Source organism: Pseudomonas sp. LAMO17WK12:I1 (genome assembly GCF_900177315.1).
GTDB lineage: Bacteria > Pseudomonadota > Gammaproteobacteria > Pseudomonadales > Pseudomonadaceae > Aquipseudomonas > Aquipseudomonas marginalis.
In genome coordinates this window covers 1-57,671 of sequence record NZ_FWZV01000009.1, presented here as the reverse complement: position 1 = coordinate 57,671, position 57,671 = coordinate 1, and the positions used below count along the sequence as shown (strand labels likewise).

Below are 57,671 nucleotides of genomic sequence, written 5' to 3'. Positions count from 1 at the left end.
GCGATCAGGCGCAATACCGCCGGGTGAAAGCTGTCGGCCTGGCTGGCCAGGCGCGGGTGATCACGGTCCATGGCCAGGGTGTATTGGGTCAGGTCGTTGGTGCCGATGGAGAAGAAATCCACATGGGGCGCAAACACATCGGCCATCAGGGCCGCAGACGGCACCTCGATCATGATGCCCAGTTTGGGCAACGCGCTGAGCCCAAGGGCCTGGGCTTCTTCCTCCATAATCTGGCGGGCCAGGTGCAGCTCCGACAGCAGGCTGACCATCGGCAACATGATATGCAGGCGTGCCAGCCCGGCACTGGCGAGGATCGCGCGCAACTGTTCACGCAACAGCTCCGGGCGCTCCAGGCACAGGCGTATACCGCGCAGGCCCAGGAACGGGTTGGTTTCACTGTCCATCGGCACGTACGCCAGGGGTTTATCGCCGCCCACGTCCAGGGTGCGCACCACCAGATTGCGCTCGGTGCCCAGGGCACGGGCGATGGCGCTGTAGGTGGCGGCCTGCTCATCCACGCTTGGGGCGCGATTGCGATCCAGGTACAAAAACTCCGAGCGCAGCAGGCCGACGCCTTCACCCCCCAGGGCCAGGGATTGCTCCACTTCCTGCAACGAAGCGACGTTGGCGCTCACCTCGACGTGATGGCCGTCGCGGGTAATCGCAGGCACTAAAGCCTGCGCCACATCACGCTGACGTCGCAGCACGTGCTGCTTACGCGCAGCTTCCAGCTGTTCGATCTCGGCCAGGTTGGGATCCAGGTGCAACTCGCCTTTGTCGGCGTCGAGCAGGACCTGTTTGCCGTTGGCCAGCGCCAGCACTTCAAGCCCGACCCCGCATATGGCAGGCAGGCCCAAGGCCCGCGCCAGGATCGCGACATGGCTGGTCGCCCCGCCGCCGACGGTGACAAACCCCAGCACTTTTTTGGGATCGAGGCTGGCGGTTTGCGAAGGCGTCAGTTGCTCGGCGACCAGGATCGCGCGGTCGGGCAGGTCCCAGGCGCGGTCTTGAATACCGAGGATCAGTTTCAGCACGCGCTGACCGACATCCGCCAGGTCCGCCGCACGTTCGGCCAACAGGGCATTGCCCAGGTTCTGGAACAGCTGGGCAGTGGCAACCGTGGCGCTGTTCCAGGCAAACGCGGCGCTCTTGCCTTCGGCCAGCAGGCCATCGGCTTGTTCCAGCAGCGTCGGGTCTTCAAGCAACTCCTGATGGGCACGAAAAATCTCCGCCTGGGCACTGCCCGCCGCCTGGGTTTGCAGGGCTTGCAGCGCTTCGGTTGCAGCCAGCAAGCCACGGTCCAAAGCGGCGCGCTCGAACGCCTCGCCAGCGCCCTGTTCAATCACCTTCAGCTCGGGCTCAGCAACCTGGACCACTTGGCCAAACGCCGATCCCGGCGATGCGCAAACGCCTCGCAGCAGCGTCGCCGACGATACCGGCAGGGGCGCTTCAAGCTGTGCAGCCGGTGCCGCGATGGCCTCGCCGCAGCCTTCAAGCAACAGCGCGACCAGCACCTGGATCGCCGCCTCGGCGTCGTCACCGGCCGCACTCACTTGCAAGGTATCGCCCTGCACGGTTTGCAGCGCCATGATCGCCACCAGCGACTTGGCGTTGGCACTCTGGGTTTGCTTGTGCAGGTAAATGCTCGCGTTAAAACCTTTCGCCGCCTGGGCCAATACGGCGGCCGGGCGCGCGTGCAAACCGTTGGTGTTGGGCAAGGTCAACGGTTTTGAGAAGCGTGCATCGCCCTCCTCCTCATCGGCCTCCTCTACCCGGTTGCCGGGCGCAACCTGCAACACCGGTTGGCCCAATTCCACCAGGCCGCTTGCCAATGGCGTGAACGGCTCGCCGCTGACCACCAGCATCAAGGTCAGCAAACTGCGTGCGTGGAGTGCCACATAGTCGGCATCGAATTCGATCAAGGCTTGCCCGGCCTCCACCCGCTGGCCTTCCTCGACCAGGCGGGTGAAGCCCTTGCCCGCCAGGCTCACGGTGTCCAGGCCGATATGCATCAGCACCTGCACGCCGTTGTCGTCGGTGACGCTGACCGCATGCCCACTGTCCTGGATATTGCTGATCACCCCGGCCAGGGGCGCACACAGGGTCTGCGAGGTGGGATCGATGCACAGGCCGTCGCCGATCATGCGGCTGGCGAACACCGGGTCAGGCACCTTGTCCAGTGCCAGCAGCACGCCGGACAAGGGCGCCAGCAATTCCAGGGGTTGAGTTGCGGTCATGACGTCACCTGCCGTTTTGTTCTGTAAAAATCCTTGGGTAGATGCCTTCCCCATGGATAACTTATTTCCACCAGTATTCAACCTGCACGCCCACGTTCGACCCATGCCGCGCGGTGCCATAGGCGCCGGTGTCGGACAACGCCGAGCCCGCCGCCAGTTCATTCGCTGCACGCTTGGCCGCTTCGTTCCAGGTCGCATAGGTGTAGTACAAACGCACTTCCGGCCGCGCCCAGAAATCCGGGCCGTTGGGCGACCAGGTCGGGGCGAAGGTAAATTTGCTCAGCTTGCGCGTGCCGCCGGTGGCATCGACCTGATCATGCCCAAGCTCGGTGACCAGTTTGAATTGTTCGCTGATCGCATACGCGGGGCGTACGCCGATGGACATCCAGGTCTGGTCCTGGCTGCCGGGGCGAATATCCTTCTGGTACACCGCCTCGATCTGCCCACCAAAACGCGGGGTCACCTGCCAGTCGAAGAACTCCACGGCGCGATAACTTTTGCTGCTGTTATCCAGGAAGGTATTGCCGGTGTAGCCCAGGCCGGTGCCGGGGCCTTCGCCGTACTGCAAAGCGAATTTGTTCTTGCCGCCCAGGAAGGGTTTTTGCACATGCTGCGCGGTGAGTGCCCAGCCGCTGTGGGTGTCACGCCCACCGGCCTTTTCGATATGGCTCAAGCCCAGCTCCAGCTCGCCGCCGGGGTTGGTCTTGAAGCCCGCGACGTTGAAGTCGTGACGGGTGGCGTATTCCTTCTGGTACAGGTTGTCCTTGCGCGAAATGGCGTAGCTGTACTTGAGGTCGCCGATCAGCACGTCCTCGATTCCGCCGCCGGTGGCGCTCTGGTTCCAGTAGTAGAAGTCGGAAATATGGATGTCATTGCGTTTGTAGTAACGCCGACCGGCCCACAGCGAACCGCCATTGAGGGCTGGCAGGTTCGACCACTGCGCATACATCTGCGGCATGCGCGCCGAGCCGTTGTCTTCGCCCTGGAATTTAAGGGCGCGGTCGTATTGGTTGTACAGCGATGCCATAGCGTCAACGCTGAGCACTGAGCCATCGTCGAGGGTCAGCAGGTCCTGACGCAGTTCCAGCTCGGCGTACTGCTCGCATTCGTTGCCCAGTCGATATTTGGTTTGCGCCCCCGGCAACTGGAAACACTGCTGCTTGCCACTGCCTGTCGAGGTCCCCGCGCCGCTGCGCAAGTAACCGGCAAATTCCAGGGCCTGCGCACCGAATGGCAGGCTCAGGCAGGATGCAACGAGGCCCAGCTTTATTGTTGTTTTCATGAAGCACTCCGATATTTTTATTATGTTTTTTGAAGCACCCTGCGCTCTCCGTAGCAGCTGCGGGAGTTCCGGGTTCAGTCCTTCAGGTGCAGCACAAAGGATTCGTACGGGCGCAAAATCACCGTGGCCGTGCGTGGCGGGCAGTCCGGGTAGTTGCTGATCAGCAGGCGTTGCTCGGTCGCCGCGTCGATCACGTCGCCAGGCAGTTGGATTTCACAGGGCTGGCCATAGAAGTTGTTCAGCACCAGCAGGCGCTCGCCGTGGCCTTCGCGCAGGTACGCCCAGACCTGCAAATGGTCTTGCAGCAGTTGGCGGTAAACCCCTTCTTGAATCAGCGGTTCGTGACGACGCAGGGCGATCAGCGCGCGGTAGTGATGCAGCACGGAGTCGGGATCGTCGAGCTGGTGTTCAACGTTGATCTGCGCGGCATTCGCCGGGAGGCCGATCCAGGGCTCGCCGGTGCTGAAACCCGCATTCGGCTGCGCGTTCCACTGCATGGGCGTACGGCCGTTGTCGCGGGACTTCTGCATGATCGCCGCCATGCTCGCCGCTTCGGATTCACCGGCATCGCGCTTGAGGCGGAAGATGTTCAGGGTCTCCACATCGCGGTACTGATCGATGCTGTCGAAGCCCGGATTGGTCATGCCCAGTTCTTCGCCCTGGTACACGAACGGCGTGCCCTGGAGGAAGTGCAGCGCGGTGGCGAGCATCTTGGCCGAGACCACGCGATGCTCGCCGTCGTCACCAAACCGCGAGACCACCCGGGGTTGATCGTGGTTACACCAGAACAGCGCGTTCCAGCCGCCACCGGCCTGCATGCCCAGTTGCCAGTCGGAGAGGATCTGCTTGAGTTGCAGGAAGTCGAAGTCAGCCTTCACCCACTTCTGCAGGTTCGGGTAATCGACTTTCAGGTGATGAAAGTTGAAGGTCATCGACAGCTCTTTCGACTCTGGCCGCGAGTAGCGAATGCAATGTTCAAGGCTGGTGGACGACATCTCGCCGACGTTGATCAGGTCATGGCCTTCAAATACTTCGCGGTGCATCTCCTGCAGGTATTCATGCACGTTCGGGCCGTCGGTGTAGAAGCGGCGGCCGTCGCTGTTGTCTTCGGGGAAATCGGCGGGCTTGGAGATCAGGTTGATCACGTCCAGGCGGAAACCGCCCACGCCTTTGTCACGCCAGAAGCGCATCAACTTGAACACCTCGGCACGCACCTGGGGGTTGTCCCAATTGAGGTCGGCCTGGGTGTGGTCGAACAGGTGCAGGAAGTACTGGCCGGTTTGCGCCTCGTATTCCCAGGCCGAACCGCCGAACTTGGATTCCCAGTTGTTCGGCTGGTCGCGCCAGATGTAGAAGTCGCGGTAGGGGTTGTCGAGGCTGCTACGCGCCTGCTGGAACCACTCATGTTCGATGGAGGTGTGGTTGACCACAATGTCGAGCATCAGCTTGATGCCACGCTTGGCCGCTTCGCTGATCAGCAGGTCGCAGTCGGCCATGGTCCCGTAGCTGGGGTCGATGGCGTAGTAGTCGCTGATGTCGTAGCCGTTGTCCCGTTGCGGCGAGCGCAGGAACGGGGTGATCCACAGGCAATCCACGCCCAGCCATTGGAGGTAGTCGAGTTTGTCCACGATGCCCAGCAGGTCACCGGTGGCGTTACCCGCGTGGCTGTGGAAGCTCTTGGGGTAGATCTGGTAGATCACCGAGTGTTGCCAGTCTTGCATGGTGGGTTCCTTCAGTAGAATTGTGAGCGCGGTCAAATGTGGGAGGGGGCTTGCCCCCGATAGCGGTCGATCAGACGACGCGATAACCCGGCCGAACAATCTTCATGCTCAACGCACAGGTCAGAACAAACGGCACCACCATCGCGACCACCATCCCAATCACAAACATCGGAATGGCACTCGGCACGATCGAAATAAACCCAGGCAAGCCACCCACCCCGATGGCCGACGCCTGCACCTTGTTCAGCGACAGGAAAATGCTGCCCAGCGCCGAGCCCACCAGGGCCGCGTAAAACGGAAACTTGAAGCGCAGGTTCACCCCGAACATTGCCGGTTCCGTGATGCCGAAGTACGCGGAAATCGCTGAGGTCGAGGCCATGCTTTTATCCCGCGCATTGCGGGTGGTGTAGAACACCGCGAGCGCGGCGCTGCCCTGGGCCAGGTTGGACATCACGATCATCGGCCAGATAAACGTGCCGCCCTGGGTGGAGATCAATTGCAGGTCCACGGCGAGGAACATGTGGTGCATGCCGGTGATCACCAGCGGCGCGTACAGCAGGCCGAAAATCGCTCCGCCGACCATCGGCGCCAGGTCAAACAGGGTGACCACGCCTTCGGTGATCAGGATGCCGAGGTGACGGGTGACCGGGCCGATGATCGCCAACGCCAGCACGCCGGTGACGACGATGGTGGTGATCGGCACGACCAGCAATTGAATGGCGTTGGGTACGCGAGCGCGCAACCATTTCTCGATGACGCTCATGACATACGCCGCCATCAGGATCGGCAGGATCTGCCCCTGGTAGCCGACTTTCTCGATCTTGAACCAACCGAAAATATCGAAGTACGGCAGGCTCTGGCCGTCGAGCCCGGCGACCGCCTTGCCGTAGTTCCAGGCATTGAGCAGATCGGGGTGCACCAGCATCAGGCCGAGCACGATGCCGAGGATTTCACTGCCGCCAAAGCGCTTGGCCGCCGACCAGCCCACCAGCGCCGGCAGGAACACGAACGAGGTGTTGGCCATCAGGTTGATCAGGCTCCACAGGCCATCCAGGTTCGGGTAGGCCTCCAGCAGCGTCTGGCCCTCGATGAACATGCCCTTGGCGCCCATCAGGTTGTTCACGCCCATCAGCAGGCCGGCGATGATCAACGCGGGCAGGATCGGCATGAACACATCGGAGAACACCCGCACCAGGCGCTGCATGGCGTTGGTCTTGTCGGCGCCCTTCTTCTTCACATCGGCGATGGTGGCGGCAGCGAGGCCGGTCTGTTCGCGCAGGGCGGCGTAGACCTTTTCCACTTCGCCGGGGCCGATCACCACCTGGAACAAACCGCCGGTGAAGAACGAGCCCTTGACCAGATCGACCTGGTTCAACGCGCTGTTGTTGACCAGGCTCGGGTCCTTGAGCGCCAGGCGCAGGCGGGTCACGCAGTGGGCAGCTTGCTCAAGGTTGTCGCTGCCCCCGAGGTGCTCGAGGATCTCGCGGGCAATGTTGGAATAGTCGTGGCTCATGCTTGGTTTCCACTTTGATTTTTTTATTTGGGGGGCAGTCATTGGCAGCACGCCGAAGGCAAAAGTACTCGTACAGACGAGTTAAAGCAACAACTCGTCTGTACGAGTTTGATTTTGTTTATTCCCTGTAGGACACCACTGCGCTGCAAGCCGCAGAAATCCTTGGGTCTAATGGACAAACCGCCGCTCTGCCTCTAAGGTTCCTGCCTTGAACGCCAACGCGGCACAGAGCCCTACCCATGAGCAAATACAACCAGATCTATACCGATCTGCTTGCCAGCATCACCACCGAACGCCTGCAACGCGGCACGCGCCTGCCTTCCGAAACCGAATTGATGGACAGCTACCAGGCCAGCCGAGGCACCGTGCGTCGCGCCATCGAGCAGTTGCAGGAGCGAGGGTTTGCGCAAAAGATCCACGGCAAGGGCACCTTCGTGCTCTCGCCCAACCCGATTGAGTTCCAACTCGGCGGCATCGTCAGCTTCCACGAAACCCACGCCGACCTGGGCGATGACGTACGCACCGAAGTGGTCGAATTCACCCAGCTCCCCCTTGAAGGCCCGCTGTTGCAACACATCGAGGCCGAACCCGGCAGCCTCATCACGCGCATCAAACGGGTACGGCGCATCGGCGGCAAACGGGTGATCCTCGACATCAACCACTTCGTCGCCGACCTGATCCCCGGCCTGGACCAGGCGATCGCCGAACAGTCGATCTACGCCTTCATCGAGCAGACCCTGCAACTGCAGATCAGCTACGCCCAGCGCACCATCGAAGCCCTGCCCCGCAGCAAGGACGACCAGACACACCTGGACCTCGAAGGGCAGAGCCATGTGATCGTGGTGAGCAACCAGACGTTTTTGCAGGACGGGCGGCAGTTCGAGTACACCGAGTCGCGGCATACGTTGGATAAGTTTTACTTCTCCGATATCGCCAGGCGCTAACTATCTACCCAACGCCCGTCTAAACGGCTTGGCATGCTCGGCTCTTCCCCCTTAAGGAGAGCAGCATGCCGCTTGCCGACACCTCCCCCGCCGCTCAGCAACAACTCAGGGCCCTGGCGCCCATCGTGCTGGATGCGTGCCCGAACATGCAGAGGATGGCCATCGAGGCCGCCCGCGAGATTCTCGCAAAACACGATCTGGCGAACCTGGATCCCGATCACGTGTACTGGCACCGCTTCAACGGCGGTGTCGGTGATCCGGCGACGTTTACGGGCTGGAGCCACAACGAAAAACCCCAGGCGTCGATGACGCTGACGCAGCTGGTCATTCACCGCTTCGAGGTCCATGACCAGGACAATGCCGACCTGCTCGACGGGGATGGTGGCTTTTATCGCGAGGGTGCCGAGGCGCGGTTATTCGATCAGCATAACGAAGTGCGGCTGTCCGCCAGCGCGGTGCTCAAGGACTTCTGGGCGATCAATTTCAGCGATCGCTACACCACGCGCATGGATGCATTCTGGCGCGCTCACTTTGATGATTTTCGCACCCTGGCCAAGGTCAACTGCCTGGCCGAGGCCCTGCAAGCACGACAGGCCGGGCATCTCCGCAAGTCGCAGTTGCAGACGGTGATTCGGGCCCTGGCGAGCAATCTGTGCTGGCCTCCAACCCTGTCCAACCTGCAGGCCAAGGCCACTTCAGCCGACGGGCTGCGTGTGGCGGCGCTGGATATCGGCGGACATACCGCCACGGATATCCTGCGCATCGTCGACGGCGATGGCCGGCAAATTCTCTACGTTCCGGGTGAGTCCCAGGCCTTCCACTGTTTCGAGACCGCAGCTGACCTGCATTTCTGGCTGCTGAACCAGACCAGCCACCCGGATAATCGCGCACGCTTCATGGCTCACTTTCCACTGTCGGCCCAGGTGCAGCAGGACGACACCGATGCCGTGACGTGGAAACAGATGCTGCTCACCCCCGTGCTGATCTATCGCACCGCCCAGGCCCTGGCGGGTACCCTGCCGCCGGACTGGGTGGACAAGGGCCTGTCCCACCAACTCGACCAGTTGTTTGTCGACTGGGGCACCTGGGACCACCGCCTGATCAATCAAGCCGACCAGACCATCGAGGACGATGCCTTTACCTGGCTGGCGCAATCGAGTCAGACGCGCATGCGCAATGACGCGGATTTTTCCCTGCGCAGCAATGGCGACCTGCGCAAGAAACTCTGGATCGGCTACCTGAACGCCTTTGGCAAAACCTTCGGCCCGATGGCCGTGGTCGGCTGGCCGGTAGCGTTGGTGGTGGTGGGGGCCAGTGCGGCAAATCTTGGCCTGAACATCGACCAGGCCATCAACGGCAAGACCCCGGCCGAACGCCACGCCGGGGAGCTGGGCGCGATATTCAGTGCCATCGATACGCTGTTTAACCTGGCACTGTTGAAAGCCGACGGGGTCATGCCCGATATCGCCGAAGCGGCCGACACCCTCGCAGTGGAGCCCATTGAGTTGACGCCGCCCACAGCGCCCGCCAGCGCACCGCCGGTGCCTGAGCCTGCGGTACCTGCCACCTACCAGGCCAACCTGATACTGGAAGGAGAACACCTGGATACCGCCCCCGGAAAATTCCAGCAGGTCTATAGCCTGCGGACCTCCGACGGCATGCCTCAGCAAGCCATCCTGATGAACGATCAAGCCTATTACGTGCGCTACGAAGCCGACCCCAACGGCCGTGGGCATTGGGCGATTGTCGACCCGAACACCCCCCATGGCTTTTCCGGCGCGCTGCCGGTGCGCCTGAACGAACTCAACGAATGGGAACCTGTGCCCCACAGCAACGGCTTGAAAGGCGGCGGGGGAAACTCCAGCAAAAGCGCCCGGGGGCCGGCCCCCTCGCAGGTCCCGCCACCGCCACAAGCGATGACCACGCCACCCCACTCGCTGCGCAGGGTGACCAGCCCCTTCGATACCCCGCCATCCACCCGCCCGGAAGTGAAACGCTGGGCAATGGGCCTCACTGAAACCCACGTTCACCGCCGCTTCGGCCGCATTGACCGCTTCACCTACTACTTCGGCGAAACTCAGCGCAAACTGCTGCAATCAGCACAAGACTTCTACAAGGAACTGTCCTGGACCCGCCTGCCACCTCGTCCGGACATCCCCGCCTTTGAACCGACAACGGCCTTCGATGAAGTCCTCGAACGCCTGCCCGAAGATCTCCCGGGCTACGTCATCGGCGAAACCCTGGACCGTATCAGCAGCACCCGCCTGGTGATCAACAACTTGCCGCTCTTCGCGCGCAAGGGCGTGAAAACCCTGTATATGCGGCGCCTGCTCAACGACTTCGCCCAGGATGATCTGAACCACTACTTCCAGACCGGCGAGATGCGGGAGGACCTGGAAAGCTACCTTGGCAAGCTGGGCACTGATCCATCCGGGCAGTTCAATGAACTGGAACTGGTCAAGACCGCCAGGGCCAATGGCATACGCGTGCAGGCTATCGACTGCGCAGCCCATTACAAATACCCCACCCCTATCGCCGATCTTTCAGAACAGGTGATGAGCAATTACCTCGCCCACATCCTTATCCAAGCCGACATAGCGCTGAACGGCGGCGGTAAATGGCTGGTACTGACCGGCGCCAGAAACATCAACACCTTCAATGGGTTCGCCGGTCTCAGTGAACTGGAAGGAGGCATCGGGCTGCGTATAGAAGAGGTCTTTCCGGGGCAAGGCAACGAGGTGCGTATCGACCCCGGTATCGCCATTGATCGCGACAGCGCCCCCCGTCATGAAAGCATCGGTGACAGCTTCGACACCTTGAATGCCGACCTGCGCGTACAAGTGGAAGCGCCGCCGGTGCACAGGACGCTGGAGCAACAGCAGCGACTGCTGTTTCGCAAGGGCATGTACCTGATCGACGAAAACCAGGGCAACTACACCCTGCGGCATCACAGCAGAGACAGGGGCATCGTTGCGACACCCATCAATCGGCTGGCCGACGGCAGCTTTTACATCGACCGCCCGGCCTGGGCAGGCGTGCATGACATACGGTTCCCCACGCTGGAACAGCTGTCCAGCGCCCTTACCAATATGGGCATGAGCCTGCAAAGTCGGCTTCCTGCCTGACAGGCAATAAAAAACCTGGCCGAGGCCAGGTTTTTTACTCACTCAACGCAGGCCATTCAGGCTCGCCTTGCTTATTCCCACTCAATCGTCGCCGGCGGCTTGCTCGACACGTCATAAGTAACGCGCGAAATACCTTCGATCTCATTGATGATACGGCCGCTGACGGTTTCCAGCAGTTCGTACGGCAGGTGCGCCCAACGGGCAGTCATGAAGTCGATGGTCTCTACAGCACGCAGGGCCACGACCCAGGCGTAACGACGGCCATCGCCTACAACGCCTACGGACTTAACCGGCTGGAACACCACGAACGCCTGGCTGACCTTGTGGTACCAGTCGGCCTTGCGCAGTTCTTCGATGAAGATGTGGTCGGCACGACGCAGCAGGTCGGCGTATTCCTTCTTCACTTCACCGAGGATGCGCACGCCCAGGCCCGGGCCTGGGAATGGGTGGCGGTACACCATGTCGTACGGCAGGCCGAGTTCCAGGCCCAGACGGCGGACTTCGTCCTTGAACAGTTCGCGCAGCGGTTCTACCAGCTTGAGGTTCATTTCCTCAGGCAGGCCACCCACGTTGTGGTGGGACTTGATCACGTGGGCCTTGCCGCTCTTGGCGCCGGCCGACTCGATCACGTCGGGGTAGATGGTGCCTTGGGCGAGGTACTTGATGTTGTCCAGTTTGTTGGACTGGGCATCGAATACGTCGATGAAGGTACGACCGATGATCTTGCGCTTCTTCTCCGGGTCGGACTCGCCGGCCAGGTTGTTCAGGAACTGTTCTTCGGCGTTGGCGCGGATCACCTTGACGCCCATGTTCTCGGCGAACATGGCCATCACTTGCTCGCCTTCGTGCAGGCGCAGCAGGCCGTTGTCGACGAACACGCAGGTCAGTTGGTCGCCGATGGCCTTGTGCAGCAGTGCCGCGACCACGGAGGAGTCAACGCCGCCGGACAGGCCGAGCAGCACGTTGTCGGTACCGACCTGGGCGCGTACGTTGGCGATCGCGTCTTCAGCGATTTTCGACGGGGTCCACAGGGCTTCACACTCGCAGATGTCGAGGATGAAGCGCGACAGGATGCGCCCGCCTTGCTTGGTGTGGGTCACTTCCGGGTGGAACTGCACGCCGTAGTAGCGACGCTCGTCGCTGAACATGCCGGCGATCGGGCAGCTTGGGGTGCTGGCCAGGATGTGGAAGTCTTCCGGCATCCTGGTGACCTTGTCACCGTGGCTCATCCACACGTCGAGGCCGAACAGGCCGTCGGCGTCGATGTGGTCTTCGATGCCGTCCAGCAGGCGGCTCTTGCCGACCACGTCGACACGGGCATAACCGAATTCACGCAGCTCGGAACCTTCAACCTTGCCGCCCAGTTGCTCGGCCATGGTCTGCATGCCGTAGCAGATACCAAAGACAGGCACACCCAGGTCGAACACGGCTTGCGGGCAACGCGGGCTGTTGGCTTCGTGCACGGACTCGGGGCCACCGGCGAGGATGACGCCTTTCGGTGCGAATTCGCGAATCGCTTCGTCATCCATGTCGAACGGGTGCAGTTCGCAGTACACGCCGATTTCACGCACGCGGCGGGCGATCAGCTGGGTGTACTGGGAACCGAAGTCGAGGATCAGGATGCGGTGGGCGTGAATGTCGAGGGCCATGAAGTCAGTCTCGTCTAATGAATCAGAAACAACTCGGGGCTGAAAGAACAGCCCCGGTTACTTAACGTTTTGCTGGAAGCCTCAACCTACGCGGTAGTTTGGCGCTTCCTTGGTGATCTGCACGTCGTGGACATGGGATTCAGCCATGCCGGCGCCGGTGATCCGTACGAACTCTGGCTTGGTGCGCATTTCTTCGATGTCGGCGCTGCCGGTGTAGCCCATCGAGGAACGCAGGCCGCCCATCAGTTGATGGATGATGGCGCTCAGGGTGCCCTTGTACGGCACACGGCCTTCGATGCCTTCCGGTACGAGCTTCTCGGCGCCTGCCGAGGAGTCCTGGAAGTAACGGTCGGAAGAGCCTTGCGCCTGGGACATGGCGCCCAGCGAACCCATGCCGCGGTAAGCCTTGTAGGATCGGCCCTGGAACAGTTCGATCTCGCCCGGCGCTTCTTCGGTACCGGCGAACATCGAGCCCATCATCACGCAGGAAGCACCGGCAACGATGGCCTTGGACAGGTCACCGGAAAAACGGATGCCACCGTCGGCGATCAACGGTACGCCAGTGCCTTCAAGGGCCGCGGCGACGTTGGCGATGGCGCTGATCTGCGGCACGCCCACACCGGCGACGATACGCGTGGTGCAGATCGAGCCAGGGCCGATACCGACCTTGACCGCATCGGCACCGGCTTCGGCCAGGGCCTTGGCGGCAGCGCCGGTGGCAATGTTGCCGCCGATCACCTGCACGTCAGGGAAGTTCTGCTTGACCCAGCGCACGCGGTCGATCACGCCTTTGGAGTGACCGTGAGCGGTGTCGACCACTACCACGTCAACACCGGCAGCCACCAGGGCCGCCACGCGGTCGCCGGTGTCTTTGCCGGTACCGACCGCAGCGCCGACGCGCAGACGACCTTGGTCATCCTTGCTGGCCAGCGGGTAAGCCTTGGCTTTTTCGATGTCGTTGACGGTCATCATGCCCTTGAGGGCGAATTTGTCGTCGACGATCAGCACGCGCTCGATACGGTGCTTGTGCAGCAGTTCGCGCACGTCGTTCTTGTCGGCGCCTTCCTTGACAGTCACGAGGCGCTCTTTAGGCGTCATCACTTCGCGGACGGTGACTTCAAGACGGTTCTCGAAACGCACGTCACGGGAGGTGACGATACCGACCAGGTCGCCATCGTGCAGTACCGGAACGCCGGAGATGTTGTGCAGGCGAGTCAGGTCGAACAGGTCACGCACGGTAGCGTCGGCTTCGATGGTGATCGGATCCTTCACCACACCGGCTTCGTAACGCTTGACCTTGCGCACTTCGGCAGCTTGCTGCTCGATGGTCATGTTCTTGTGGATGATGCCGATGCCGCCTTCCTGAGCCATGGCGATTGCCAAACGGGCTTCGGTGACGGTGTCCATGGCAGCGGAAACCAGGGGAATATTCAGCTCGATGCCACGGGTTAGGCGGGTCTTGAGACTGACTTCGTTAGGAAGCACCTCGGAATAACCGGGCACTAGGAGAATGTCGTCGAATGTCAGAGCTTCTTGGCTGATACGCAGCATCGCGGGGGCTCCCGAGCGGGAAAATGGAAGCGCGCCATTATACTCAGACACCCCTCAGGTCTCAATGTAAAACTCTGACATATTTGGGAATAGTGATAGAAGGACTACAGCTCGACTTTGACCCAGCTGATCTTTTGGTCCAGCCAATCGGCGAATTCGTCGATAAAGCTCTGCTTGAACCCCGCCTCCGCCCAGTTGTTGAAGATGAATCCCAGGTTGGAAAACCCACACTCCTGCAAGAACAGGAAACCGTTGATGTCATCTTCATGCCCACACAGCGGGCAGGTGAAGTTGTCGGTGTGGCCGGGCATCCAGTCTTCCAGGCTTTCGAACAGCGCCTCGCCGACTTCCTTGAGGCATTCCGGGCAGCCGGCTTCTTCGAGAAAGCCCTTGGCCGGGGTATAGATGCAGCGCTTGTAGATGATCTCCAGGCCATTGACCGGCTCGTTGAACGGCAGCGCCTCGGGGTGCAGCACCACGGCGCGGGCGCCGTCGGCCAGGGCATAGGCCATGCGGTTGCCGGTGCGGCCACAGGTGGTCAGTTCTTCCTTGATGATGTTCTTGCGCACCAGCCAACGCACGATCGCCCGGGCGCGGGGTTCGTGGACAGGCAAGGTGGAGATTTTCGGGACAAGGATGCTTTGGGAGTTCATGGGAGACCTGCGGCGTGGCTTCTGACCTCATCGCGGACAAGCCCGCGATGAGGCCCGGGAGGACGGCAGCTTAATCCCTGAAGAAATCAGGTCAAGTGCTCAAGTACCGCCCAATCAACGCAATGCCACTGGCCAGCACCAACCACGTCACCAGCCGGACGAAAGCCTCACGGGACATGCGCATGGTCAGCCTGCGCCCACACCACAGCCCCAGGGCCATCGCCGGCAGCAGGCACAGCGCCAACATCAGCAGCGGCCAGTCAGCATACACCCCGGCGATCAGGAACAGGCTCAGGCGCACCACCGTGCTGCAGCTGATCAACGCGCTTTGGGTGGCGCGCGCCGCGTCCTTGGGCAAGCGGCTGTTGAGGTAGATTGCATATAAAAAGCCACCACTGCCGAACAACGCACCGAACAACCCGCCTACGGTGCCCATGGGGATCGACCAGCCAGCGGCCAGCTGCGTTGGCCGGGTTTTCACCGCCAGGCTGTAGATCGCATAGGCGCTGATAAACACCCCCATCAGCAGCAGCAACAGGTCCGAATGCAGGTTGAGCAGAAACACCACGCCCAGGGTGCAACCGATGGCCATGCACGGCAGCAGGCGCAGCAACTCAGCCTTGTTCACGTCACGCCGCGTTTGCAGCAGGCCGCCGAAGGCCGCGACGAAATCCAGCAGCACCAACAGCGGGATGATCTTCGACAGCGGCATAAACACGAGCAGGATCGGCCCCGCCACCAGCGCCGTGCCAAAACCGGCGATGCCGAACACGATATAGGCCACCACCACACCCAGGCCGATCACCAGCCAATCCATACCACCAAACGACCACTGACTCATCAGCTCAACCGGGCTCATGGGTAATTCCTTATTGAAGATGACCATCACTTTAGCCATCGGTGAGGGATGCGACTAATATCTTCAAAGCCCTCTACCCATCTCGAAAAGGCATGACGCGTGATCTCCACCCGCCAACTGCGTTACTTCGTCGAAATCGCCGACAGCGGCAGCTTCAGTGCCGCCGCCGAACGTTTGTTCGTGGCGCAATCGGCCCTGAGCCGGCAGATCAAGGAGCTGGAAAACCAACTGCAAACCCCGCTGTTCGAACGCACCGCGCGCCAGCCGCGGCTGACTGCCGCCGGTGAAGCCTTCTATCCACGGGCGCGCAACCTGCTGAGCGAATTGCTCAAGGCCAGCCAGATGGCGACCCAAGTGGGCAACGGCGAATTGGGCACGCTGCGCCTTAGCCATTCGAGCACCGTGCCGATGAGCGGGCCTTTACTGCAAGGCATCGGCACCTGGCTGGAGCGCTGCCCTGGGGTGTCGATGGATATCGGCAAACTGTCCTCCGAAGCGCAGTTGGAAGAAATCGCCGACGGTCGCCTGGAAGTCGGGGTGCTGCGCTTACCCGTGCTGCGCCAGCGCGAAGGTGTGCGGGTCATGCCTTTATACAGCGAACCCCTGCTGCTGGCCGTGCCTGTGAGTCATGCGCTGGCACGCAGCCAGGCGCCCATCGAACTGGAGCAACTGAAAGACCAGGCGTTTATCTCGATCCCCCATCCCCAGCGTGGCGGCCTGAGTTATCTGTCGGCCGAACTGTGCATGCGTGCGGGATTTTTCCCCAAGGCCGCCCGAGTGATGTCACGCAAGACCACCCAGTTGCAGTTGATCCAGGCCGGTTTCGGTATAGCCTTGCTGCCAAAGTCCATGCAGGACATCGCCCCCGCCAACGTGTACTTTTTGCCCCTGGCCGACCCGGACTGCCTGAGCACCGTCGCCCTGGCCTGCCAGCAGTCACCGAGCGCGTTGGTGGAGCAGTTCTGTCAAACCCTGCACGAATGCCTATAAACTGCCGCCCATGATTAAAGATCCCTTTGCCCGCTTGGGCCTGGACCGCGAAGTCCTGACTGTCAGCCAGCTCAACGGCCGCGCGCGGGTGTTGCTGGAAGACGTGTTCACCAATATCTGGGTCGAAGGCGAGATCTCCAACCTCGCCCGCCCGGCCTCCGGCCATGTGTACTTCACCCTCAAGGACAGTGGCGCCCAGGTGCGTTGTGCGCTGTTTCGCAATAACGCCGCGCGGGTCCGCCAGGCGTTGAAGGATGGCCTGGCGGTGAAGGTGCGCGGCAAGGTCTCGCTGTTCGAGGGCCGTGGCGACTACCAGTTGATCCTCGATACCGTCGAACCCGCCGGGGATGGCGCGCTGCGCCTGGCCTTCGATGCCCTGAAGGAAAAACTCAGCGCCGAGGGCCTGTTCAGTGCCGAACGCAAGGTGCCGCTGCCCGCGCACCCGCGCCGCATCGGCATTATCAGTTCGCCCACCGGTGCGGTGATCCGCGACATCATCAGCGTGTTCCGTCGTCGCGCGCCCCAGGTGCAATTGACGTTGATCCCCACCGCCGTACAAGGCCGCGAAGCGATCCCGCAGATTGTGCGCGCGCTGAAGCTGGCGGATGCCCGTGGCTTTGACGCGCTGATCCTGGCCCGTGGCGGCGGCTCGCTGGAAGACCTCTGGTGCTTCAACGAAGAGGCCGTGGCCCGCGCGGTGGACGCGTGCGTGACGCCGATCGTCAGTGCGGTCGGCCATGAGACCGATGTGTCCATCAGCGATTTCGTTGCCGACGTACGCGCGCCCACACCTTCGGCGGCCGCTGAGTTGCTGGCCCCCGACGCCAGTAACCTGGTGCGCCAGGTCGAAAGCCTGCACCGCCGCCTGGTGATGCTGATGCGCAATCGCCTGACCCACGACCGTCTGCGCCTGGAAGGCATGGCCCGACGCTTGCGGCACCCCGGCGAACGCCTGCGCCAGCAGGCCCAGCGCCTGGATGACCTGGATATGCGCCTGCGCCGCGCCTTCGAGCGCAACCTCAATACCCGTCGCGAACGCCTGATCCGCCTGGAAACCCGCCTCGCCGGCCAGCATCCGGGGCGCCAGTTGGCCCTGCTGCGCCAGCGCCTGGACAGCCTTGCCGAGCGCCTGCCCCGCGCCATGCGCGAAGGCCTCAAGGCGCGTCGCCTGCAACTGCAAAGCCAGGTGCAGACGTTGCAGGTGGTCAGCCCGCTGGCAACCTTGGGCCGTGGCTACAGCATTTTGCTCGACGAGCGTGGCCAGGCCATCCGCAACGCCGCACAGACCCACACCGGCCAGCGCCTCACCGCGCGCCTCGGTGAAGGCCAATTGCAGGTGCGGGTGGAAGATAACCACCTGACCCCCGTCACCCTTTCGTTATTGGATTGATTGATGCCACGTTTCTTTAGTGTGTTGTTGCTGCTATGCCTCGCCGTTAACGCTCATGCCGACAGCTATATCAGCCGTACCTTGAACAAGCCGGTGCCCGGCGGTGTTGCGGTGGTTGAACTCGGCCCTTCGGCTGCCGCGCCGAAAGCCACGTACCAGGGCAAACCCGTGCTGGTGGTGAAGGAGCAGGACAACTGGCTGGCGATTGTCGGCATCCCGCTGACGGTCAAGCCGGGCAACGAGCGCATCAGCAGCGGCGGGCGCAGCCTGCCGTTTATCGTCGGCTACAAGAAATACCCGGAACAGCGCATCACCCTGAAGAACAAAAGCCAGGTCAACCCCGACCCGGCGCAGCTCAAGCGCATCGAGGGCGAGTTGGCCGTGCAGCTCAAGGCCTACCGCAGTTTCAGCCCGAACCTGCCGAGCAACCTGGTGCTGGACAAACCGGTGAACGGGCCGCTGTCGAGCAAGTTTGGCGTGCGCCGCTTCTTCAACGGTGAAGAGCGCAATCCTCATTCGGGCCTGGACTTTGCCGTGCCGGCCGGTACACCGATCAAGACGCCGGCGAACGGTAAGGTGATTCTGACCGGCAACTACTTCTTCAATGGCAATACCGTGTTTGTCGACCACGGCCAGGGCTTTATCAGCATGTTCTGCCATATGTCGAAGATCGATGTAAAAGTCGGCGATCAACTGGTGCGCGGTACGGTGGTGGGCAAGGTCGGCTCGACGGGCCGTGCGACCGGGCCGCATATGCATTGGAATATCAGCCTCAATGACGCACGGGTCGATCCTGCGATATTTATCGGCGCCTTCCAGCCCTGATACACGACAGCGCATTCAGCCCGGTCTGGACGTTCAAAACCCACGGGTACACCGGTCACTGACGACCGCCCTCTTTCAACGACCATGGCGCCGAACTCGACACAGTGCGTCGCCATTCCCACCTATTCTTGAAGGAACCTTCATCGCTTGACTTGCCACCCACACACCGAATCCCAGGGAGGACAATTCGCTCACAAGGACACATAAAGCAAGTCTTGTGGAGTTTCCTTAATGCATATCTATGACCTCAGGCCCGCGCCACCCCAAATCGATATTCCACCTGCTCGTCCCGCATCATCTACGCCAGCAGCCCAGAACGACAGCCCAGGCCCACAACCCGCCCCCGCCAGGTCTCGTTCGTCCGTACGGGGACTCGCCAGCCTCTCCGCCCCTTACGCGTCGGGCATAAATCCCGCCACTGCCATCCGCAGCCCTCTCTCGAATCACTTCAAGATCGGCGATCTGCAGTTACTGAATGAACAGTACTCCGGCCTCATGGACGAGATGGCCTCACAGCAACGCCAGCGTCCTGATTTCAAAAGCTTTTTGCAGACACGGCTGGCACAGGCGTTTCCTCAACTGAATCCCCTCGACCCGGACAAGGTTTCGTTCAATAGCTATACGTCAAACAACGGCGTAGAACAGTTGAAATCCTCCGAGCCGATAATGACTGCCTTGAGCCGCGCGATTCGGGAAATCTATGCCAACCCGAGCAAACAGCTATTCGAGACACCGGGGGTCAGGACCGAATTCGTGACCCAGCCAGCGCCCGATCAGGCCGCCAATGTCCTCCAGCCCACCGCCTCGCTGCACACCATCGCCAGGAGCATTGCCACCGAGTACGCTCAGACGCTTCGGGAATACTGGACCACGCCCCAGCTTTCAGCGAACTCGCCCTCGCCACAGGACCAACTGTTATGGGTCCACAAACAGCAACTGTCGACCTTGGCAGCCATCCGCAAGATGGACGGCACCCTGAGCCCGGCCAGTAAAGAGTTGATCGACAACGCGCTGCGCTACCCGTCTCTAAAGGAACGGGAAAGTAAACTGCCTGACGGATCAAGACCCGGTGTGTACCCCATCACCATTGATGACGGCACACTACAGGGTGCAGCCTTCGCCGGTGCGTTCATGATCACCAGCAAGGATGGCTCTTCAGCGTCCACCCCGACCTGGCCTGCCACCGGTCGGGAGATTAGGCTCAACGACCAGAATGGCCCCGTGGTGCTCTATACCCCCAGCGAAGGTTTCGAGGAGTTCGCAACCCCGGCACTGTTACGCGAAGCACTGGCGCAACGGCTCGACAGCGGCGGGCCGGCCGCCGAGCTGTTGAGGCAAAGCCTGCCGCTTTCGCTGCAAAACCGCGCGTCGCCGCCTACGGGAGATGACTTGATGCTAGGCGTGGCGCCCCTGGCCGGGGATGTGCAGGCAGAGGGGATAAATTTGCTGCTCCAGCGCCAGGGCGCGGAAGTCGATGCGTTGATGGCCAGGACATTCACCCCGCAGCGGCCATCAAGCCCCGCACCAACGCTGGGGCCCACGCTCATGACGGCCCTGGATGATGCCGCTGACTGGTCGGCACAAGTCGACGGCAGCAACGCCATGCTTGCGCGTAACGAGAAATTGGCCGAGAAAGGCCAGCCGGACTGGTTGAAAAACCTCAGTCCCGCTCAGGAATTTCTCTACAGCCGCTTGGAAGGGAAAGCGACAAAGAGCGCTGAACAACTCGCGCCCCTGCTGGAAAACATTCCTTCCTTATCCAGCTTTGCCACGTCGCAAATGAATGAGGCGCTGAAACAGGCTTACCCCCAGGCTAATGTGGACGCCGATCAACTGATGGTTAAAGTAGTCACCAAGACGCGTTTCCACCTCGGTCGCTCCGGCATTCCACACCCCCCCTCCACGACCACCACCTACCTGCCACTGTCCGACCTGGCCCTGAAAAACCCAAGCCACTGGGAAATGGGCGAAAGCCACAAGCACACCGAGACCACCATGACCCTGGCGCTGCAAGACACCAAGGGCTCACCGGTTCTAGATGATCAGAAGCGGCCGATCACCCTCGATACACAACAACTCAAGCGCCTGGTCAACACTGCGGATGTGGGTGGCGAATACACCAAGCTGCTGGAGACGCGCATGGCACCGGATGCCGAATCGGGGCCGGCGGCTGATTTACACAAGACGTGGAAGGCCAGCAATGCCGACTTGATGGAGAAAGAAGCGTTCCTGGCACAACTCAACCCCAGTGGGTTCCAAGCCGATGCCAGCACCGACAAGACCTTGAAGCGGGGCGTACAGTGGATCAACGCGGTCCTGGATCATCCGGATCCAGCCCAGCGTGCGGAGGTGGATGGACAAACGATTGTTGCCAACACCCTGCTCCAGTTGGGCCAACCGGTTCGCGGCGTGATGGTCATCGGCAATCAAACGGACGCTTCTGTAGTGCTCTACAGCCCCGGAGCCCCCGACGGACTGGCGTTCAGGGAACTGCCCAACCTGGACGCATTGACGACGTTGCTGGAAAAGAAAGAATGGCAAGCCTATACCCAGAGCAGAAAATCGCCAACGGAAAAGGACGATTTTCAGAAATCCGTGGACGCTGCGCGCCGAGTCGTCACCAGTGGGGGCACCGATCTTCTTGCAGCCGCCGAGATTCTGGACAATGCAAGAAAACGTCTCCCCGGTTCCATAACCCTAAAGCCGATGGAAACAGACATCCACGATGAATTGTTCACTCAACAGACCCGCCTGCTAATCGATAAAGCCGACTTCCAGTCAACCAGCAGTGCAGAAGTGAACGCCGAATCGACGCGTAACAAGATCATGTTTGGCGTGGAGGTGGGCAGCCTGTTTCTGGACCTCATACCGGTCATCGGCCGGGGCATTTCTACCGGGGTGAAGGTGGGCAGTCGGCTCGGCCGAGCGGCACTGAAAGCCATCCAGAGCAATGCCCGGCACTTGCCCGGTGGGCTGCTCACACGCGGCGGCCGGGTCAACCTTTTCGCCGACTTCACCGCGCTTGCATCAGGCCTGCCCAATGTGCCGAGCACGCCTTTGCGTCCGGTGTTTCGCGCGGCGGGAACGTCCGTCCCCGTCGCTCCCGTCGCAAGGTCGCTGCTCACCCAGGGAACGCCACCACCCGGCGCGCCTGTCCCGCCTGTCCCGCCTGCCGTCCCTTCGACCAGCGCGGGCATCAGGGCGTCCCAGGCAATCCCCAGCCCCGTCGTGCATTCCGTTACGCCACCGCGAGACCTGAGCGCCTATTCCGTCCCTGAAGACACGCTTAGAGGCGTCAGACCAAACGCCAATGGCATTTATCAAGTGGGAGAAAACTGGTACATCCGCTATACCGACAGTACAGGGATCAACAAGCCGTATCAGATCGACTCTGCGTTCAAAGCAAGGTACGGACAGGTGAGCATTGTTGACCCAAACGCAGCGCCGGATGCGCCGAGGACCATCAGGAACGTGGCACATATGCAATCCACAGGGAATGGAGAATGGAGGCAGAGTGAGTTGTCGGGCGGCAGGCGTGGTGCGCAAAGAAGGCAAAGCCCTACTCCCCCAGTCGAATACCTGGACTACCTGTTTGCCGGTGGTGCCGACTTCACGGCCCAGCAGGGCACCCGGGGCACCGCTCGTCGCTGGTTCAGAAATGACATGAATGCGTTTTACGAACGCCAGGCTGCTGGTGCATTACCCCCTCGCCCGAATGTCCAGGCTAACGCAGCGGGCACCTCACCAAGTGACTTGATGCGGTCACAGCTCGAGAGATTCAACGGCGTGGTTTTAGGCGAACAACACAATCAGGTTGCCACCGATCTTCTACTGATAAACAACATGCCCATGTACAGGGAGCTTGGAGTGACAACTCTGTTGCTCGAAGGCGCACCCGGCATACAGCTGACCCCCTACTCCATGGCCGATGTAAACATGATACCTGCGCGCCCACGTAACTCGGAATACTTGGGCAATACCCCTTCTCGAGCGGCATTGCTGGCAGCGGCAGAAAAAAATGGCATCAAGATAGTAGGACTGGAACATGAACACCTGACACAGCATGTCACCCGCAGTTCTGAAGCCGACAGCCTCAATCTGCGTCACACCAATGATCGCCAGAAAGAGCTTAATTACTATGCCGCCAAGCTCATCAATAGAATTCCACCGGAAGAAAAATGGATTGCTGTTGTAGGAAGGTCACACATGAATACCAGCAGGGGCGTTCCGGGCATTGCGGAACTGACCGGCACACCCGGGATAGGCGTCTATGACAGCGCCAGAGGAGCCCCCAGCGTGGTTCACCCCTCGAACGGCTCACGACCGGACCCAAACAAACGTCTTAGCCCGGACGAACTAGTCGGTGACTATCAAATCCATCTAAATGTGGACCAGTACCGCAAGCCTCTTCCTGACCAATAACGGGTGTGGAACACACCTGGCATCAACAATCCGGCGGTTGTTTTTTCAGCCGCCGGACTTGCTTGGGGAAACCGTCTTTGCAAAAAGCAAGATTGCCCCAACCCAAAACCTTACGCAAAAAAATAAATACAAAGAGATAAAAACAGCTATAAAATCTCGAATCCAGCTAAAAAAGTGGAACTTATCTCAATTCGTCCGCACCTACTTGTCATCTTTCAACCCTGCGGTTAGGGTTGGGCCTATGAAAACCTCTCACACCCTCATCCAGCTTCGCCAGCACCGCAGCCTGTGCCTCGTCAGCGCACGACTGCCAGGCTGAATCGATCTGCCTCGTCTTTACGTTTTATCCCTAAAAACAGTTCTACGGCAGGCCGCCTTTTCTCGGCCCCTACAACAAAGGATTTCCCGATGAGCATGCTCAAAGACCCGTCTTCGAAGTACCGCGCGTTTCCGACCATCGATATCCCGGACCGCACCTGGCCTTCCAAAACCATCACCACCGCGCCGATCTGGTGCAGTTCCGACCTGCGTGATGGCAACCAGTCGCTGATCGAGCCGATGGACGCGGTGAAAAAGCTGCGCTTCTGGAAGACCCTGGTCGCGGTCGGCGTGAAGGAAATCGAGGCGTCGTTCCCTGCCGCATCGCAAACCGACTTCGACTTCGTGCGTACCCTGATCGAAGACAACCACATCCCCGAGGACACCACCATCCAGGTGCTGACCCAGGGCCGTGAAGACTTGATCGCACGCACCTTCGAATCCCTGCGCGGCGCCAAAAAGGCCATTGTGCACCTGTACAACGCCACGTCGCCGTCGTTCCGCCGCATCGTGTTCAACCAGGACAAGGACGGCATCAAGGCCATCGCGGTCAACGCGGCCAAGCTGTTCGTCAAGTACGCCGCCCAGCAGCCGGAAACCCAGTGGACCTTCGAGTACTCGCCGGAGACTTTCAGCGCTACCGAACTGGAGTTCGCCAAGGAAGTCTGTGATGCGGTGATCGAGGTCTGGAACCCGACGCCTGAGCACAAGATGATCCTCAACCTGCCGGCCACCGTCGAGTGCGCCACGCCGAACATCTATGCCGACCAGATCGAGTGGTTCGGTCGCCATATCAATCGTCGTGACAGCGTGATCATCAGCCTGCACACCCACAACGACCGTGGCACCGGCGTAGCCGCCACCGAGCTGGGCCTGATGGCCGGCGCGGACCGTGTCGAGGGTTGCCTGTTCGGTAACGGCGAGCGTACCGGTAACGTAGACCTCGTCACCGTGGCGTTGAACATGTACACCCAGGGCCTCGACCCGCAGCTGGACTTCTCCGACATCGACGGCGTGCGTAAAGTCGTCGAGGAGTGCAACCAGATCCAGGTACACCCACGTCATCCGTACGTCGGCGATCTGGTGCATACCGCCTTCTCCGGTTCTCACCAGGACGCGATCCGCAAGGGCTTCTCCCAGCAGAAAGAGGATGCGCTGTGGGAAGTGCCGTATTTGCCGATCGACCCGGCCGACATCGGTCGCAGCTACGAGGCGGTGATCCGCGTGAACAGCCAGTCGGGCAAAGGCGGCATCGCCTACCTGCTGGAGCAGGAATACGACATCAGCCTGCCGCGCCGCATGCAGATCGAGTTCAGCCAGGTGGTCCAGGCCGAAACCGACCGTGTGGGCCTGGAGATGACCGCACCGCAGATCTACGCCTTGCTGCAGCGTGAATACCTGCAAGCCAACACCCCGTATGCGCTGGTCAGCCATCGCCTGCAGGAAGAGAACGGCAACAGCTTTGTCGAAGTGGAAGTCTCGGGCAAGGGCCAGGGCGAAACCAACCTGCACTGGAAAGGCAAAGGCAACGGCGCACTGGAAGCGCTGGTGGCCGGCCTGCCAATTGGGGTGGAGATCATGGACTACAACGAACATGCCATCGGCGCAGGCACCAACGCCAAGGCCGCGGCCTATATCGAACTGCGTGTGAACGGTGAACGCCCGGTGCATGGCGTGGGTATTGATGAAAACATCACCACAGCGAGCTTCAAGGCACTGTTCAGTGCACTGAACCGCTCGTTGAGCCAGCAGGAAGCGAAAGCGGCGTAACCTTCGCCGTCATACAGAAGGCCCCTGGGTGAGAACCCAGGGGCCTTTTTTATTGAGTTTCAGATTTGGGTTGCCCCCGATAACGGCCTGTCAGACAAACTGAAAGCTATCGGCATCCAGGTTCGCCGGAAACCTGGTGCGATACGCCGCCAGTTCAGCCGCGCCCAGGCACACCTGGAACACCCCGTCCGCCTCCCCCGCACTCAGCAGGCTCTCACCCTGGAAATCCAGCACCTGGCTATCACCGGTGTAGGCAAAGCCCTTGCCGTCGGTGCCCACTCGATTCACCGCCGCTACGTAGCACAGGTTCTCGATAGCCCGCGCCGGCAACAAGCGGTTCCAATGCTGGCGCCGCGCCCCCGGCCAATTGGCGGTGTAGAGCAGCAAGTCAGTGTCCTGGGCATCCCGACTCCACACCGGGAAACGCAGGTCGTAGCAAATCAGCGGCCGAACACGCCAGCCTTTCAATTCGAACTGCACCTGGCGCTCGCCGGGGGTGTAGTGATTGTGTTCACCGGCCATACGAAACAGATGACGCTTGTCGTAGTGCAACACCTCGCCATCCGGCCGCGCCCACAACAGGCGGTTGCGGTGGCTGCCATCAGCGGCCTGGATGATCACGCTGCCGGTGATCACGGCGTTGTACTTCGCAGCCTGGGCCTGGAGCCACTGATGGGTCGGGCCGTTTTCCGGCTCGGCGAGGGTTTGCGACGCCATGGAGAAACCGGTGGTGAACATTTCCGGCAGCACGATCAGGTCGGCGCCGCGGGCCTGCTCCAGCAGCCCCTCGAAATGCTCGAGGTTGGCCTGGCGGTCGTGCCAGGCCAGGGTGGTCTGGACCAGGGCGATATTCAAGTCAGGCAATGCCGTCAAATCACGCATAGTTTTTCAGCCGCTTGTCGCAGCGTCTCCTCGCGTTTGGCAAAACACAGGCGCACCAGGCGCTGGCCTTGCGGTGGGCTCTGGTAGAACACCGAGACCGGGATGGTCGCCACGCCATGCTCGCGGGTCATCCACAGGGACATGGCGACGTCATCCAGGTCCGGACGTATTTGTGAGTAATCGACCAACTGGAAGTAGGTGCCGGCCACCCGGGTAAAGCTGAAGCGCGACGGTGCCAGCAGGTCGCAGAACAGGTCGCGCTTGGCCTGGTAGAACCCCGGCAGTTCATCGACGTGCTCCGGGTGTTCAGCCATGAAATCGGCCAACGCGAACTGCAACGGGGTCACACCACAGAAATTGACGTATTGATGCACTTTGCGCAGTTCGGCCGTCAGGGCCGGTGGCGCGACCACGTAGCCGGTTTTCCAGCCGGTGACGTGGTAGGTTTTGCCGAAGGAGCTGACCACGAACGCCCGCGGGTACAGCTCTTCATGGGCCAGGACGCTGACGTGGGGCACGCCGTCGAATACCAGGTGTTCGTAGACCTCGTCACTGACCAGGTAGATATCGCGGTCGCGGATCAGTTCGGCCAACTGGTCCAGCTCAGCGCGGCTGATCAGCGCGCCGGTTGGGTTGTGCGGGGTATTGAGGATGATCATGCGCGTACGTGGCGACAGCGCGGCCTTGATCTTCTCGAAGTCCAATGCAAAGCCTTGCAGGCTCAGTTGCACATGCACGCAGCGGCCACCGGCCAGTTCGACCGAGGGCTCATAGCTGTCGTAGCAGGGGTCGAACACAATGACCTCATCGCCAGTGCGAATCACCGCCTGGATCGCGCAGAAGATCGCGGCGGTGGCGCCGGGGGTGATGGTCACTTCACTGTCGGCATTCACCGTGGCGCCATAGCTGCGGGCGATCTTGGCCGCCACTTGCTGGCGCAAGGCCGGCAAGCCGGTCATCGGTGAATATTGGTTGTGCCCGCTGGCAACATGTTTGCCCACGGCATCGAGCAAAGCCTGAGGCCCATTGAAGTCGGGAAACCCCTGGGACAGGTTGAGCGCGCCGGTTTCGGCAGCGAGTTGCGACATGGTGGTGAAAATGGTCGTGCCGACATTTGGCAGCTTGCTGGTGATCATGGGAGCCCCCTTCGGGTGAGCTGCAAGTTTTAAGCTGCAAGCTGCAAGCAGGTCAAGCGACAAACCGCCAGGCACAAAAAAGGGCTCCAAAGGAGCCCTCTCTTGCAGCCTGTAACTTACAACGTGAAGCGGCTGCTATTTCTTGTCGCGACGCTTCTTGTCGGCCTTCTTGTGGTGAGTCATCAAACGACGCTTCTTGTTCACCTGACGGTCAGTCAATGTGTTCTTGTTGCCTTCGTATGGGTTCTCGCCCCCCTTGAACTCGATACGGATCGGCGTACCGACCAGTTTCAAGACGCGGCGGTAGGTGTTTTCCAGGTAACGCACGTAGGACTTGGGTACCTTCTCGATCTGGTTACCGTGGATCACGATAATCGGCGGGTTGGCACCACCCAAGTGGGCGTAACGCAGCTTGATCCGGCGGTTGTTGACCATCGGCGGCGCGTGCTCGCCAACGGCGTCTTCGAGGATCTGGGTCAGACGGTTGGTCGGCCAACGGGTAACGGCGGACTTGAACGAGTTCTGTACGGAAGCGTAGAGATTACCCACACCCGTGCCGTGCAGGGCCGAGATAAAGTGGATATCGGCGAACTCGACGAAGAACAGGCGGCGCTGCAGCTCGATCTTGACGAAATCGCGCTCGCTCGGCGTCATGCCGTCCCACTTGTTGATCGCAATAACCAGCGCCCGACCGGCTTCGAGGGCAAAGCCCAGCAGGTTGAGGTCGTGGTCCACCACGCCTTCGCGGGCGTCCATCACGAAGATCACCACGTTGGCGTCTTTGATCGCCTGCAGGGTTTTCACCACGGAGAACTTTTCAACTTCCTCGTGGATCTTGCCGCGTTTGCGCACACCGGCGGTGTCGATCAGCGTGTACTTCTCGTCGTTACGCTCGAACGGGATGTAGATGCTGTCGCGGGTGGTGCCGGGCTGGTCGTAGACAATTACCCGGTCTTCACCGAGCATACGGTTGACCAGGGTCGACTTGCCCACGTTCGGGCGGCCGATGATCGCGATCTTGATACCGTCTTTTTCGCTTGGGCCGGGAATACGCTTGGCTTCCTCGCCTTCGGCAACGACCTCTTCTTCGCCTTCTTCTTCCTCGGCGTCATCCTTGGGGAAGTCGCGCAGGGCGATTTCCAGCATCTGGGTGATGCCGCGACCGTGGGCACCGGCGACCGGGATCGCGTCGCCAAGACCCATCGGACTGAATTCGGCACGGGCCGCCTCAGGGTCGATGTTGTCGATCTTGTTGGCGACCAGATAGGAACGCTTGTTGCGCTTGCGCAGGTGCTCGCCAATCATCTGGTCGGCAGCGGTGTAGCCCGCGCGGGCGTCCACCAGGAACAACACGACATCGGCTTCTTCAATGGCCAGCAGGGACTGCTCGGCCATCTTTTCGTCCATGCCATGCTCATCACCGGAGATACCACCGGTGTCGACAATAATGTAGGAGCGCCCTTGCCACTTTGCCTCACCGTATTGGCGATCACGGGTCAGACCGGACAAGTCGCCGACGATGGCGTCACGAGTCCTGGTCAGGCGGTTGAACAAGGTGGACTTGCCGACGTTAGGTCGGCCCACCAGGGCGATTACGGGAACCATGCGGCTCTCCACTTCGTTATTTCAGAAAATACAAAAGCCGCTGCAAGGCAGCGGCTGGTGCTCGGGGCAGCATATTCAAATGCCGCATGCCCCGCCGAAGCGGGGCCGCCTGGGTTTTACCCCAAGCATAGTCAAACCTTTACTTGATGGTCAGGGCTTCCAGCTTGCCGCTGTTGCCGTAAACATAAAGCATGTTGCCCACCACCAGCGGACGGGCACGCAGACCGTCGCTGTCGATACGCTCACGACCTACAAAACGACCATCCACCTGGCTCAGCAGGTGCAGGTAGCCTTCGAAGTCGCCGACCGCTACATAGCTGGAGAACACTTCCGGAGCCGACAGTTGACGACGGGCCAGGGAGTCATTGCTCCACAGTGCAGTGGTGGAACGCTCGTCGACACTTTCAACGGTGCCGGACGCCAGGCTTACGTAGACGCTGCCAAACCCTTGGGCGACACCCGCATAACTGGAAGCATCACGCTGCCAGTTGACACGGCCGCTCTGCAGGTCCAACGCGGCAACGCGGCCCTGGTAAGTGGCGACGTAGAGGGTTTCACCCGACAGCAGCAAGCCACCGTCGATGTCCACTACGCGATCCAGCTCGGAACGACCTTGGGGGATGGCCACACGGGTTTCCCAGGCCGGCACGCCGTTCCTGGTGTCCAGGGCGACTACTTTACCGGTCGACAGGCCTGCAACGGCCAGATTGTTGGTCACAACCGGACCACTGGTACCGCGCAAGGTCAGCACCGCCGGGGTACTGTCGTACAACCAACGCTGTTCGCCGGTGCTGGCGTCCAGGCCGATCACACGGTCATCCTGGGTTTGCACCACGACGATATCGCCGTTGGTGGCAGGCGGTGCGAGGACTTCACTGGTCACGCGAGCGCGCCATTTCTCTTCACCGGTGCTGGAGTCCAGCGCCACGACTTCGCCCTTGAGCGTGCCGAGCATGACCATGCCGTAACCCACGCCTACGGCGCCGGATACAGGCAATTCGAGGTCTTTCTTCCACTTCACGTCGCCGTTCATGCGATCCATGGAGATCACCACGCCGGTTACGTCAGCGGCCACAATGTTGTCACCGTCGATTGCCGGCACCAGCATGTTGTAGGTCTCGCCCTGGCCGTCACCGATGGAGCGGCTCCATTGCTTTTGCAGGACGACTTCTTCCTTGAAGCTGGTCAGCTCGGCCGGAGGCAGTTCTTTTTTACTGTTGCTGCTGCAACCCGCGGCCAGAACGGCCAGAGCCAGCAATGCTGCATGTTTCCAACGGATCACGTCATGCATCCCCTTTGGCCAAGTCGTCCAGCTTGATTTGTAAGCCACCGACCGCCGCTTCATCAGACAGCGCCGCCTTGGCTTTCTTGTACGCAGCATTGGCTTCGTCGGTACGACCCAATTGGACCAACAGGTCGCCCTTGAGCTCTTCGCGAGTGGCTACAAATGCCTTGTCCGCATCGCCGTCGAGCAGTTTGAGTGCTTCGTCAGCCTTGTTCTGTGCCGCCAATACCTGGGCCAGGCGCTGACGCGCGATTTCACCCAGGGTCGGGTTGGTCGGCTTGTCGGCGATGGCCTTGAGTTCTGCGGCGGCGTCATCCAGCTTGCCGGTATCGACCGCGACTTTCGCGACGAACAGGCTGCCGTATTGGGCGTAGGTGCTGCCGCCGAATTCGTTCTTCAGCTTGCCTGCCAGGTCTGCAACCTGCGCGGGGTCGGGCTTGCCGTCCGGCGTCAGGGTGGTTTCCAGCAATTGCTGATAAACGATCGAGGCGCCCTGGGACTGGTTGGCCTGATACTTTGTCCAGGCTTGCCAGCCGAACACCACCACTAAAGCCAGCAGACCGCCAGTAACCAAGGGCTTGCCGTTACGCTGCCACCAGTCCTTGAACTCGGCCAACTGCTCATCATCAGTACTCGACACCCCAATACTCCTTAATCGCTAAATTCGGCTGTTCGACAGCTTCAACCCTGCACGACGCAGGTGGCCAAGTGCGCAGCGAGCGCATCAAAGGCAATGTTCTGTTGCTCGCCCTGGCCACGCAGGGGTTTGAAACCTATCACTTGCTGGGCCAGCTCGTCATCGCCAAGGATCAGTGCGTACAGCGCACCGCTCTTGTCGGCCTTCTTGAACTGGCTCTTGAAGCTGCCTGCGCCGGCATTGACCTGAAGGCGCAGGTTGGGCAACTGGTCACGTACTTTTTCGCTCAGGGCCAGGGCGGCCAGTTCGGCGGCCTCGCCAAAGGCGCACAGGTACACGTCCACCTGACGGGAGATTTCTTCCGGAACCTGCTCCAGGGTTTCCAGCAGCAGGATCAGCCGCTCGATCCCCATGGCGAAGCCCACGCCGGTGGTCGGCTTGCCGCCCATCTGCTCGACCAGGCCGTCGTAACGGCCGCCCGCACACACGGTGCCCTGGGCGCCGAGCTTGTCGGTGACCCACTCGAACACGGTCTTGCTGTAGTAATCGAGGCCACGCACCAGCTTGGTGTTGATCACGAACGGAATGCCGGCCGCGTCCAGACGAGCCTTGAGGCCTTCGAAGTGAATGCGGGATTCGTCGTCCAGGTAATCGGCCATTTTCGGCGCATTGACCAGCACGGCCTGGGTGTCGGCGTTCTTGGTATCGAGGACGCGCAACGGGTTGGTCTTCAGACGACGCTGGCTGTCTTCATCCAACTTGTCCAGATGGGCGGACAGGTACTCGACCAGGGCCACTTTATAGCGGCCGCGGGATTCACTGGTGCCCAGGCTGTTGAGCTCAAGCTTGACCGCGTCGCGGATGCCCAGCAGGCCCCATAGGCGCCACGTCAGCACGATCAGCTCCGCGTCGATGTCCGGGCCGTCGATGTTGAACACTTCCAGGCCGATCTGATGAAACTGGCGATAACGGCCTTTCTGTGGACGTTCGTGACGGAACATCGGGCCGATGTACCACAGTTTCTGCGGCTGGCCAGCACCGGTGAGGCCATGCTCAAGCACGGCGCGCACGCACGCGGCGGTACCTTCCGGACGCAAGGTCAGGGAGTCGCCGTTACGGTCTTCAAAGGTGTACATCTCTTTTTCGACGATGTCGGTCACTTCACCGATGGAGCGCTTGAACAGCTCGGTGAACTCGACGATCGGCATGCGGATCTGCTTGTAACCGTAGTTATCCAGCAGGCGCGCGACAGTCCCCTCGAAGTAGCGCCACAGCGGCGTTTGCTCCGGCAGGATGTCGTTCATGCCACGAATGGCTTGCAGAGACTTGCTCACATCAAATCCTTAAATTCGTTCAATCAGCCGCGAGCGATCAGCGCTGCATCAGCCGCGACCTTTTCGGCCGCTTTCTCGCGGATCAGCTTTTCCAGCTCATCCACCAGATTGTCATTCGTTAACTTCTGCGACGGCTTACCGTCGATGTAAATCAGGTTCGGTGTACCGCCGGTCAAGCCCACATGGGCTTCCTTGGCTTCACCCGGGCCGTTGACCACACAACCGATCACTGCAACATCCAACGGCACCAGCAGGTCTTCGAGGCGCAACTCCAGGTCGTTCATGGTTTTTACCACGTCGAAGTTCTGCCGCGAGCAACTCGGGCAGGCAATGAAGTTGATACCGCGGGAACGCAAACGCAGGGATTTGAGAATGTCGTAGCCGACTTTCACTTCCTCTACCGGGTCTGCCGCCAACGAGATGCGGATAGTATCGCCAATCCCTTCGGCGAGCAGCATACCGAGACCCACCGCAGATTTCACTGTGCCTGAGCGCAAACCGCCAGCTTCGGTGATCCCCAGGTGCAGCGGCTGCACGATTTCCTTGGCCAGCAGGCGGTAGGCTTCCACCGCCATGAACACGTCGGAGGCCTTTACGCTGACCTTGAAGTCCTGGAAGTTCAGGCGTTCGAGGTGTTCAACATGACGCAGTGCAGACTCGACCAGCGCTGCCGGGGTCGGCTCGCCGTACTTCTTTTGCAGGTCTTTTTCCAGGGAACCGGCGTTGACGCCGATGCGGATCGGGATCCCGCGATCACGGGCAGCGTCCACCACAGCGCGCACACGGTCTTCACGACCGATGTTGCCCGGGTTGATGCGCAGGCAATCGACACCCAGCTCGGCCACGCGCAGGGCGATCTTGTAGTCGAAGTGAATGTCGGCAACCAGCGGCACCTTGACCAGCTGCTTGATGCGACCGAAAGCCTCGGCAGCGTCCATGTCCGGGACGGATACCCGAACGATGTCTACCCCGGCCGCTTCCAGGCGATTGATCTGGGCAACGGTAGCGGCAACGTCATTGGTGTCGCTGTTGGTCATGCTCTGTACCGCGATGGGGGCGTCGCCACCCACCGGCACCGAGCCGACCCAGATCTTGCGCGATACGCGACGTTTGATTGGAGATTCGCCGTGCATGACTATTGTCCCAACTTCAGGCGAGCGGTCTCGCCAGTGGTGAACGGCGCTACGTCTACAGGCTGGCCGTTGTAGGCCACTTGCGCGCCACGGGCGAAGCCCAGACGCAGCGTCAAAGGAGGCTTGCCGCCCAGGTCGAGCGTATCGCCCTTACGCTTGAGACCACTGACCAGCACTTTGCCGTTGCCATCGGTGACTTGCGTCCAGCAGTCAGCGACGAAGGTAATTTGTACACGCCCGTCACCGGCGATCAACGCAGGGGTGGTGGGTGGTGAAATCGCAGGGGCTGCCGGAGCGGTTGGCGCCGTAGTCGCTGGCGCCGGGACCGGAGCAGCCGGTGTATGAGCCTGGGCAACCGGAGCCGCGGGCGTGTGAGTTGGCGCGGTCGGTGTCACTGGGGCCGGTACGGCGGCGGTCGGGGCACTTTCCGGCTCGGACGGTTCAGCGGCGGCCGGGGTTTCGGGGGCAGCCTGGCCTTGGGCTACGGCCTGGTCTTCCGGCTCATCCAGCGGATGAATCTGGGTGGTGCCGTCGGCGCTTTCGACTTCGACGTGCTCCATGGCGTTGCTGGTCAGGTCCTTACTGCGCTGGGACGTCTGGTCTTGCCACCAGACGAAACCGCCGCCGATCACGGCGATCAGCAACAACAGGCTGACAATACGCAGGATTGTGTGGGAAACCCGCACCGGTTCTTCGATGCGACCCAGGCCATGCACGTTGCTGCCCTGGGAGTCGGTGCCGGTGAACTGGTCGAACTCCTGGACCAACACGGCCTGGTCGATGCCCAGCAACTTGGCGTAGGCGCGGATATAGCCACGGGCGAAGGTATGCCCAGGCAGCTTGTCGAATGCGCCGGCCTCAAGGTTGCCCAGGGAGGTGGTGGTCAAATTGAGCTTGAGGGCCACTTCCGCCAGCGACCAACCATTGCTTTCGCGGGCCTGACGCAAGGTGTCGCCTGGGTTTACGCGATTAGCTGCTACAACTTCCGGGTGCGCCGCTTTCATCATTGCTCCGACAGGTATTGCTGATATTCCGGCGTACCGGGATAGAGTCGTTCGAGTTGCTGGCCAAAACGTGCGGCCGTGTCGTGTTCTTCATGAACCGTCGCCAGGCGCACGCCGAGCAATAGACTACGTGCATTTTGCCCGCTGAGCAGGCTAAAACGCTCGTAATAGTCACGTGCCGGCACATAATGCCTGTCTTCGTAGGACAACTCAGCCATTTCGAGCAACGCTCGTGGCTGATGGCCGTTCAAGTGCAGGGCTTTTTCCAGCTGCTGGCGTGCGCTGTCACGCTGGCCGAGGCGCATCGAGGTCACCCCAAGGTTCTCGAACACCCGCGCGCGCTCAGGATAGAGGGTATCGGTACTGGCTTGCTGGAAATAAAGGGCGGCCTGGTCAAAACGCTTTTGCTTGAACAGGAAACTGCCGTAATTGTTCAGCAGTTTCGGATCGGCAGGCCGTGCGGCCAGGGCTTTGTTGAAATACCGGTCAGCCAGTTCAGGCTCGGCCTGGGCCTGGAACACCAGGGCCAGCGCAGCGTTGGCGTCGGCATCGTCGCTGTCCAGTTCAAGGGCTTTTTTCAACGGCACCTTGGCCTGCTCGCTCATGCCTTGGCGCAGGTAACCCAACCCCAGTTGCACATAGGCAACCCGCGCCTCGTCACGGCCCTTGCCGGTTTGCAAAGGGCTGTCATGGCCCGATGAAACACAACCGGCGGCGAGGCCGGTAACCAGCAAAAGCAGCGCAAGGCGCAAGGGCATAGAGATCCTCTCTCAGATTCGATTCACAGCAATTTGCGGCAGATCGTCGGCGGCGTTCAATTCACGCACGGCGATATAGCGCTCGCTGCGGCGGGTGCGGTCCATCACCTGCCCGACCAACTGACCACAGGCGGCGTCGATGTCTTCACCACGGGTGGTGCGCACGGTGACGTTGTAGCCGGCCTGGTGCAGTTGATCCTGGAAACGGCGAATGGCGTTGTTGCTTGGCCGCTCGTAACCAGAATGTGGGAACGGGTTAAACGGAATCAGGTTGATCTTGCACGGGGTGTTCTTGAGCAGTTCAATCATCTCGACCGCGTGTTCGACCTTGTCGTTAACATCCTTGAGCATGGTGTACTCAATGGTCAGCACACGTTTCTCGCCCAAGGTCGCCATATAACGCTGGCAGGATTCGAGCAGCATCTTAAGCGGATACTTCTTGTTGATCGGCACCAATTGGTTACGCAATGCGTCATTGGGTGCGTGCAGCGACAACGCCAGGGAGACGTCGATGTGCTTGGCCAGCTCATCGATCATCGGGACCACGCCGGAGGTCGACAGGGTCACACGGCGCTTGGAGATGCCGTAGCCCAGGTCGTCCATCATCAGGTGCATGGCTGCGATGACGTTGTCGAAGTTCAGCAGCGGCTCACCCATGCCCATCATCACCACGTTGGTGATGGCACGGTCGACGGTCGCCGGGACGCTGCCAAAGGATTTGTTGGCAATCCACACCTGGCCGATCACTTCGGCGGCGGTGAGGTTGCTATTGAAGCCTTGCTTGCCGGTGGAGCAGAAACTGCAGTCCAGGGCACAGCCTGCCTGGGACGAAACGCACAAGGTACCGCGCTTGCCCTGGGGAATGTACACGGTCTCGACGCAGCTGCCGGACGCTACGCGCACCACCCACTTACGGGTGCCGTCGCTGGAGATGTCCTCGCTGACCACTTCGGGGCCACGCACTTCAGCAATAGCCTTGAGCTTGTCGCGCAGGGCCTTGCTGACGTTCGTCATGGCGTCGAAATCGTCGACGCCAAAGTGGTGAATCCATTTCATTACCTGACCGGCACGGAAACGCTTCTCCCCGATTGAGTCGAAGAATTTTTCCATTTCCTGTTGAGTCAGACCCAGCAGGTTGGTTTTTACAGTCGATGTCGTCATGGATTCACCCTCACTCTTTAAGCCGATGCTTAGCGAGTGGTTACTTCGGTAGCTGCGAAGAAGTACGAGATTTCGCGAGCAGCAGCGGCTTCGGAGTCCGAACCGTGTACAGCGTTGGCGTCGATGGAGTCAGCGAAGTCAGCACGGATGGTGCCGGCAGCGGCTTCTTTAGGGTTGGTAGCGCCCATCAGCTCACGGTTCAGAGCGATGGCGTTTTCGCCTTCCAGAACCTGAACAACAACAGGACCGGAGATCATGAAGGCAACCAGGTCGCCGAAGAAGCCACGAGCGCTGTGCTCAGCGTAGAAGCCTTCAGCTTCAGCCTTGGACAGTTGCTTGAGTTTCGAAGCTACAACCTTCAGGCCGGCTTTTTCGAAACGAGTGGTGATCTCGCCGATGACGTTTTTTGCAACTGCGTCAGGCTTGATGATGGAGAAAGTACGTTGAACAGCCATGGTGTAACTCCAGAAACGGTAATTTACGAAAAATTAAACCCGCGAATTATACGCGGGTTCTTGGGTATTGCCTAACTGCGTAAGGGAGGCGTCAGTCCTGTTCTTCTTTCCAGGCAGTCTGGATAGCTTCCAGGACCTTTTCGCCACCGCGATCGCGCTCATCATCAAAGCCTGGCAAGGCCATGACCATGTCACGCAAAGCAACAAAATTCAGGGAATAGGGATCCATATCCGGGTTGCCGTCGGCCAACAGGATAGCGATCTCTTGCACATCAACCCATTTAAGACTCATGACACTTCCTTGAATCAGTGCGGCGCTTCGGCCGCATGGTTGAGCGAATATTTCGGAATTTCGACGGTAATGTCTTCAGTCCCGACCCTGGCCTGACAGCTTAGGCGAGAAGTGGCTTCCAGGCCCCAGGCGCGGTCAAGAAAATCTTCTTCCAACTCATCGGCCTCTTCCAGGCTATTGAAGCCTTCGCGAATGATGCAATGGCAAGTGGTGCAGGCACACACACCCCCACAGGCACTTTCGATCTCGATGTGGTTGTCATGGGCAACTTCGAGGATGGACTTGCCGGTCTCAGCCTCAACAACCATACCGTCCGGGCAATGCTCGGCGTGTGGCAGAAAAATGACCTGCGGCATTAATTATTCCTCGATTTCATTCAGGTTGCGCCCGGCCAGTGCGGCTTTTACCGTCTGATCCATGCGGCGGGCAGCAAAGGCGTCAGTGACCTGCGACAAGCGCTTGGTCTGTTGCTCGATGGCGTAACCATCGTTGCCTTTCATCAGTTCGGCCAGCTCCTGCATCTGCCGGTCGATGACCATGCGCTCTTCGGCATCCAGCAAACGCTCGCCGTCGGCATCCAGGGCGCCCTGCACCGCTTCAAGCAGGCGCTGGGCATCCACTTGTTGCTCGCGCAGTACGCGCGCGACCTTGTCGTCACCGGCGTATTGGAACGAATCCTTGAGCATCTTGGCGATTTCACCGTCAGTCAGGCCGTAGGACGGCTTGACCTGGATGCTGGCCTCCACGCCGGACGCCAGCTCGCGCGCGGCGACGCTGAGCAGGCCGTCGGCGTCGACCTGGAAGGTCACGCGAATCTTCGCCGCACCCGCGACCATGGCCGGGATGCCGCGCAATTCAAAGCGGGCCAGGGAGCGGCAGTCGCTGATCAGCTCGCGCTCACCTTGCAGCACATGAATCATCATGGCCGTCTGGCCATCTTTGTAGGTGGTGAAGTCCTGGGCGCGCGCGACGGGGATGGTGGTGTTGCGCGGAATCACCTTCTCCATCAGGCCACCCATGGTTTCCAGCCCCAGTGACAGCGGGATGACGTCGAGCAACAGCAATTCGCCGCCATCACGCTTGTTACCGGCAAGGGTATCGGCCTGGATGGCGGCGCCAATGGCGACCACCTGGTCCGGGTCGATTTCCGTCAGCGGCTGGCGACCAAAGGCTTCGGCAACGGCTTCGCGAACCCGCGGCACACGGGTTGAACCGCCGACCATGACCACGGCACCGACGTCTTCCAGCTCGATACCGGAGTCACGCACGGCTCGACGGCAGGCTTTCAGGCTACGGGCGATCATCGGTTCGATCAGCGAATCGAAGGCTTCGCGAGTCAGCTTGGCGCACCAACTGCCGTAGGAAACATCAACAGAAGCAGCGTCAGTCAGCGCCTCCTTGGCAGCACAGGCCGTTTGCAGCAAGTTACGCTGCTCGCCCGGATCCAGGTCAGCGGACAAGCCGGCGCTGCTGATGATCCAACCCGCGATGGCGTGGTCGAAGTCATCGCCACCCAGGGCTGTGTCGCCACCGGTAGCCAGTACTTCGAACACGCCGCCAGTCAGGCGCAGGATCGAAATATCAAAAGTGCCACCACCCAGGTCGTAAATAGCGACCAGGCCTTCGGCATGCTGGTCCAGGCCATAGGCCACGGCCGCAGCGGTAGGCTCGTTGAGCAGGCGCAACACGTTCAGGCCGGCGAGTTTCGCCGCGTCCTTGGTGGCCTGGCGCTGGGCATCATCGAAATACGCCGGGACGGTGATCACCGCGCCGACCAGTTCGCCACCCAACGTGGTTTCCGCGCGCTGGCGCAGCACCTTGAGGATATCCGCCGACACTTCCACCGGGCTTTTCGGGCCCTGGACGGTGTCGATGAACGGCATATGGGATTCGCCACCGACAAAGCGGTACGGCAGCTGGTCGCCCAATTGCTTGACGTCGGACAGACCACGGCCCATCAAGCGCTTGACCGACAGCACGGTGTTCAAAGGATCGGTAGACGCCGCCAACCTGGCTGACTCACCGACTTCGGTGCGATCAGCGTGATAACGCACGGCGGACGGCAGGATCACCTGGCCATCGGCATCGGGCAGCGGCTCGGACAGGCCGCTGCGCAAGGCAGCAACCAGGGAATTGGTGGTGCCCAGGTCAATCCCCACCGCCAGGCGACGCTGGTGCGGTTGAGGGCTTTGGCCGGGTTCGGCGATTTGCAGTAGAGCCATGGTAATCAGGTCTTATCTGTCTATCAGGCGCGCATCACGGGCAGCACACTGGGTTAATCGTCGAGGCGCTCTTCCAGCTGGCGCACTTCGTAGGTGAGCTTGTCGAGGAACTGCATGCGCCGCATCAGGCGCTCGGCCTGTTCACGTTGCGCTGCATCATCCCAACAGGCTGCGAAGCTTTCGTTGAGTTCATCCTGGGCAACTTTCAGACGACGCTTGAAGACCGCGACACCCGCCACATCGGCTTCGTCCTGCAGGTCTTCGAGTTCTTCACGCCATTGCATCTGCTGCATCAGGAAGTCCGGGTCGTGCACGGTCACTTCCAGCGGCAACTCGCCACCGTTCATCGCGAGCAGGTAACGCGCGCGTTTAGGAGGGCTCTTGAGCGTCTGATAGGCTTCGTTGAGGCTGGCCGATTGCTCCAGCGCCAGGCGCTGCTCACGCTCGGAAGCGTCAGCGAAGCGGTCCGGATGCACCCCACGCGCCAATTCTCGGTAGCGCGTGGCAAGCTGCTCGAGGTCCAGCCGAAAACTCGGCTGCAGCTCGAATAAAGCGAAATGACAAGGAGTACCCACGAATAGCCTCAGATGTTGAAGCTTTCGCCGCAGCCACATTCACCGCGCACGTTGGGGTTGTTGAACTTAAAGCCTTCGTTCAACCCTTCCTTGACGAAATCGAGTTCGGTGCCGTCCAGGTAGGTCAGGCTTTTAGGGTCGATGATCACTTTCTCGCCGTGACTTTCGAACACCTGGTCCTCATCGACCACCTCGTCGACGAACTCCAGCACATAGGCAAGGCCGGAGCAGCCCGTGGTGCGAACACCCAGACGAATCCCCTCACCTTTACCGCGCCCATCCAGGGAGCGTCGCACGTGCCGCGCAGCCGCTTCTGTCATGCTGATAGCCATCGTTGACTCCTTACTCGTCGCCAAATGCTTAGATCAAGCCTTTCTTCTGCTTGTAGTCGCGAACGGCCGCCTTGATGGCGTCTTCAGCGAGCACGGAGCAGTGGATTTTCACTGGCGGCAGGGCCAGTTCTTCGGCCAGCTGGGTGTTGCTGATAGTCACAGCCTCATCCAGGGTCTTGCCTTTCATCCATTCGGTCGCCAGGGAGCTGGAGGCGATCGCCGAACCGCAACCGTAAGTCTTGAACTTGGCGTCTTCGATAACGCCAGCGTCGTTGACCTTGATCTGCAGGCGCATCACATCGCCGCACGCCGGAGCGCCGACCATGCCGGTGCCGACATCAGGATCTTCCGCGTTCATCTTGCCGACGTTGCGCGGGTTTTCGTAGTGGTCGATGACCTTTTCGCTGTAAGCCATGGTACTGAATCCTCACTCATCAGGGCCGCTCTGGAACCCTGTAGAAACGCCTGCGTTTTCCGCCACGTTCCTACAGAGCTTGGGTGGCGGCTTCTATAGTTAGTGTGCCGCCCACTCGATCTTGGAAATATCGACACCGTCTTTGTACATGTCCCACAGCGGCGACAGGACGCGCAGCTTGTTGACGGCTTCGCAGACCTTCTGCGCGGCGTAGTCGACTTGCTCTTCGGTGGTGAAGCGGCCGAACGTAAAGCGGATCGAGCTGTGTGCCAGTTCGTCGTTGCGGCCCAGGGCGCGCAATACGTACGAAGGCTCAAGCGAAGCCGAGGTGCAGGCCGAACCGGACGAAACCGCCAGGTCCTTGAGCGCCATGATCAGCGACTCGCCTTCGACATAGTTGAAGCTCAAATTCAGGTTGTGCGGTACACGGGCAGTCATGCTGCCGTTGATGTACAGCTCTTCAAGGTTCTCGACCTGCTTGTAGAAGCGATCGCTCAGGGCCTTGATACGTACGTTTTCGGCAGCCATGTCTTCCTTGGCTACGCGGAAGGCTTCGCCCATGCCGACGATCTGGTGGGTCGCCAGGGTGCCCGAACGCATGCCGCGCTCGTGACCGCCGCCGTGCATGGTGGCTTCGATGCGCACGCGTGGCTTGCGGCTCACGTACAGGGCGCCGATGCCTTTGGGGCCATAGGTCTTGTGGGCCGAGAACGACATCAGGTCGACTTTCAGCTTGGACAGGTCGATGTCGACCTTGCCGGTGGACTGGGCAGCGTCGACGTGCAGCAGGACGCCCTTGGAGCGAGTCAGCTCGCCGATGGCCGCGATGTCGTTGATGGTACCGATTTCGTTATTCACGTGGATCACGGAAACCAGGATGGTGTCTTCACGCAGCGCGGCTTCGATCATCGCCGGGGTGACGATACCGTCGGTGGTTGGCTCGAGGTAAGTAACCTCGAAACCTTCACGCTCCAGTTGGCGCATGGTGTCGAGGACAGCCTTGTGCTCGATCTTGGTGGTGATCAGGTGCTTGCCTTTGGTCGCGTAGAAATGCGCCGCGCCCTTGATAGCCAGGTTGTCGGACTCGGTGGCACCGGAGGTCCAGACGATTTCACGCGGGTCTGCGCCAACCAGGTCAGCAACCTGGCGACGAGCGTTCTCGACCGCTTCCTCGGCTTTCCAGCCGAAAACGTGGGAACGAGAGGCCGGGTTGCCGAAGTTTCCGTCGACCAGCAGGCATTCGCTCATCTTTTGCGCGACACGCGGATCAACCGGGGTGGTCGCTGAATAATCAAGGTAAATCGGCAATTTCATGGACTTTCTCCTAAATCAGGCTGGCTGGCGTGCCGTTAGCTCTTCGGCTGTCACTCGACGGCGGACGCTTCGATCTTGTCCAGACGCGGCGCCTTGGTGTTGCAACGGCGCTGGTCCTGACGCTGGGCTACTTCTTGCACCTCACGGCGAGTCACAAGATCAGCCAAGCTGATACCACTCAAAAACTCATGGATCTGCAGGCTCAAGTCACACCACAAGTGGTGCGTCAGGCAGGTGTCGCCGGCGTGGCAGTCACCCAGGCCCTGGCACTTGGTCGCGTCGACGGACTCGTTGACCGCGTCGATCACCTGGGCCACCTGGATGCCCTGCATGTCGCGGGACAGCTGATAACCGCCGCCCGGCCCACGCACACTGGAGACCAGATTGCTGCGGCGCAGCTTGGCGAACAGCTGCTCAAGGTAGGACAGGGAAATGCCTTGGCGCTCGGAGATATCGGCCAGGGACACCGGCCCAGTTTGCGCGTGCAAGGCCAAGTCAAGCATGGCGGTCACCGCGTATCGGCCTTTTGTAGTCAGTCTCATGGACAAGTACCAAGGTGTTTCAGAATGGGAGCAAGTATGCGATTCCCGAGTATTTAAGTCAACTATAAGACCTAGTACTTTAGTCAGGATTACCCGTAAAAAGGGCGCGCGAATCATAGCAGGATGGGGCAGGGACGAACAGCGGCAGCGGGGCGATGGTTCGATATCGAGACGAATGGAGATCAAATGTGGGAGGGGGCTTGCCCCCGATAGCGGTGGATCAGTCAATATATTAGGTGACTGACAGATGGCCATCGGGGCAAGCCCCCCCCCTCCCACACGGGCCTAGCAGCAAATGTGAAATCTCAGCCAGCCTTGGTGGCGGGTTCACTCTTGATCTCGGCGAAGTCCTCTTCGCGCAGCTCAGGCAGGTCTTTCGCACAGTAGCTGCTGCCCAACTCCTTCAGCGCGCCGCACATACCGTCCAGCTTGCCGTCCACCGCTTGCAGGTGGTCAAGCAACTGGCCGATGGCGCGCGCCACCGGGTCGGGCATGTCTTCGCTGACACCGTAGGCATCGAAACCGATTTTCTCGGCCATGGCCTTGCGCTTGGCCTCCTGCTCATCGCCCACGTCCGGCTTGACGATGATCCGCCCCGGAATCCCCACTACAGTGGCGCCGGCCGGCACGGCCTTGGTCACCACGGCGTTGGAGCCGACCTTGGCGCCAGCGCCTACGGTGAACGGACCAAGCACCTTGGCACCCGCGCCCACCACCACGCCATCCTCCAGCGTCGGGTGGCGCTTACCCTTGTTCCAACTGGTGCCGCCCAATGTCACGCCCTGGTAGAGGGTCACGTCGTCACCAATCTCGGCAGTCTCGCCAATGACGATGCCCATACCGTGATCGATAAAGAAGCGACGTCCCACCTTGGCACCTGGGTGAATCTCGATCCCCGTCAACCAGCGGCCGAAGTTCGACACCAGCCGCGCCAGCCATTTCCAGCCTATATTCCACAAGGCACCGGACAGCCGATGAATCCAGATCGCGTGCATGCCCGGGTAGCAGGTCAGCACTTCAAAGGCGTTGCGCGCCGCCGGATCACGATGGAAAACACTCTGGATATCTTCTCGCAAACGCTCGAACATTTTTAATCCTTCCGCTTAAGAAGCTCGCCACGGGCCGCTTTCTGGGTTTCCGTGAGAATGCCACGCAATATATTCATTTCCGCCCGGCTGACCGAGCTGCGCCCGTACAGGCGGCGCAGGCGCGCCATCAAGTGTCGAGGCTTTTCCGGATCGAGGAATTCGATGGCCACCAGGGTTTGCTCCAGGTGCTCATAGAACCGCTCCAGCTCGTCCATGGTGGCCAGCTCGCCACTCTTGGTCGACGCAACTTCATCCTTCTCTACCTTGCTCGGCTGGCCTTCAGCGGCCAGCCAGGCCATGCGCACTTCGTAACTCAACACCTGCACCGCTGCCCCGAGGTTCAGCGAACTGAACCCAGGATCTGATGGAATGTGCACGTGATAATGACATCGTTGCAGCTCTTCATTGGTGAGGCCGGAGTCTTCACGGCCGAATACCAGGGCGATTTCAGCACCGCCGGCCGCCTCTTCCACCACCTTGGTACCGCACTCACGCGGATCCAGCAGCGGCCAGGGGATGCGGCGGTCACGGGCACTGGTGCCAAGCACCAGGTTGCAGCCGACCAAGGCGTCTTCCAGAGTGGCGACCACCTGGGCTTTTTCCAGGATGTCATTGGCGCCGGATGCGCGGGCATCGGCCTCGTGGTGCGGGAACACGCGCGGCTCGACCAGCACCAGGCGCGTCAGCCCCATGTTTTTCATGGCTCGCGCCACCCCGCCGATATTGCCGGGATGACTGGTATTGACCAAGACGACACGAATGTTTTGCAGCAAGGTAGGCGCTCTCGGACACGGGAAAGGGGAGCAAATCTTACAGAACAGCCTAAGGTTATGCCATGAAAGCTAACGTCGTCCTTCACCTGAAGAAAGTTTCTGCTAGAATGCTCGGCTTTCTTTAACAACCTTAGGTGACACATCCATGCAGCCCATGCTGAATATCGCGCTGCGCGCCGCCCGCAGCGCCAGTGAATTGATCTTCCGCTCCATCGAGCGCCTGGATACCATCAAGGTCGACGAAAAAGACGCCAAGGATTATGTGTCCGAGGTGGATCGCGCCGCTGAACAGAAGATCATCGACGCGCTGCGCAAGGCCTACCCTACCCACGGCATCCTCGGCGAGGAAACCGGCCTGCACAAAGGCAGCGGCGAAGGCGAAGACTACCTGTGGATCATCGACCCACTGGATGGCACCACCAACTTCCTGCGCGGCATCCCGCACTTTGCCGTCAGCATTGCCTGCAAATACCGTGGCCGCCTGGAACACGCTGTAGTACTCGATCCTGTTCGCCAGGAAGAATTCACCGCCAGCCGTGGCCGTGGCGCCCAACTGAACGGTCGTCGCCTGCGCGTCAGCGGTCGCACCAGCCTGGACGGCGCCCTGCTGGGTACCGGCTTCCCGTTCCGTGACGACCAGATGGACAACCTGGAAAACTACCTGGGCATGTTCCGCGCCCTGGTTGGCCAGACTGCCGGCATCCGTCGCGCTGGCGCGGCCAGCCTGGACCTGGCCTATGTGGCTGCCGGTCGTTTTGATGCGTTCTGGGAGTCGGGCCTGTCCGAATGGGACATGGCTGCAGGCGCCCTGCTGATCCAAGAGGCCGGCGGCCTGGTGAGCGACTTCACCGGCGGTCATGACTTCCTGGAAAAAGGCCACGTCGTTGCCGGCAACACCAAATGCTTCAAGGCCGTACTGACGGCGATCCAGCCGCACCTGCCGGCTTCGCTGAAGCGCTAAGCGAGCGAGCAAAAAAAAAAGCACCCTGCGGGGTGCTTTTTTTATGCCAGGGATTTGCTTGATGTGAGCTTAAATACCAACAACACCACAAATCAAATACAAGAGAAGACTTACTGCTGGTTCTGGCCCAGGACGAGACGCCCTTCCTTGTCGACTGGAATCTGGCCGCCCGGATCACGATCCATGCGCACCGAACCTTCCTTGCCATCCAAGGTGTAACGCACGTCATAGCCGACGACCTTGTCACTGATGTCGTTGACGGTGTTACAGCGAGTCTGGGTGGTGGTATAGGTATCGCGGTTCTGCATGCCTTCCTGAACCTTGTTACCGGCGTAACCACCACCGACCGCACCGGCCACAGTGGCCAGCTTTTTGCCGTTACCGCCACCGACCTGGTTACCCAACAGGCCACCGGCCAGTGCACCTACCACGGTACCGACGATCTGATGTTGATCCTGCACCGGCTTCTGCCGGGTCACTGCGACGTCCTTGCAGACTTCACGAGGTGTTTTAATCTGGGTTTTCACCGGCTGCACCGCCAGCACTTGCGCATACTCAGGGCCGCTTTTTACCAGGCTGTAGGTGGCAACAGCACCCCCGGCAGTTACACCGACAGCACCCAATACCGCACCAACCAGTAACGACTTGTTCACGTTGAACCTCCTGACCATCACAAACGGACCGAAAGATCCGCGCTATACCCAGCCTTGGAGCAAAAAAAAAGGCACGAGTTCAATACTCGTGCCCTTTTTGTAACAGCAGATCAACAAGCGCCCATCAAGGACGATCGTCGACCTCTTTGCCAGTGGCGGCAGGAGGGATCAGGTCTTCGCTGTTGAGGTTCAGCCAGATCAGCACCACGTTGGCGATGTAGATCGACGAGTAGGTGCCCGCCAGGACGCCGATGAACAGCGCCAGGGAGAAGCCCCACAGGTTGTCGCCGCCGAAGATCATCAGTGCCGCGATCGCCAGCAAGGTGGAGATCGACGTCGCCATGGTCCGCAGCAGGGTCTGGGTGGTGGAGATGTTGATGTTCTCGATCAGCGATGCCTTGCGCAGTACGCGGAAGTTCTCACGAACCCGGTCGAATACCACGATGGTGTCATTGAGGGAGTAACCAATGATCGCCAGTACGGCCGCCAGCACGGTCAGGTCGAAGGTGATCTGGAAGTACGCCAGGATACCCACGGTCACGATCACGTCGTGGATCAGCGACACAATGGCGCCGACACCGAACTTCCACTGAAAGCGGAAAGCCAGGTAGATCATGATGCCGACCAGCGCCATCAGCATGCCGAGGCCGCCCTGGTCGCGCAGCTCTTCACCCACTTGCGGGCCCACGAACTCGACGCGCTTGACCGACGCCGGGTTGTCGCCACCCACCTTCTGCAAGGCCTCGGCTACCTGGTGACCCAGTTGCGGGTCTTCGCCAGGCATGCGCACCAGCAGGTCGGTGGTCGCACCGAAGCTCTGCACGATGGCTTCGTGATAGCCGGCCTTGACCAGCTCACTGCGCACCAGGGTGACGTCGGCAGGCTTCTCGTAGGTCAGCTCGATGAGCGTACCGCCGGTGAAGTCCAGACCGTAGTTCAGGCCCTTATGGAACCAGCTGAACAACGCCAGAACGGTAAGGAGCACGGTGACGCCGAACGCAATGTTGCGAACGCCCATGAAGTTGATTGTACGTAACATGGCAGCCCCTTAAATCCACAACTTCTTGAAGTCACGCCCGCCAAAGATCAGGTTGACCATTGCGCGGGTCACCATGATGGCCGTGAACATCGAGGTAAAGATACCGAGGGACATGGTTACCGCAAAACCCTTGACCGGGCCGGTGCCCATGGCAAAGAGGATCCCGCCGACCAGCAATGTGGTCAGGTTGGAGTCGAGAATCGCGGTAAATGCCCGGCCGAAGCCTTCGTTGATTGCACGCTGTACGGTCATGCCGGCGGCGATCTCTTCACGAATCCGCGAGAAGATCAGCACGTTGGCGTCTACCGCCATACCCATGGTGAGTACGATACCGGCGATACCTGGCAGGGTCAGCGTGGCGCCCAGCAGCGACATCAGGGCCAGCAGCATCACCATGTTGCCCGCCAGGGCCACGGTGGCAATGATGCCGAAGAAGCGGTAGATGGCGATGATGAACAGCGACACGAACAGCATGCCCCACAAGGCCGCGTCGATACCCTTGGTGATGTTGTCGGCACCCAGGCTCGGGCCGATGGTACGTTCTTCAGCGAAATACATCGGCGCAGCCAGGCCGCCGGCACGCAGCAACAGGGCCAGCTCCGAGGATTCGCCCTGGCCGTTCAGGCCGGTGATGCGGAATTGAGCACCCAGCGGCGACTGGATGGTCGCCAGGCTGATGATCTTCTTCTCTTCCTTGAAGGTCTGCACCGGTACGTCTTTCTCGACGCCGTTGACCATTTGCTTGGTGTAGGTGGTCACCGGGCGCTGCTCGATGAAGATCACCGCCATGCTGCGACCCACGTTGCTGCGCGTGGCGCGGCTCATCAGTTCGCCGCCGTGGCCATCCAGGCGGATGTTCACTTCAGGGGTACCGTGCTCGCCGAAACCGGCCTTGGCGTCGGTCACCTGGTCACCGGTGATGATCAAGCCACGCTCGATCAGCGCCGGAGGACGATTGCCTTCACGGAACTCGAACTCTTCGGAAGTTGCGCGGGAAGCACCCGGCTCAGCCGCAAGACGGAACTCCAGGTTGGCGGTTTTACCCAGGATACGCTTGGCTTCAGCGGTGTCCTGCACGCCCGGCAGCTCAACCACGATGCGGTTGGCGCCCTGACGCTGAACAATCGGCTCGGCCACACCCAGCTCGTTGACGCGGTTACGTACCGTGGTCAAGTTCTGCTTGATGGAGTATTCGCGGATTTCCGCGATCTTGGCCGGGCTCATCGCCAGACGCAGCACCGCCTGACCATTCAGGTCGGCCGGTACGATGTCGAAATCGTTGAAGTTCTTGCGGATCAGCGCACGGGCCTGTTCACGGGAAGCTTCGTCAGAGAAGCCCAGCTGGATGGCACCGTTGAGCTGCGGCAGGCTGCGATAACGCAGCTTCTCTTTGCGCAGCAGGCTCTTCACGTCGCCTTCATAGACCTTCAGGCGTGCGTCGAGGGCTTTGTCCATGTCGACTTCCAGCAGGAAGTGCACACCGCCGGACAAGTCCAGACCCAGCTTCATCGGGTGCGCGCCAATGCTGCGCAACCACTGCGGGGTGGTCTGTGCCAGGTTCAGCGCAACGACGTAGTCGTCACCCATGGCCTTGCGTACGACATCTTTTGCCGGCAATTGGTCTTCTTGCTTGGTCAGGCGCAACAACCCGCCCTTCGCACCAGCTGCCAATGTTGCCGCTTTAACCTGGATACCCGCGTCGGCCAGTGCCTTGCTCGCGCGTTCCAGGTCAGCCTGGTTGACCTGCAGCGAAGTGCTGGCGCCAGTGATCTGGATCGCCGGGTCATCAGGGTAAAGATTGGGAGCGGAATAAATAAAACCGATCGCCAGCACCGCCAGGATCAGTACGTATTTCCACAGAGGGTATTTGTTCAGCATCACGCCGCCCGCTTATAACGCGGGGCGCCTTGCGCGCCCCGTCGATTGGTAAAGGTTGGAACTTAGATCGCTTTGAGCGTGCCTTTTGGCAGCGTGGCGGCGATGGCGCCCTTCTGGAACTTCATTTCCACGGTGTCGGAGACTTCCAGAACCACGAAAGCATCGGAAACCTTGGTGATCTTGCCCGCGATACCGCCGGTGGTCACGACTTCGTCGCCTTTCTGCAGGCTGCCCAGCAGGTTCTTCTGCTCTTTGGCACGCTTGGCCTGTGGACGCCAGATCATCAGGTAGAAGATGACCAGGAAGCCGACCAGGAAAATCCACTCGAAACCACCGCCCATAGGGCCGGCAGCAGCAGGCGCAGCGGCGTCAGCCATGGCGTTAGAGATAAAAAAGCTCATTTAGCACTCCAGTTGCAAATAGTGAATCTTAGGGTCGGAAAACTCAGTCCAAGGGCGGCACAGGGAGCCCGCGCTTGGCATAGAAGGCATCGACGAAGGCGGCCAATGTACCCTGTTGAATAGCCTCGCGCAAACCAGCCATCAGGACTTGGTAGTGACGCAAATTGTGGATGGTATTCAACATGCTACCCAGCATTTCCCCGCATTTGTCCAGATGGTGCAGATAAGCACGGGAGAAGTTCTGGCAGGTGTAGCAATCACAGGTGGGATCCAGCGGCGAATCATCATGGCGATGGAACGCGTTACGGATCTTGAGCACGCCTGTGTCGATGAACAGATGCCCATTGCGGGCATTACGGGTTGGCATCACGCAATCGAACATGTCCACACCGCGGCGCACACCCTCTACGAGATCTTCGGGTTTGCCAACGCCCATAAGGTAACGAGGTTTGTCAGCGGGCATCAGGCCTGGCAGGTAGTCCAGTACCTTGATCATCTCGTGCTTGGGTTCGCCCACCGACAGACCGCCGATGGCCAGGCCGTCAAAACCGATCTTGTCGAGGCCTTCCAGCGAGCGCTTGCGCAAGCTTTCATGCATGCCGCCCTGGACGATACCGAACAGCGCCGCGGTGTTGTCGCCATGGGCATTCTTCGAACGCTGGGCCCAACGCAGGGACAGCTCCATGGAAATCCGCGCGACGTCTTCATCGGCCGGGTACGGCGTGCACTCGTCGAAAATCATCACGATGTCCGAGCCCAGGTCGCGTTGCACCTGCATGGACTCTTCCGGCCCCATGAATACCTTAGAACCGTCCACCGGAGAGGCGAAGGTCACGCCCTCCTCCTTGATCTTGCGCATGGCACCCAGGCTGAACACCTGGAAGCCACCCGAGTCCGTGAGGATCGGGCCCTGCCACTTCATGAAGTCATGCAGGTCGCCATGCTTCTTGATCACTTCAGTGCCTGGACGCAGCCACAGGTGGAAGGTGTTGCCGAGGATGATCTCGGCGCCGGTGGCGACGATGTCACGCGGCAGCATGCCTTTGACGGTGCCGTAGGTGCCCACGGGCATGAATGCCGGGGTCTCTACCGTACCGCGCGGAAACGTCAGACGGCCGCGACGGGCCTTGCCGTCGGTGGCGAGCAATTCAAACGACATACGACTCATAGTTGTTCCTCTGGGCCGCGCGGCGCCGGATTACGGGTGATAAACATCGCATCACCGTAGCTGAAAAAACGGTATCCATTGTCGATGGCTGCTTTATACGCCGCCATTGTTTCGGGATAACCCGCGAAGGCCGACACCAGCATCAACAGCGTGGATTCCGGCAAATGGAAGTTGGTCACCAGGCAGTCGACCACATGGAACGGCCGGCCTGGGTAAATAAAGATATCGGTGTCGCCACTGAACGGTTTGAGCACGCCATCACGCGCCGCGCTCTCAAGGGAGCGCACGCTGGTGGTGCCCACCGCAACCACCCGCCCGCCGCGCGCCTTGCAGGCGCTAACCGCGTCCACGACGTCCTGGCTGACTTCCAGCCATTCGCTGTGCATATGGTGGTCTTCGATGTTATCCACACGCACCGGCTGAAACGTGCCGGCCCCCACGTGCAGGGTCACATAGGCTGTCTCGACGCCCTTGGCGGCTATCGCATCCAGCAGCAACTGGTCAAAATGCAGCCCGGCAGTCGGCGCGGCAACCGCACCGAGGCGCTGGGAATAGACCGTTTGATAGCGCTCACGGTCCGAGTCTTCGTCGGGGCGGTCGATATAAGGAGGCAACGGCATATGGCCGACACGCTCCAGCAACGGCAAAACCTCTTCTGCGAACCGGAGTTCGAACAGCGCATCATGACGCGCCACCATCTCGGCTTCACCACCACCCTCGATAAGGATGTTCGAACCCGATTTCGGCGACTTGCTGGAGCGTACATGGGCCAGCACACGATGGCTGTCCAACACCCGTTCCACCAGAATTTCCAGCTTGCCGCCGGATGCTTTCTGGCCAAACAGCCGTGCCGGGATAACCCGGGTATTGTTGAACACCATCAGATCGCCCGGATGCAAATGCTCAAGCAAATCAGTGAATTGACGGTGTGCGAGGGTACCGCTGACCCCGTCCAGGGTCAGCAGTCGACTGGCGCGACGCTCGGCCAAAGGGTGGCGAGCAATCAGCGAATCCGGGAGTTCAAAAGTAAAGTCAGCAACGCGCATGATGGGGTTCGTCTAGCAGGGCCGGGAAGTCTAGCGGAAATAGTGAAAATAGACCATGAAACGTGATTGACCAACGGTAATCTCATCTCTATACTTCGCCGCCATTGAGCCCTGATGGCGGAATTGGTAGACGCGGCGGATTCAAAATCCGTTTTCGAAAGGAGTGGGAGTTCGAGTCTCCCTCGGGGCACCATTTGCAGTACATAGACGACTACCAGCGTCTACGTAACACCCCTAGAGCCCGCTAACTGCGGGCTTTTTGGTCTCTGGGGTTCCACCCCCATCTCTTGCAAGCCAGCCTCTTTTTGGTACATTTTCTGTACATATTCCAGTTCGAGAACCGGAGGTGTACAGCGATGCCATTGACCGCCTTGCAAATCAAAGCGTCCAAGCCTGCCGACAGACCGTTCACGTTGAGTGATAGTTCGGGTCTTGCCTTGCTGGTGAAACCCAACGGCAGCAAGTATTGGCACTTCCGGTACACCTATCAGGGGCGGGCGGCGCGCATGTCACTGGGTGTGTATCCGCATATCTCCTTGCAGGAAGCCCGTGAACGAGCTGCAGAATGCCGCAACCTACTCAAGCAAGGCACCAACCCCGGCGCCAAACGCCGCGATGACAAACTGCGACAGCAGGAGGCCGGGCTCAACACCTTCAGGCGAGCCGCGGAGTACTGGTACCAATTCAAATCGGACTCCGGCCGCAGCAGCGCGACGCTGAAGAAGATCCGCGACTATCTCGATAAGGATCTACTGCCTGCTCTCGGCGAGAAGCAACTGGAGCTCATCACGCGAAGCGACTGCGCAAAACTGCAGGCCTGCATCGAAAAACGAGGCGCCTTCAATGTTGCGGACAAGACCCGGACCTGGCTGAAACAGATTTTCAGTCAAGCCATTGCACGCGGCCTGTGCGAACACAATCCAGCCTCCGAACTCCATGCCATTGCGATAGCCCCACCGCCCACTCAACACTACCCACATCTGCACGAACACGAACTACCTGAGTTTCTCCGGGCCTTAAGCAAGACCACCAGCCGGCTACCAGCGAGGATTGCATCATGGATGACAATTCTGACAGCGAGCCGCCCCGGCATGGTTCGCTACGCAAAATGGGAGGAAATCGATTTTGAGGAAGGGATATGGACCATCCCGGCCGCCCGCATGAAGATGCGCAGAGACTACGTCAGCCCTCTACCTCATCAGTTGATCGCCATGCTTACCAAACTGAACCAAAGCACTGGCCGCAGTCGGTATCTATTCCCAGGCAATGGTGAAAAGCAGCCAGTCATCAGTGAAAACACGATCAACCTGGTGTTCGCCAAGATCGGCTATAAAGGACGACTCGTCAGCCATGGCACTCGTCATACCGCAAGCACGCTGCTGCGCGAACATGGCTGGCTGAAGGACCATGTCGAAAGCCAGCTGGCTCACGTCGAGGGCGGCATCTCTGGCGAGTACAATCAAGCCCTATACCTGCCGCAACGTCGGATCATGATGCAGTGGTATGCAGACTATCTCGACGCCCTCAAAGAAGGCATTACAGCCAACCTTCGCGATCAATTTGATACTCGCGTTAATCAGTTCCTCGCACGCCCTTCTGCACCGCCTCTAACAGCATCCCATGCACACAAAGATGATCACCTCCAAAAGTTGCCTATCGAGACAGACTCAACGGCGACTCAGTGATCACGTGACGCCTCACCAGTTCGACCCGGTCGACGACAACATCATCGCCTTGCAAAACTACCGTGGCGCATTCCAACACTGGTAAGTCGGTGAGATCTCCACAGCCCAGCCTTCCACGCGGGTCCATCCAAACAGGGCTGCAAAGCCGCCCTGCTTGGATGGACCTCACTTAAAAAATCTAAAGCCCATACAGCTGTCTGTGGAAAACTACTGATTTCCACCGGTGGATAATTTCACCCACCGCCGCAGAACTCCGGATAATTCGAGCCTTGACCCGAATTATCCACAGGCGTAAAAAAGATCGGGCAAAGCGCTGTCGTTGACAGCAACTCAGGTAGCCAGAACCTTTAAGGCTACGCCACACCGTGGTGGTTCTCCCAAAGTGCGATGAGCGTCCGGCGGCTCGCACAGTCACAGCGATGTGATGGATGCCTACTTCTACCAGAGTGCCCACTGCGGCAACTCACACCCCTTCGTAGCTGCCCTGCAGCAACCTATCCGCTTGGCCATTTCATTGCGCCAACCTGCGCCCGTCTCTTTCTTCCGGAAAGAGACGGGCGCTCCTACCGCTGCTGCAGCCCATCCCGTACAAGGCTTTGCGGCATTTCCCCTCGTGACAATCGGCGTGACAAACACCGAAGTCACCAGCAACGGCGATGCAGATGATGGTGCCGCAGCCTACGGAATGGACTGCACCTGACTGACAGTCAGGCATGCCCCGGTCATCGCTTCACTGCCTTCACCTGACTCAGGATCTCGCGGCACTGGTCTCGTCAGCCAGTGCAGCCTCCACCCGCCCACCGGTAACGGTGTTCAGGAGGCCAGATCATGAGATGCCCAAGCTCCCGGTCGTAAAGAGCCGACAGTCCCGCGTTAGTGGACAACCCTCACAGGTCGCAGGGGCCTTGATCCCTGATAACACTCAACATTCTTGGCGGGATGACGTGGGGAAAAGCTTCAACGTTTTGACTTCGAGAGGAGTTTGATCATGGCGCTGGTCGGTAAACGGGATGGGCGCAATTTTGGCTATGGCAGGCAATTGAGCTACGCCGGGCCGCAGGCGTTGAAAGACATGTTCGGCGGTGGGCATTACGGCACGGTCAAGGCGCACAGTGATCGCTGGCAGGCGTTTGTACGCTGGTGTCGGTCGGAGGATGGACCAGGGTTTAACGATGCGCGACAAATTGATCGGCAGACCTTGCTGGACTACGCCGGGTATCTGCGCCAGCAAGTTGAACAAGGTGAGCTCGCTATCGCGACTGCGCAAAACCGATTATCCAGTGTGAATCGGACCATGGCCGCGCTGAGAGGTGATCAGTATGTGAAGGTGTCGAGTCCGAGCAAGGCTTTAGGACTGCAGCGCACAACCGTCCGCACAGCAACCCCGCAAGGCCAGGATCGTGAACAGGTGAAGCGGATCGTCGAGGCGCTCTGCGAATACCAACTGCCGCGCGCGGCTGCCATCGTGCAGCTGGCCCGAGCCACAGGCATGCGCTTACGCGAGGCCATTTTGGCCGACCTACCACGCCTAAAAAGTGAGGCCGAACAGTACGGCAAGTTCAACATCCAGGATGGCACCAAAGGTGGCCGTTCAGGTGCCTCGGCACCTCGCTGGATTACGGCAGATGATCATATTCGTGACGCACTGAGGTTTGCCGAACAGATCTCGCCCGACGGTAGTCGCAACCTGCTTGCACCGAACGAAAGCTACCTCGATTTCCAACAGCGAATCGTGCGACCCGCACGGGACATCCTCCATAAGCACAACCTCAAAGGCTTCCACGAATTGCGGGCGGCCTATGCTTGCGAGCGCTATGAGCAAATCACCCATCATCCCGCGCCCGTCAACGGTGGCCGTTGCTATCAGCTCGACCGACGGCTAGATAAGGATGCACGAGTGCAAATCAGCGATGAACTCGGGCACGGTCGTATCGATGTGGTATCGGCTTACATTGGTGGTCGAGCATGAGTGAGCCATTCGATATGGAGTTGTTCCTGGCGGGCGTCTTGACCGGGTCACACACCACACGCCAACGCCACCTGCGTCAGGCGAAGACTATCCAAACAGCGATCGCTGAGCGCTGGCAATGCGACAATCCATGGACTTGGCAGAGGAAACACCTTGCATGGTTTTTGAATCACCATCTAAACCAGCGCACTGAATCGACGCGCTATTACTATTTGCTGACCATGCAATTACTCACTCATCGTCTAGGAAAATCCTGGCAGTTCACCCCCTAAGCGAAGGTCAGAAAACGGCCATGAGCAGACGGTGGACGGAGCGATCAGCAAATGAGCAGCTATGCTTGGATGGTTGTTGGAGCTGATCGGGCTTTCCGTCCATGGTGCATAACTACCATCTGTGGTCACTCAACTGTCTCGATGCCCGAATTAGTCAGGGATAGATGAGGGAGCAAAGAATGTTATCCACCAAGCTCGTGAGGGCGCTATCACCCCACTGTGGGTCTTTTCTGAGTTAGGCTTCCTTGTCGCAGAACGAGGAAAGTCGCTTTACTTTTGGCAAACACTATTACAGATGGAGCAACAAGATGAGTAGAACACCTAATGATGACCGTAGTGATAGCATGAACCCAAACAATGATGCTTATGACTCAAGCATGGATAATCACTCCAATCAGCTCAATCCAAACAATGACGCTTATCAAGGAAACAATGATGATGACGAGATGGATCAAGGTGATTGCTTTGAACATGGCGAGTAACTAAGTTTAATTTTTGCGGTTATCTCGCTCAATACCAGCAGCCTAACAAGGCGCTGAAGCCGCCCATTTCAATCGCTGGGACGGCGTGTCGCCGCCCCTTAGCCAAAACGTTATGAATGTCTGCAAAGGGTCGTGAACGCACAACCACAAACAACTCAGCTTGACCGGGAAGCCCGTGATACCTTCCGAGGCTCATTCATGACACGGAGGTCGCCATGCGCACTCTTTATATCCCTATCATCTTGGCGGCAACTTTTTTGGCATCTGGCTGCAGCATCAAGCAAACCGTGACGCCTGCTGAGCTGTCTTCCGAGATGACGCCAGAAATCTGTCTGATCCCCGCCGAAGGACTGCGAGAAGGATTCAACACTGCCTATGAAAACCTGCTCAAAAACAAAGGATTCCATACGCGTCAGCTTCCGCCAGGCAGCAGTCCGTCCAGCTGTCCTCTTTCAACGACTTATATCGGTACCTGGTCGTGGGACTTAGCTATTTACATGAGCCATGCAGATATCCGCGTTTATCAGTACGGCCAGCAGGTGGGCCAAGCTGAATATGACTCGCGTTGGGGTGGCGGTCGGGTCATTGATAAATTCATTAATGCTGAGAAAAAAATCACAGAGCTGACCAATCAGCTGTTTCCAAACGGTGCCGCAGGCTTGAAGGGAGTTAAGGAGTCAAATTCCGGGACCGGTGCCGCATTCATGACTAAAGACGCGTACCAACAGCGACAGCTCAAACAGCTTGAACAACAGGGCCTCCCCTATGATGAGTACCAGAAGCGCTACAAGCTGATCATGGCTGAGTAGGCTCCGTACCGGTCCTGACAGGCAGTTGAGGGTCGACTGCGGCCCTTCGTGACTGGCAGCAATCGACTGTGGATGCACCATCCTCCCGGCGTCCTTCCGACCATGCGCAACTCCCTACCGAGGTCAGTAATCCCCCTGCTACGCTGAAAATTTCACGGAGGATTGCACAATGCCAAACTCAGACTTACTCCCTTCCCTGCTATTTAAGATCAACGAAAACCAGCTCGCCCTGGAGGCCGCCATCATGGAGCTTTCGAACTGGGTAGAGATGCGCGGATCGGCGGACGTCGCCGACAATGTTCGGGGCGCCCTGGACACGATCGATCGAAACGAGGAGTTCATCAAGATAACGCTTGCTGTACTCATGACGCCCGACTAATCGCGAAAGTTCGCCATGTGTCGGTTCGGCATTTTTTGGTAGACCAGGGAGTCTATCCGTAACCAGTTTTTTGTAGATATCATTCACAGCTCGTCGGAAATTGGATGGAGAAATCCTATCAAGCTTCCATCCACACCAGTCCTTACTGGAGGCAGGTAGGATGTACACTTCACGGTACAACGTGGAAGTGTACACATGCAAAAAACTATGTTAATTATACAGTTATGCTATTATTCGAGTCTCCCTCGGGGCACCATCTTAAAGAAAGACCTTGAATTTCAAGGTCTTTTTTTTCGTCTGCAGAAAAGCGCCCTGAGGCCGCGACAACCCCAGAGAGCGAGATAGTGCGACTCCCCCTCAACCCCCATCATAAAGTCCAGCAGGCCCACTCACAGGCCTTGCGAGGACACTAAAGCGACCCTTGGTTACTCCTGGACCTACCCAAAGTACTGCTAGCACTTCGAGCGGAGATCCTGTTTCCTTTAATGGGCATGGACTTTAGCACTGAAGGCCCGTCCCGAGGCGCCTCTTCGCACTTTTCGAGCGCCCAAAACAAAACCCCATCTGCTTTCGCAAATGGGGTTTCGGAATTTAATCTTGACGATGACCTACTCTCACATGGGGAAACCCCACACTACCATCGGCGATGCATCGTTTCACTGCTGAGTTCGGGATGGGATCAGGTGGTTCCAATGCTCTATGGTCGTCAAGAAATTCGGGTACTGAGTCGTGGCCAG

49 protein-coding genes, 1 tRNA gene and 1 rRNA gene (1 of these 51 running past the window's edge) are annotated in these 57,671 nt (G+C 59.8%); 15 read left to right on the top strand and 36 right to left on the bottom strand.

From position 1 onward, the window contains the following. From ptsP to treP, 4 genes are all read right to left on the bottom strand, one after another. Positions 1-2,237, bottom strand: the 5' portion of a protein-coding gene (ptsP, locus tag B9N88_RS18185; protein WP_027605436.1) for a phosphoenolpyruvate--protein phosphotransferase. Its footprint begins 289 nt before the window's first position; 2,237 of the gene's 2,526 nt are visible here — the first part of the coding sequence; the start codon lies at positions 2,235-2,237; its stop codon lies beyond the left edge, outside the window. Between the two features lie 61 nt (positions 2,238-2,298). Then, positions 2,299-3,519 carry a maltoporin gene (locus B9N88_RS18180; RefSeq protein WP_027605435.1) on the bottom strand — a complete coding sequence of 407 codons (1,221 nt, stop codon included), beginning with the start codon at positions 3,517-3,519 and terminating at the stop codon, positions 2,299-2,301. 74 nt (positions 3,520-3,593) lie between these two features. Continuing rightward, entirely contained in the window at positions 3,594-5,240 is a 1,647-nt protein-coding gene (treC, locus tag B9N88_RS18175) for an alpha,alpha-phosphotrehalase (RefSeq protein WP_027605434.1), read from the bottom strand. A 70-nt stretch (positions 5,241-5,310) separates the two neighbouring features. Then, the gene (gene treP, locus B9N88_RS18170) at positions 5,311-6,753 is read right to left on the bottom strand and encodes a PTS system trehalose-specific EIIBC component (protein ID WP_027605433.1); all 1,443 of its coding nucleotides are present in this window, start codon (positions 6,751-6,753) and stop codon (positions 5,311-5,313) included. Positions 6,754-6,992: 239 nt separating this feature from the next. Between treP and treR the strand changes: the two genes are divergently transcribed. Together treR and B9N88_RS18160 are read left to right on the top strand one after the other, a co-directional pair. Then, the gene (gene treR, locus B9N88_RS18165) at positions 6,993-7,697 is read left to right on the top strand and encodes a trehalose operon repressor (protein WP_027605432.1); all 705 of its coding nucleotides are present in this window, start codon (positions 6,993-6,995) and stop codon (positions 7,695-7,697) included. 65 nt (positions 7,698-7,762) lie between these two features. Continuing rightward, complete coding sequence (locus B9N88_RS18160; RefSeq protein WP_027605431.1) at positions 7,763-10,822, top strand: membrane-targeted effector domain-containing toxin; 3,060 nt, start codon at positions 7,763-7,765, stop codon at positions 10,820-10,822. A gap of 71 nt (positions 10,823-10,893) precedes the next feature. Here B9N88_RS18160 and guaA read toward each other — a convergent pair whose 3' ends face one another. The 4 genes from guaA to B9N88_RS18140 form a co-directional block, all read right to left on the bottom strand. Further along, complete coding sequence (guaA, locus tag B9N88_RS18155) at positions 10,894-12,471, bottom strand: glutamine-hydrolyzing GMP synthase (RefSeq protein ID WP_027605430.1); 1,578 nt, start codon at positions 12,469-12,471, stop codon at positions 10,894-10,896. Between the two features lie 81 nt (positions 12,472-12,552). Next, positions 12,553-14,022: an IMP dehydrogenase gene (gene guaB, locus B9N88_RS18150; RefSeq protein WP_003209646.1), complete on the bottom strand. Its 1,470-nt coding sequence runs from the start codon at positions 14,020-14,022 to the stop codon at positions 12,553-12,555. A 104-nt stretch (positions 14,023-14,126) separates the two neighbouring features. Further along, the gene (locus B9N88_RS18145) at positions 14,127-14,675 is read right to left on the bottom strand and encodes a hypothetical protein (protein WP_027605429.1); all 549 of its coding nucleotides are present in this window, start codon (positions 14,673-14,675) and stop codon (positions 14,127-14,129) included. Between the two features lie 91 nt (positions 14,676-14,766). Next, positions 14,767-15,534, bottom strand: a complete 768-nt coding sequence (locus B9N88_RS18140; protein ID WP_027605428.1) for a sulfite exporter TauE/SafE family protein — start codon at positions 15,532-15,534, stop codon at positions 14,767-14,769. Positions 15,535-15,633: 99 nt separating this feature from the next. On the opposite strand from B9N88_RS18140, the gene B9N88_RS18135 reads away from it, so the two are divergent. From B9N88_RS18135 to leuA, 5 genes are all read left to right on the top strand, one after another. Then, the gene (locus B9N88_RS18135; protein ID WP_027605427.1) at positions 15,634-16,524 is read left to right on the top strand and encodes a LysR family transcriptional regulator; all 891 of its coding nucleotides are present in this window, start codon (positions 15,634-15,636) and stop codon (positions 16,522-16,524) included. Positions 16,525-16,534: 10 nt separating this feature from the next. Further along, positions 16,535-17,914 carry an exodeoxyribonuclease VII large subunit gene (xseA, locus tag B9N88_RS18130; protein WP_027605426.1) on the top strand — a complete coding sequence of 460 codons (1,380 nt, stop codon included), beginning with the start codon at positions 16,535-16,537 and terminating at the stop codon, positions 17,912-17,914. A gap of 3 nt (positions 17,915-17,917) precedes the next feature. Then, complete coding sequence (locus B9N88_RS18125) at positions 17,918-18,739, top strand: M23 family metallopeptidase (protein ID WP_027605425.1); 822 nt, start codon at positions 17,918-17,920, stop codon at positions 18,737-18,739. Positions 18,740-18,970: 231 nt separating this feature from the next. After that, a complete protein-coding gene (locus B9N88_RS18120) occupies positions 18,971-23,161 on the top strand; it encodes a membrane-targeted effector domain-containing toxin (protein ID WP_143491254.1) in 4,191 nt (1,396 codons plus the stop codon). Between the two features lie 408 nt (positions 23,162-23,569). Then, positions 23,570-25,249 carry a 2-isopropylmalate synthase gene (gene leuA / locus B9N88_RS18110; RefSeq protein WP_027605424.1) on the top strand — a complete coding sequence of 560 codons (1,680 nt, stop codon included), beginning with the start codon at positions 23,570-23,572 and terminating at the stop codon, positions 25,247-25,249. Positions 25,250-25,339: 90 nt separating this feature from the next. Here leuA and B9N88_RS18105 read toward each other — a convergent pair whose 3' ends face one another. From B9N88_RS18105 to trmJ, 21 genes are all read right to left on the bottom strand, one after another. Continuing rightward, complete coding sequence (locus B9N88_RS18105) at positions 25,340-26,131, bottom strand: amidohydrolase (protein ID WP_027605651.1); 792 nt, start codon at positions 26,129-26,131, stop codon at positions 25,340-25,342. Further along, positions 26,119-27,267, bottom strand: coding sequence for a pyridoxal phosphate-dependent aminotransferase (locus B9N88_RS18100; protein ID WP_027605423.1), 1,149 nt, complete (start codon positions 27,265-27,267; stop codon positions 26,119-26,121). Before B9N88_RS18100 ends, B9N88_RS18105 begins: the two co-directional genes overlap by 13 nt. A 135-nt stretch (positions 27,268-27,402) precedes the next feature. After that, positions 27,403-28,872 carry a ribosome biogenesis GTPase Der gene (gene der / locus B9N88_RS18095; protein ID WP_027605422.1) on the bottom strand — a complete coding sequence of 490 codons (1,470 nt, stop codon included), beginning with the start codon at positions 28,870-28,872 and terminating at the stop codon, positions 27,403-27,405. Positions 28,873-29,011: 139 nt separating this feature from the next. Further along, positions 29,012-30,163, bottom strand: a complete 1,152-nt coding sequence (bamB, locus tag B9N88_RS18090) for an outer membrane protein assembly factor BamB (RefSeq protein ID WP_027605421.1) — start codon at positions 30,161-30,163, stop codon at positions 29,012-29,014. Further along, complete coding sequence (locus tag B9N88_RS18085) at positions 30,156-30,797, bottom strand: YfgM family protein (protein WP_027605420.1); 642 nt, start codon at positions 30,795-30,797, stop codon at positions 30,156-30,158. Before B9N88_RS18085 ends, bamB begins: the two co-directional genes overlap by 8 nt. Before the next feature lie 41 nt (positions 30,798-30,838). Then, entirely contained in the window at positions 30,839-32,128 is a 1,290-nt protein-coding gene (hisS, locus tag B9N88_RS18080) for a histidine--tRNA ligase (RefSeq protein WP_027605419.1), read from the bottom strand. A gap of 23 nt (positions 32,129-32,151) precedes the next feature. Continuing rightward, entirely contained in the window at positions 32,152-33,261 is a 1,110-nt protein-coding gene (gene ispG, locus B9N88_RS18075; RefSeq protein ID WP_003175952.1) for a flavodoxin-dependent (E)-4-hydroxy-3-methylbut-2-enyl-diphosphate synthase, read from the bottom strand. Positions 33,262-33,263: 2 nt separating this feature from the next. Next, complete coding sequence (locus B9N88_RS18070) at positions 33,264-34,265, bottom strand: RodZ domain-containing protein (protein ID WP_027605418.1); 1,002 nt, start codon at positions 34,263-34,265, stop codon at positions 33,264-33,266. Beyond that, entirely contained in the window at positions 34,265-35,023 is a 759-nt protein-coding gene (gene pilW / locus B9N88_RS18065; protein WP_027605417.1) for a type IV pilus biogenesis/stability protein PilW, read from the bottom strand. The genes B9N88_RS18070 and pilW overlap by 1 nt, the downstream gene beginning before the upstream one ends. Positions 35,024-35,035: 12 nt before the next feature. Continuing rightward, on the bottom strand, positions 35,036-36,184 hold the full coding sequence (rlmN, locus tag B9N88_RS18060) for a dual-specificity RNA methyltransferase RlmN (protein WP_027605416.1): 1,149 nt from the start codon (positions 36,182-36,184) through the stop codon (positions 35,036-35,038). 29 nt (positions 36,185-36,213) lie between these two features. Next, on the bottom strand, positions 36,214-36,639 hold the full coding sequence (gene ndk / locus B9N88_RS18055; protein WP_017846179.1) for a nucleoside-diphosphate kinase: 426 nt from the start codon (positions 36,637-36,639) through the stop codon (positions 36,214-36,216). 91 nt (positions 36,640-36,730) lie between these two features. Next, a complete protein-coding gene (iscX, locus tag B9N88_RS18050; protein ID WP_017846180.1) occupies positions 36,731-36,931 on the bottom strand; it encodes a Fe-S cluster assembly protein IscX in 201 nt (66 codons plus the stop codon). A gap of 14 nt (positions 36,932-36,945) precedes the next feature. Further along, positions 36,946-37,287: an ISC system 2Fe-2S type ferredoxin gene (gene fdx / locus B9N88_RS18045; protein WP_027605415.1), complete on the bottom strand. Its 342-nt coding sequence runs from the start codon at positions 37,285-37,287 to the stop codon at positions 36,946-36,948. Positions 37,288-37,290: 3 nt separating this feature from the next. Continuing rightward, a complete protein-coding gene (gene hscA, locus B9N88_RS18040) occupies positions 37,291-39,153 on the bottom strand; it encodes a Fe-S protein assembly chaperone HscA (protein WP_027605414.1) in 1,863 nt (620 codons plus the stop codon). A 53-nt stretch (positions 39,154-39,206) separates the two neighbouring features. Next, positions 39,207-39,728, bottom strand: coding sequence for a co-chaperone HscB (gene hscB / locus B9N88_RS18035; RefSeq protein ID WP_027605413.1), 522 nt, complete (start codon positions 39,726-39,728; stop codon positions 39,207-39,209). Between the two features lie 8 nt (positions 39,729-39,736). Further along, complete coding sequence (iscA, locus tag B9N88_RS18030) at positions 39,737-40,060, bottom strand: iron-sulfur cluster assembly protein IscA (protein WP_024077295.1); 324 nt, start codon at positions 40,058-40,060, stop codon at positions 39,737-39,739. A 28-nt stretch (positions 40,061-40,088) separates the two neighbouring features. Then, a complete protein-coding gene (gene iscU / locus B9N88_RS18025) occupies positions 40,089-40,475 on the bottom strand; it encodes a Fe-S cluster assembly scaffold IscU (protein WP_003175965.1) in 387 nt (128 codons plus the stop codon). A gap of 99 nt (positions 40,476-40,574) precedes the next feature. After that, on the bottom strand, positions 40,575-41,789 hold the full coding sequence (locus B9N88_RS18020) for an IscS subfamily cysteine desulfurase (RefSeq protein ID WP_027605412.1): 1,215 nt from the start codon (positions 41,787-41,789) through the stop codon (positions 40,575-40,577). A 50-nt stretch (positions 41,790-41,839) separates the two neighbouring features. Continuing rightward, entirely contained in the window at positions 41,840-42,331 is a 492-nt protein-coding gene (gene iscR / locus B9N88_RS18015) for a Fe-S cluster assembly transcriptional regulator IscR (protein WP_003194020.1), read from the bottom strand. 305 nt (positions 42,332-42,636) lie between these two features. Beyond that, positions 42,637-43,419 (bottom strand): serine O-acetyltransferase, encoded by a 783-nt coding sequence (gene cysE / locus B9N88_RS18010; protein ID WP_027605411.1) that lies wholly within the window; start codon positions 43,417-43,419, stop codon positions 42,637-42,639. A 2-nt stretch (positions 43,420-43,421) separates the two neighbouring features. Continuing rightward, on the bottom strand, positions 43,422-44,192 hold the full coding sequence (gene trmJ, locus B9N88_RS18005) for a tRNA (cytosine(32)/uridine(32)-2'-O)-methyltransferase TrmJ (RefSeq protein ID WP_027605410.1): 771 nt from the start codon (positions 44,190-44,192) through the stop codon (positions 43,422-43,424). A gap of 145 nt (positions 44,193-44,337) precedes the next feature. Between trmJ and suhB the strand changes: the two genes are divergently transcribed. Then, complete coding sequence (gene suhB / locus B9N88_RS18000; protein WP_003175971.1) at positions 44,338-45,153, top strand: type III secretion system regulator SuhB; 816 nt, start codon at positions 44,338-44,340, stop codon at positions 45,151-45,153. 110 nt (positions 45,154-45,263) lie between these two features. Here suhB and B9N88_RS17995 read toward each other — a convergent pair whose 3' ends face one another. The 6 genes from B9N88_RS17995 to queA all read right to left on the bottom strand — a co-directional run bounded on the left by B9N88_RS17995 (position 45,264) and on the right by queA (position 51,338). Further along, entirely contained in the window at positions 45,264-45,806 is a 543-nt protein-coding gene (locus B9N88_RS17995) for a glycine zipper 2TM domain-containing protein (protein WP_015885750.1), read from the bottom strand. 124 nt (positions 45,807-45,930) lie between these two features. After that, positions 45,931-46,845 (bottom strand): protein translocase subunit SecF, encoded by a 915-nt coding sequence (secF, locus tag B9N88_RS17990; RefSeq protein WP_027605409.1) that lies wholly within the window; start codon positions 46,843-46,845, stop codon positions 45,931-45,933. A 9-nt stretch (positions 46,846-46,854) separates the two neighbouring features. Continuing rightward, on the bottom strand, positions 46,855-48,723 hold the full coding sequence (secD, locus tag B9N88_RS17985) for a protein translocase subunit SecD (protein WP_027605408.1): 1,869 nt from the start codon (positions 48,721-48,723) through the stop codon (positions 46,855-46,857). A 62-nt stretch (positions 48,724-48,785) separates the two neighbouring features. Continuing rightward, positions 48,786-49,124: a preprotein translocase subunit YajC gene (gene yajC / locus B9N88_RS17980; protein ID WP_003175975.1), complete on the bottom strand. Its 339-nt coding sequence runs from the start codon at positions 49,122-49,124 to the stop codon at positions 48,786-48,788. A 43-nt stretch (positions 49,125-49,167) separates the two neighbouring features. Beyond that, positions 49,168-50,283, bottom strand: a complete 1,116-nt coding sequence (gene tgt, locus B9N88_RS17975; protein ID WP_003175976.1) for a tRNA guanosine(34) transglycosylase Tgt — start codon at positions 50,281-50,283, stop codon at positions 49,168-49,170. A gap of 5 nt (positions 50,284-50,288) precedes the next feature. Further along, positions 50,289-51,338, bottom strand: a complete 1,050-nt coding sequence (gene queA / locus B9N88_RS17970; RefSeq protein WP_027605407.1) for a tRNA preQ1(34) S-adenosylmethionine ribosyltransferase-isomerase QueA — start codon at positions 51,336-51,338, stop codon at positions 50,289-50,291. A 108-nt stretch (positions 51,339-51,446) separates the two neighbouring features. On the opposite strand from queA, the gene B9N88_RS17965 reads away from it, so the two are divergent. From B9N88_RS17965 to B9N88_RS17935, 7 genes are all read left to right on the top strand, one after another. Further along, a tRNA-Leu gene (locus tag B9N88_RS17965) sits at positions 51,447-51,531 on the top strand. A gap of 163 nt (positions 51,532-51,694) precedes the next feature. Next, positions 51,695-53,023, top strand: a complete 1,329-nt coding sequence (locus B9N88_RS17960) for a tyrosine-type recombinase/integrase (RefSeq protein WP_027605406.1) — start codon at positions 51,695-51,697, stop codon at positions 53,021-53,023. 988 nt (positions 53,024-54,011) lie between these two features. Beyond that, on the top strand, positions 54,012-54,992 hold the full coding sequence (locus tag B9N88_RS17950) for an integrase domain-containing protein (protein ID WP_027605404.1): 981 nt from the start codon (positions 54,012-54,014) through the stop codon (positions 54,990-54,992). Further along, on the top strand, positions 54,989-55,264 hold the full coding sequence (locus B9N88_RS17945) for a hypothetical protein (protein ID WP_027605403.1): 276 nt from the start codon (positions 54,989-54,991) through the stop codon (positions 55,262-55,264). The genes B9N88_RS17950 and B9N88_RS17945 overlap by 4 nt, the downstream gene beginning before the upstream one ends. Before the next feature lie 308 nt (positions 55,265-55,572). Further along, positions 55,573-55,746 (top strand): hypothetical protein, encoded by a 174-nt coding sequence (locus B9N88_RS32670; RefSeq protein ID WP_177327728.1) that lies wholly within the window; start codon positions 55,573-55,575, stop codon positions 55,744-55,746. Positions 55,747-55,961: 215 nt separating this feature from the next. After that, complete coding sequence (locus B9N88_RS17940; RefSeq protein WP_027605402.1) at positions 55,962-56,555, top strand: Sbal_3080 family lipoprotein; 594 nt, start codon at positions 55,962-55,964, stop codon at positions 56,553-56,555. A 169-nt stretch (positions 56,556-56,724) separates the two neighbouring features. Further along, on the top strand, positions 56,725-56,934 hold the full coding sequence (locus B9N88_RS17935) for a hypothetical protein (protein WP_027605401.1): 210 nt from the start codon (positions 56,725-56,727) through the stop codon (positions 56,932-56,934). Positions 56,935-57,529: 595 nt separating this feature from the next. On the opposite strand, the gene rrf is transcribed toward B9N88_RS17935, so the two are convergent. Further along, a 5S ribosomal RNA gene (gene rrf, locus B9N88_RS17930) occupies positions 57,530-57,645 on the bottom strand. Positions 57,646-57,671 lie beyond the last annotated feature (26 nt).

Coding starts and splice junctions, on each gene's coding strand:
- leuA (WP_027605424.1), top strand. CDS start 23,570: ATGAGCATGCTCAAAGACCCGTCTTCGAAGTACCGCGCGTTTCCGACC.
- B9N88_RS17940 (WP_027605402.1), top strand. CDS start 55,962: ATGCGCACTCTTTATATCCCTATCATCTTGGCGGCAACTTTTTTGGCA.
- B9N88_RS18145 (WP_027605429.1), bottom strand. CDS start 14,675: ATGAACTCCCAAAGCATCCTTGTCCCGAAAATCTCCACCTTGCCTGTC.
- treR (WP_027605432.1), top strand. CDS start 6,993: ATGAGCAAATACAACCAGATCTATACCGATCTGCTTGCCAGCATCACC.
- iscA (WP_024077295.1), bottom strand. CDS start 40,060: ATGGCTATCAGCATGACAGAAGCGGCTGCGCGGCACGTGCGACGCTCC.
- tgt (WP_003175976.1), bottom strand. CDS start 50,283: ATGTCGTTTGAATTGCTCGCCACCGACGGCAAGGCCCGTCGCGGCCGT.
- ispG (WP_003175952.1), bottom strand. CDS start 33,261: ATGCACGGCGAATCTCCAATCAAACGTCGCGTATCGCGCAAGATCTGG.
- iscX (WP_017846180.1), bottom strand. CDS start 36,931: ATGAGTCTTAAATGGGTTGATGTGCAAGAGATCGCTATCCTGTTGGCC.
- suhB (WP_003175971.1), top strand. CDS start 44,338: ATGCAGCCCATGCTGAATATCGCGCTGCGCGCCGCCCGCAGCGCCAGT.
- B9N88_RS18105 (WP_027605651.1), bottom strand. CDS start 26,131: ATGCGTGATTTGACGGCATTGCCTGACTTGAATATCGCCCTGGTCCAG.
- B9N88_RS18160 (WP_027605431.1), top strand. CDS start 7,763: ATGCCGCTTGCCGACACCTCCCCCGCCGCTCAGCAACAACTCAGGGCC.
- B9N88_RS18020 (WP_027605412.1), bottom strand. CDS start 41,789: ATGAAATTGCCGATTTACCTTGATTATTCAGCGACCACCCCGGTTGAT.
- cysE (WP_027605411.1), bottom strand. CDS start 43,419: ATGTTCGAGCGTTTGCGAGAAGATATCCAGAGTGTTTTCCATCGTGAT.
- treC (WP_027605434.1), bottom strand. CDS start 5,240: ATGCAAGACTGGCAACACTCGGTGATCTACCAGATCTACCCCAAGAGC.
- B9N88_RS32670 (WP_177327728.1), top strand. CDS start 55,573: ATGAGTAGAACACCTAATGATGACCGTAGTGATAGCATGAACCCAAAC.
- yajC (WP_003175975.1), bottom strand. CDS start 49,124: ATGAGCTTTTTTATCTCTAACGCCATGGCTGACGCCGCTGCGCCTGCT.
- guaB (WP_003209646.1), bottom strand. CDS start 14,022: ATGCTGCGTATCAGCCAAGAAGCTCTGACATTCGACGACATTCTCCTA.
- secD (WP_027605408.1), bottom strand. CDS start 48,723: ATGCTGAACAAATACCCTCTGTGGAAATACGTACTGATCCTGGCGGTG.
- B9N88_RS18180 (WP_027605435.1), bottom strand. CDS start 3,519: ATGAAAACAACAATAAAGCTGGGCCTCGTTGCATCCTGCCTGAGCCTG.
- B9N88_RS17945 (WP_027605403.1), top strand. CDS start 54,989: ATGAGTGAGCCATTCGATATGGAGTTGTTCCTGGCGGGCGTCTTGACC.
- rlmN (WP_027605416.1), bottom strand. CDS start 36,184: ATGACGACATCGACTGTAAAAACCAACCTGCTGGGTCTGACTCAACAG.
- pilW (WP_027605417.1), bottom strand. CDS start 35,023: ATGCCCTTGCGCCTTGCGCTGCTTTTGCTGGTTACCGGCCTCGCCGCC.
- B9N88_RS18070 (WP_027605418.1), bottom strand. CDS start 34,265: ATGAAAGCGGCGCACCCGGAAGTTGTAGCAGCTAATCGCGTAAACCCA.
- B9N88_RS18100 (WP_027605423.1), bottom strand. CDS start 27,267: ATGATCACCAGCAAGCTGCCAAATGTCGGCACGACCATTTTCACCACC.
- queA (WP_027605407.1), bottom strand. CDS start 51,338: ATGCGCGTTGCTGACTTTACTTTTGAACTCCCGGATTCGCTGATTGCT.
- ndk (WP_017846179.1), bottom strand. CDS start 36,639: ATGGCTGTTCAACGTACTTTCTCCATCATCAAGCCTGACGCAGTTGCA.
- B9N88_RS18140 (WP_027605428.1), bottom strand. CDS start 15,534: ATGAGCCCGGTTGAGCTGATGAGTCAGTGGTCGTTTGGTGGTATGGAT.
- der (WP_027605422.1), bottom strand. CDS start 28,872: ATGGTTCCCGTAATCGCCCTGGTGGGCCGACCTAACGTCGGCAAGTCC.
- B9N88_RS17935 (WP_027605401.1), top strand. CDS start 56,725: ATGCCAAACTCAGACTTACTCCCTTCCCTGCTATTTAAGATCAACGAA.
- iscR (WP_003194020.1), bottom strand. CDS start 42,331: ATGAGACTGACTACAAAAGGCCGATACGCGGTGACCGCCATGCTTGAC.
- B9N88_RS18125 (WP_027605425.1), top strand. CDS start 17,918: ATGCCACGTTTCTTTAGTGTGTTGTTGCTGCTATGCCTCGCCGTTAAC.
- xseA (WP_027605426.1), top strand. CDS start 16,535: ATGATTAAAGATCCCTTTGCCCGCTTGGGCCTGGACCGCGAAGTCCTG.
- B9N88_RS18120 (WP_143491254.1), top strand. CDS start 18,971: ATGCATATCTATGACCTCAGGCCCGCGCCACCCCAAATCGATATTCCA.
- secF (WP_027605409.1), bottom strand. CDS start 46,845: ATGTTACGTACAATCAACTTCATGGGCGTTCGCAACATTGCGTTCGGC.
- bamB (WP_027605421.1), bottom strand. CDS start 30,163: ATGCATGACGTGATCCGTTGGAAACATGCAGCATTGCTGGCTCTGGCC.
- B9N88_RS17960 (WP_027605406.1), top strand. CDS start 51,695: ATGCCATTGACCGCCTTGCAAATCAAAGCGTCCAAGCCTGCCGACAGA.
- fdx (WP_027605415.1), bottom strand. CDS start 37,287: ATGCCGCAGGTCATTTTTCTGCCACACGCCGAGCATTGCCCGGACGGT.
- guaA (WP_027605430.1), bottom strand. CDS start 12,471: ATGGCCCTCGACATTCACGCCCACCGCATCCTGATCCTCGACTTCGGT.
- hscA (WP_027605414.1), bottom strand. CDS start 39,153: ATGGCTCTACTGCAAATCGCCGAACCCGGCCAAAGCCCTCAACCGCAC.
- B9N88_RS17950 (WP_027605404.1), top strand. CDS start 54,012: ATGGCGCTGGTCGGTAAACGGGATGGGCGCAATTTTGGCTATGGCAGG.
- iscU (WP_003175965.1), bottom strand. CDS start 40,475: ATGGCTTACAGCGAAAAGGTCATCGACCACTACGAAAACCCGCGCAAC.
- treP (WP_027605433.1), bottom strand. CDS start 6,753: ATGAGCCACGACTATTCCAACATTGCCCGCGAGATCCTCGAGCACCTC.